Raw genomic sequence first — 48,483 nt, forward strand, 5'->3', positions numbered from 1 at the left:
GATTATATATTTGACCTTGACGATGAAACGTATACCGGTTTGCAAATATTTGCTAAGATCGTGGCTACAGCCATAAAGAAAGCCATTCCGTGCAAAAAGGTTGGTGTTGCGGTAATAGGTCTTGAAGTACCTCATGCACATATCCACCTGATCCCCATGAACCAGGTAAATGACCTGAACTTTGCGCGACCCAAACTAAGTTTTACTCCCGAAGAACTGAGTGCTACAAGAGATAAGATCAAGGCTGCGCTGAAGGATTGATGTGCGGATGATTATTTCTGAAGTCACAGCCGGTGCTTACATACTAAAATTTAATAGTAAGCCTGCTTTTGAGGAAGGATCGGCAGATAATTTAAATCTTTATGATGCCATTTATGGAGAAAGTTGCGAGTATGGGTCTGATTCGATGTACGAAGTCTCCGTCTTTTTAGCGGATGATCTTTTAAAAAGGATCCTAATAAGAGCAAACGGTGGAGGAACAATTATTCATAAAACATCATTTGTGGTTGAAGCAGACCGCATGGTTATTTGTTGTTCTGATACGTTGTTTTGTTTGTCTTTGCCCAATTTGTCGTTGCTTTGGAACACAAAAGCAAATGGAGCATCCTGCTTTGAGATTTTTAAATATCAATCAGATTATATAGTACATGGCGAGCTGGAAATAACTCGTTTAAGTAAAAATGGCGATATAATTTGGCAGCAAAGTGGGGCTGATATATTTGTGACCCCGGGTAATTGCGAAAGCGATTTTATAGTTACTGCTGATTATATTTTAGCTGCCGATTGGGAAAACCGAAAGTACAAACTCGACTTTGATGGAAATATAATCCAATAAGGTGTCTTTAGCAAATCTGCTCAGCGCGATCCTTCGACAGGCTGACAGGATTTTTTCATCTGCACACCCGCACATCTGAAATCTGCACATCTATTAAACAATCCGCTTAGCATTATCCTTTACAAAAGTATCCCAGCCTGAGTATGATTTTTTACTGCCAGAGCCTGATTTGCTACCCGTAGTGATACGTTGAAAAGAGTGGCAAACGGCTACGGCCAGGCCGTCGGTGGCATCTAAAAAGTCGGGGGTTTCTTTAAAACTCAGCAAATTTTGCAGCATGGCGGCCACCTGCTCTTTAGTGGCATTACCATTACCGGTTATGGATTGCTTTATTTTTCGGGGGGCGTATTCGGTAATTTCTACATTGCGCGATAGTGCAGCGGCCATGGCTACGCCCTGCGCCCTGCCCAGCTTAAGCATAACCTGTATGTTTTTGCCATAAAAGGGAGCCTCAATAGCCAGGCAATCGGGGTGGTAATTATCAATAAGGGCTACGGTTTTTTCAAATATGCGCTGTAGTTTCAGCATATGGTCGTCCAGCTTCTCCATCTTCACTACGCCCAGGGCTATGAGCTCTATTTTTGGTCCGGTTTCTTTAACCAGGCCATAACCCATCACGGCCGTTCCCGGGTCGATGCCTAAAATTATACGTTCTTTGGTGTTTGCTTGCTGCACGCTTCAAAGGTAAATATATAGTAGCTAAAAGCCGAAGGCATAAAGCTTAAAGATTGTATGAATTTTTACCGGCAGGGATTCAGGAGCTTAACCCGGTTTTTAAAACAGTCATGTATTGTTCCCTGCTGATCATATTGGCGCCCATTGATTCCAAATGCTCTGTATGTACCTGGCAATCTATCAGTTCAAATTGCCCGCTTTGGCATAAGTGGATCAGCGCGGTTTTGGAAGCATTGCTTGCGCGACTAAACATACTTTCACCACAAAAAACATGACCAACCTGTACGCCATAAATACCCCCTACAAGTTCGTTATGTTCCCATACTTCAACAGAGTGCGCATGTCCTTCGGCATGGAGCTTATTATAAGCCGCTTTCATGTCATCGGTGATCCAGGTGCCGTCCTGGCCTTCGCGCGGGGCGGTGGAGCAGGCCGCGATCACGTCGTTAAAGCAGGTATCGGTAGTGATAATGAATTTACCAGAGCGTAGCACCTGCCGCATTGATTTGGATATTTTTAGCTCCTGCGGATACAGCACAAAACGCTCATGCGGCGAATACCACAGAATAGGGGTATCATCACTATACCAGGGGAATATGCCGTTTTGATAGGCCAGCAATAAGCGCTCGGTTGACAGGTCGCCGCCTACAGCCAAAAGCCCGTCTGGTTCGGCCAGAGCGGGCTCAGGAAATAGTAAACGTTCATCAAGCCTGAAAATCATAAGGGGCAAATTTACGCTTTGCGGCGTATCACCAGTTTTTTATTTTGCGCTTTGGCAACAGCATCCATATATACCTGCATTTCGGTGTATTTGGCTGCGGGTATGGCAAAGTTTTTTAGGTTGAATTTTGAGGTGCTTATTACCTGATTCTTAGCGGCATCATACTTGTAGTTTACCTCAAAGGTGCCATAGCTAAATTTTAGGCTTTGGTTAACCGGTAAAGTTTCCACTTCAAAACCGGCGGGCAAATCGATAGTGGTAACACAGGTTTTTAGCATAGGATTGTCAAAATAAAAATCGGTTTTTCGTTTATCCAATGCCGGAGCGGTGTATTGCCATATATCAAATACCCGTGGTTTGTAAAATTGCTTATCGCCCGATGCGATGTCGCAAAACTTATCATACTCCAAATCAATATCTACTTCCTTTACACCATCTTTATCTGTTGATGGTTTAAAATCAAAGACAGAAGGCTGTTTCATGCTCAGCATTCTTATTATGCGCTGCTTTTGTTCATCGATTTTTAGCGAAGCGATGCCAATATAAGTATCCCGGTAATCGCCGGTGCTTAATATTTTTAAATGTGCTTTTGCGCCACCATCGGCATCCAGTATCAGATGAACTTCGCTGTTAAACTGGTTATCTGTATCGGTACTTTTAGGGGTACTTACCAGTTTTCCGCCATCTTCTGTAACTATTAACGCGTTACGGTTTTCCGTAAATGTGCCCAATTTTCCAAAAGGCTGATTATTATCGGTACACTCAAGCCAAGTGGTATCACTTTTAAAGGGTACGCATAGTATTACATGGTTAAACGGGTCGCTTGGAAAGGCTGGGTCGGCCGGTTCCTGGTTAGTACCCGCGTTTATTACAGCATAGTAGGATGGTATATTGACCGCTTTTAACAAAGCATACATATAATTGGAAAGGGCTTTACAATCGCCATATTTTTTCTGATCAACAAATGTGGCCGGGAAAGGCTTTAAGCCACCGATGCCCAACTGGATACTCACATACCTTACATTTTTTTGCATGTACTCATATAAAAATCTGGCTTTCTCTTTATCAGTCTTAATATCGGCAGTCATTTTTTTTATCTCTTCAACTCTTTCCGGACTAAGCGTGCACACATCAGCGTTTAAAGCTTGCTGCCATTTACCGTAACCTTGCCAGGTACTTATATCGCCGGGTAAGCCATTGTATTGAAATGCATTTGTGGCAAACATGATCTTAGGGAAAACCTTCCATGATAAGGCATCATCTTCGGGTTTAATAGCTTTTAGGTTATTAACATGCCAGGTATATTTTTCATATTCGCCCTCGGTTCCTTTTTCCGGTTTTATTTTGGTGTTTTTATTCATGTACCTGAAACCAACTACCGGGTTAACCAAAACTTTATATTCTGCATTTTGAACAGACCGCTCGGCACTTTGAATGTGCCATTCGCCCAGGTCAAGATAACTATTTACACTTTGTTCAAAATTTATTTCAATGGTTGACGGATAGCCGGCGATTGTATGCTCAAGCCCTAATGATCGATAATCTGTAAGCGTAACATCATCAGAGGCCGAACGGTCATAAAAGTCGCTTTTATGATATTTTTTAATCATTAAACCAGCCGCATTATAAATCAACATTTCAATGCTGTTTATGCTGTTGAATTTTTTATCGTAACCTAAATACAATTCTGCCTCATTATTGCCTTTTTCATTTAAGACTGTAACAATGCTATGATACTTTCTGATCATTTTACCCGGAGCTTTTACCGTTATCTCGGTTGATGAATACCGTACTACGGCATTTGCATCCTGTTTCAAAGAATCGGGAATAGTTGATGCTATATACAGGTCCTTCGGGATACTTTTATCCTGGCTGTAGCTCTGGCTGCATAGTGTACATAAGGCTGCTACTGTAAATAGCAGCCTGTTATAGTTTTTAGTAAACATGGGTTTGTCAGGATTTTTTAAGTACAACCTGCTCGTTAAGCATGTCATACATCTTTTTACAAAATTCATGAAACTCGGCATAGTTCTCTTTAAAATACAGGGACTGCTTAAAATCAATGCTCAGCCTGATCATGACAGAGCCATCCTGCTCGGCCACTATACGCTTGAAAATAATGCTTTTATCGGGTATCATCATGCTGATGCTTTTGGGCATAGCATCAACCTTATACCCGGCCGGGAGTTTAAAAATGCCGGTTATGCTGTAATTATCGCGATAGCCAAAATCAATATCGGTAACCCGGTTCTCGTTTAAAAACGGGTTGGTTTTAAGATCAGTGAATAAGTTGGAGTTAAAGTAAATATAGTTATCATCGGCCCCTGTAAGGTCAAGGTTAAAGTCCATTTTTTGCCTTAAGGGCAGGGTATCAACATCCATGTTCTCAAACGTAACCGAGGCTATTTTCATGTTGTTATTATCATCGCGCAAAAAGTCGAGATATTTTTTTTCGCCATCGGTTTTATATTTCTTAACACAGTTTATGCGGTTGTAAGCAAAGCTGTTAATTTCGGCCGAGCCCGTCATTTTGCCTTCGGGTTTTATTTCTGCATTTATTAAAACTATTTGCCTTACGGGCTCCTTATCTTGTAAAAAGGCAAGGTCATAAACTTTATCGTCCTTATTAATATAGAAACCAAAGGAGTTTAAAAAGTTATTGGGTACCTGGTTATAGATGTTGTATTTGCTGGTGGCATCAAGTACATAATATTTATTACTGTCAACCGGGATATAAGCTACCGCGCTGTTAAACTGGTAAGAGCTTGGATAGGCGGGATTAATGCGGCCGTGTTTACGGGTGCTTACCARCATAGGGTATGCTTTTATGCCGGCCTTTTTTAACAGGTGTGCAAGTATCAGGTTTATTTCGGCGGAATTGCCAACCTTTTTTTCCCAGGCTTTTACCGTGCCATCATTAGCGTAACGGGCATATACATCATTCCATTTCAGGGAAGTTTTAACCTCATTAAAAATATAAGCTATTTTATCATCATCGGTTTTTAAGGTTTTGGCTTTATTGATGATGGCTTCTTCACCGTTAAGCTTCCGGTTTAACTGGCCGCCAAAATCCTCATCGTCGGCCCAGTTTTCGCCAACTTTTGTCCACGAATCCGAAAACGTTTGCGCAAACCCATTTGTAGGCCTTACACTTAACAACTGAAAAAGTATACGCTCGGAATTATCATCGCGGGCGCCCATAAATGGCTCATCGCGCAGTGATGGGATATTGGCCAGGGCCTGTGTATGTGTATTTGATGAGTTGGTTTTATCAATCACATAAGGGTAATGTATGTTCACCAGTCTTTTATAATACAATATATCCGGAATGTTAGTGCCCAACTCGCTGTAACGGGTTGGCAGATGGCTTTGAAAATACCAATCAGGAAAATCGGCTATGGATGCGGCCGTAAGGTGGTATTTGAACTCAATTACCGAACCTGGTTTTACGTTAGGGAACGAAAAAACCATGGCCGAATAGTATTTATCAACCACTTCGGTAAATATTTGCTTTTTATCAACTTTAACAATTTCAACAACCCCGTTGTTTAAGTTAATGGTTTGTGCCTGCAAACCGCTTATGTATTCGGACCGGTTGGCACTATAATACACAATGCGGATATTGGCCTCAGATTTGCCATTATCATTAAAAATTTTAATGCGTTTATGCCGGTCTGTTACAATGTTGTAGTTTTGATCAAAGTAAACATTACCCTTGTCAAAAAGGATCTCGGCATTGGCGTCCTTTTCAAAATCGCAGGCTTTTAATTCCAGATCGGCGTTATCAATTTTTCCAAAGGCTTGCGCGGTGGGTGCAGCGGCAGGTGTTTGCGCTTTGGCGGTAAACGCCAATGACCCCACAAAAAGTAGAGTAAAAATTTTATTCATGTGATAAGGTTTTATGAATTAGTTTAAATTAACATACAAATATGAAAATAAAAAAAACAATTTTATTTAATAATTGTATATGTCGGTTTTGCGGCAAAAGCGCTGGCTTTTTATAAGCGATGTTTGCTTCTTTTTTCAGTTTTGCTTTTTACAATGGCTTGTGATCATTTATACCCCGCCACGTAAATAAGGATATTAATTTATATATTGCTTATGTGTTGTAACTTTGGCACCGAAATTAAAGCCGGCGCGTAATTATATGCCATTTATTAAACTGGCACTTTGATTGATAAAGAATAGTTAATGAAACAAAAATTTTATGATACTGCTGTGAAGCAGGAAAAAGCTGTTTTGGTTGGTGTAATGACACCGCACGAAACCGAAGAGCAGGAGAAGGAATATTTAGAGGAGCTGGAGTTTTTGGTGGCTACTGCCGGTGGCGAAACCGTTAAAAGCTTTACCCAAAAACTGCAACGGCCAGACAGGGCTACTTTTGTGGGCTCGGGTAAACTGGAAGATATTAAAGCTTTTGTAATTGAAGAAGAGATTGACATGGTGGTTTTTGACGACGAACTGTCGCCATCACAACTGCGTAATATTGAGCGGGAGCTACAAGTAAAAATATTGGACCGCAATAACCTGATACTGGATATTTTTGCCAACCGGGCACAAACCGCGCAGGCTAAAACCCAGGTTGAGCTGGCGCAGCTGCAATACTTGTTACCCCGCCTTACCCGTTTATGGACCCACTTAGAGCGCCAGAAGGGTGGTATTGGTATGCGTGGTCCGGGTGAATCGCAAATTGAGACAGACAGGCGTTTGATCCTGAATAAAATAGCGCTGCTTAAAGAAAGACTAAAGCTGATTGATAAACAGAATGAAACACAGCGCAAAAACAGGACCCAGATGGTGCGTGCCGCTTTGGTAGGTTATACCAACGTAGGTAAATCGACCATTATGAACATGATATCAAAATCTGATGTGTTTGCCGAAAATAAACTTTTTGCCACCCTGGATACCACGGTGCGCAAGGTAGTGATTGAGAATGTGCCTTTCCTGTTGTCAGACACGGTTGGGTTTATCCGCAAACTGCCCCATCATTTGGTGGAGTGTTTTAAATCGACCCTGGACGAGGTACGTGAGGCTGATATACTGGTACACGTGGTTGATATTTCGCACCCTAATTTTGAAGATCAGATACGTACCGTTAATGAAACCCTGAAAGATATTGGCGCCATTGATAAAAAGATGATCACCGTATTTAATAAGATAGATGCTTTTAAACCCGAACAGCACCAGCTTGAGCAGCAAGCCGAACCGCTTACTTTAGAAGATTTTAAACATAGCTGGATGGCTAAGAACAATAGTCCGGCTATATTTATTTCGGCCACAAAAAGAGAAAATGTTGACGAATTTAGGGATCTGCTGTATGAGGAAGTAAAGGCTATCCATACAGAAAGGTATCCGTATGATCAGTTATTGTATTGAGCCCCCCAGCCCCCTAAAGGGGAGTTTGATTAGCAAATGATACTTTATTGTCATGCCGAACTTGTTTCGGCATCTCACAAGCAAGATCATACATACTGATTAATTGTGTGGTGGGATCCTGAAACAAGTTCAGGATGACAGTGGTAAGAAGTAAAATAAAAGAGATGCATATAATGCATCTCTTTTATTTTTTCAGGGTTTTGATGTCTGCAATTACGTTATCTAAAAGCATATTAAATTGTTGTGGCTTTTCAATCATCGGGAAATGCCCGGTGGCATGAATGTACAATAATTTGTATGGGATTTTATTTGCTGCTAAATGGGTAGTATCAGTAGGTTCCACATCGCTGTTGATGAGGTATAATTTAGTTTTTGCTGCCTTTAATTTTGTCACCTCGTTAAAATCATCATTAGGTTCCATACAGGCTGCAGCAATAACGGTATCAACATGGGTCACATCATTAAGCACTCTTTTTTTAACAGCCGCGGTAGTTGTAGAATAAAAAAGAGCTTGATTAAAATAATCAAAAGCTATTTTTTTGAAGTGATGTTTTAATGAATCTATCGCGGCTGCATATTCTTTTTTTGCCTGCTCGGTTTGTACCTCATCTTTCCCAACATTTTTAAAAATATCAACTACTACCAGGCCAATCACCTGTTTAGGATTATCAACAGCAGCTTGCAATACCACATCGCCCGACATGGAGTGGCCAACCAGGATCACTTTCTTCAGCTTTAATTGCTTGATCACCGAATCAACGTCCCTGCTAAATGCCCGGGTGTTCCATTGACTGCGATTTTTACCCGATTGACCAAAGCCGGGCAGGTCAATAGCCACAACCCGGTATCTTTTACCAAAATAAGCAGCCTGGCTGGCCCAGTATGATTTGTTAATGCACCAGCCATGTACAAACAGGAGGGTAGTATCATTTCTGCCGGTGTCGGTATAAGCTATATTGACACCATCATTATGCACCGCGATTTTGGCACCGGTATTTGTTGCTGAACTTTGAGATGTGTTGTTGCAGGAAACTATGACTCCTGATAAAACTATACCCGTTAACAGATACAATAATATTTTCATGATAAGTGCTGATTAACTACCGCAACATACCATAGTTTTTGCTAATAAGCTGATCGTCAATGCGTATTTAACTTTATTTAACAAATTGTTATTCTGCTAAGCCCGGCATGCTGAGCGAAGCGAAAAATCTGTTTTCGATAGATATACCGGCGAGTAGATCCTTCACTCCGTTCAGGATGACAGGGCAAAACTTTGATCACACTGTAATATTTGCAAGCAACTCTTCCAGGCGTTCGTGCGAATCATTAACTCCTCTTTCCATGCCAGACTGCAGCATGCCATCGCGGTCTGCAACCGATTGAAAAACAGATTGTATAGTTACTCTTGTCCGGTCGCTTGGCAAAGGCTCAAATCGTGCGGTTTCTAATACTACGTGTCCTTTTTCCGGCAAACCTTCAAACTCAAATGTTTGGATAATTCGCTCCGGGGCTGTACACTCATGGCAAACGCCATGAAAGCCATAGTCGTTTCCAGCAGGGTCGGTATGAATATAGCGGTATGAGCCGCCCGGTCTGGCGTCAAATTTTTCAATCCGCATTTTAAGCTCGTGTGGCCCCAGCCATTGTATTACCAGTTCAGGGTCTGTAAAAGCCTTAAAAACAAGTTCGCGCGGGGCTTCAAATTCGCGGGTGATAAATATTTCCTGCCTGCCCGGTTGGGCGGCGATGGTAGTTTTATTTTTTAATGACATGGCTATATTGTTTAATGTTTCATTTTACTCATATCCATATGTAATACATTCCAGCGATGGCCGTCAGGATCTGTAAAGCCGCAGCTATACATCCAGCCCTGATGCTCGCCCGGTTGCCCGAAAACTATTCCACCAGCAGCTGCAGCTTTCCTGGCCAGTTCGTCCACTTCCTCCCGGCTTTCCGCATCAACAGACATTAAAACTTCTGTACCCTGTTTAGTATCAGTAAGCTCGTTGCCGGTGCAGGTTTTAAAAAAATCTTCCTCAAAAAGCATGACCACTATACCACCAACAGATAGTGCAGCCGAAGTATCGGTATTGCCCGGGTCTTCCTTAAATGAAAACCCCAGATTGGTAAAAAAATCCTTTGACCGATTAATATTCTTCACCGGTAAATTAAGCCAAAATTGTTTTGTCATTGTTTTATGTATTAATTGTTGCGCTATTCTTATTCAGTGTTTTATCGCTTTTTGTTATTTGTTTTTATTTTTTAATTGTTCTAACAGATCATCCATTTTGTCAAATCTTTCTTCCCAGCCTTTTCTGTATTGTTCAAGCCATTGGGCCACTTCATTCAGTGGTTGCAATTTGGCCTCGCAGTACCGTTCCCGGCCATTTTTTTTGATGTTGATAAGACCACATTCAATCAAAATTTTAATATGCTGGGATATAGCCGGCCGGCTTACATCAAAATTTTCGGCAATGGCATTCAGGTTTAAAGGCTGATGAGCGATCAGGTTAATGATCTGCCTGCGTGTTGGGTCGGCTATGGCCTGGAATGCGTCTCTTCTGGTGCTGGTCATGATGTGTAAGTGTTTGCTTACTCAAATATATATGTAAGCATTCGCTTACACAAATTTAATTGAAAAAAAAATTTTGAATGCTATTTGATTAGAGAAAGATTAAAAGGCGTTGTTTGCACGGAGAGGGAGGGGATAAAAAAAATGCGTCGTTGCGAGGTACGAAGCAATCTCTACATAGGCAGATAAATTATATACTTTTCAATGTGCCCTGTATAGCATAGAGATTGCTTCGTACCTCGCAATGACGCGTTGGGGTATCATCATGCGATCACGAACGGCTTTAATACATTATTAAGCTTCTTTAGTGGGCAAGGGAAGTTAAAAACAGCTCTTCTTTTATAGCCGGAATGGTTTGATTGGCCAACGCGGTATCAAAAAGCAGCTTAATGGCTTTGCGGCCTTCATCGCCCAAATCAACAGAGTATTTGTTTACATACAACTCAATATGTTTATACATCACTTCTTCGCTCATTTCCTGAGCGTGTGAGCGGATGAACCCCAGGCCGGATTTAGGGTTGGCAAAAGCAAACTCAACAGATTTGCGTAACACCCGGTTTAATTTATGCTGAACATCAACAGGCAGGCTGCGATTGACCACAATACCGCCCAGTGGAATAGCGCAGCCGGTTTGTTTTTCCCAGTAATCGCCCAGGTCAAGGATCTTTTTAAGACCTTTGTCCTGGTAGGTGAAACGGTTTTCGTGGATGATCAGACCAATATCAACGCGACCCTCCAGCACAGCATCTTCAATATCCGAAAAAACAAGCTCCACCTTATTGGTAGCATTAGGGAAAGCGTTGCCTAATAAAAAATTAGCGGTTGTATATTTACCGGGAATCCCGATTAGCGGTTGCGGGTTGCCGGTTTCGAGTTGCGTAAGTAGTTTTTCGGGGTTGTCTTTACAGATCAGCATCGGACCCACACCAAAGCCCAGGGCGCTGCCCGCGTCAAGCAGTACATATTTATGGGCCACGTAGGCAAAGGCATGGTAACTTAGTTTGGTAACATCCAGCTCGCCGCGAAACGCTTTTTGATTAAGGGTTTCCACATCATCATAAAAAACCTCAAACTCCAGGCCTTCGGTATCAATTTTATGATGTATCAGCGCGTCGAAAATAAAAGTATCATTAGGGCAGGGCGAAAACCCGAGTGTTAGTTTCATAAGTGTATGTGTTGCGGGGTTCGTGTTGCGGGGAGCGTGGTTTGTTTGTCATGTTATACTCCCGGTCAACACGAACCCCGATCCCCACAACACGAACCTCAATTAATTATTAATGATCCGGCTAACCAGTTCAATGGCAAAGTTATTCAGATTTTTGATGGCCAGCTGTATATCCCAATTGTCGCGGTTACGTTTTTCTACATAATTTGACACTGCCCTGATCTGGACGCATGGCACATTAAATTGGCGACAGGCATAAAAAAAGGCGGCGCCTTCCATGGTTTCTATTTGCGGGTTTAAGCGTCCCTGTACTTTTTTAATGGATTCCTCATTGCCGTGCACGGTATTTACGGTAATGGCCTTTGCTTTTGTCAGGTAAAGGCTATTGCAAATATTCTCAAGCGTAGTTGTGGGTTTAAAGGTGTTTTCGCCAAAGCCAAGCGTGGTAATAGGTATAAATTCCTGGTCATCTTCGGCCCCCGTTTCAGCAAAAGTATCTTCGGTTATTTCAACTACGTAGCCCGGGGTAATTTCCCTGTCGAAACTGCCGGCTATGCCCAGGTTAATCACCAGGTGGTATTTATGCATGTTAAACTGCCGCCCCAGGGCAAAGGCGGTAGGTACCATACCTGCACCGGTTATCAATATATCAAGCTGGTTGCCAAAACTATTGGCTAAAGGTTCAACTTCAAAAGCGGTGGCCGCAACTATTAATATATGCATATTGCTTTTTTTTGATACTTAGCCTCACTTAAATAGCGAAGCCTTCATGAGCACTAATAAATATAAATAGCGAATAATCCTCTCCAAATAAGAGGACTTTAACTTCGCAATTTTGAACCCTCTCCTTTGGAGAGGGCAGGGTGAGGCCAAGTATTGCTTTTTTTTGACTGCTAAGATAAAACAACTCACCTATTTTTGTTTTGTATATTTGCACCCACGATTATTATGATGATACATATAACGCGCAAAGAACATTTTAATGCCGCTCACCGGATGTACCGTGAGGAATGGAGCGCTGAAAAAAACAATGAGGTATTTGGCAAATGCGCCAACCCTAACTGGCATGGGCATAACTACAACCTGTTTGTAACCGTTAAAGGCGAAGTTACGCACGCGACAGGCTATTTGATTGATCTGAAAGAGCTTAAGATCATCATTAACGATTACGTTATTGAAAAGCTTGACCATAAGAACATCAATAAGGATGTTGATTTTATGGAAGGCAAAATGGCATCGACAGAACTGTTGTGTATTGAGATATTTAACCAGCTTAAAGCGCCCATTGAAGCGTATGAGGGTGTTTTTTTACACTCGGTTAAACTGTATGAAACTGAAAACAATTCCGCGGAATACTTCGGCGGATAATTTTATAAAATGAACAACGACCACATTCCAGCCCGCGACGACGATGACGATGATATGTATGGTTACACCAAGGTTGACAGGTACAATCCCGAACTGATCGATAACCTGTCAAACCACTATCATGGCGTTTTAAAACAAATTGGTGAAAACCCCAACCGCGAGGGCTTATTAAAAACCCCCGAACGTATGGCCAAGGCCATGCTATATCTTACCCACGGCTATGATCTTGATGCCAAAGAGATCATGAACTCGGCTATGTTTAAAGAGGAGTACAGCCAGATGGTGATAGTTAAGGATATTGAAGTGTACTCTATGTGCGAGCACCACATGCTACCGTTTTTTGGTAAAGCGCATATTGCCTATATCCCCAACGGCTATGTAGTTGGTCTAAGCAAAATACCACGTATAGTTGATGTTTTCGCCCGTCGCCTGCAGGTACAGGAACGCCTCACCAATGAGATCCGTGATTGTATACAGGATACACTAAACCCCATTGGAGTAGGTGTGGTTATTGAGTGCCGCCATTTGTGCATGAGCATGCGCGGTGTACAAAAGCAAAATTCAGTAACTACCACGTCGGCATTTACCGGCGAGTTTTTAAAGGAAAAAACCCGTACGGAATTTTTAAATTTGATATCGGCAAAATTAGGCTAAGCCTCCAGGCCCCATGAAGGGGGAGCGTAAGGGATAATAAACTAAATTATAAACAATTAACAACAAATTCCCCCTTTAGGGGGTTAGGGGGCTATGAAAGCATATATTTTTCCTGGGCAGGGAGCCCAGTTTCCAGGTATGGGTAAAGATCTGTATGAACAATCAGACAAAGCCCGCGAACTATTTGAAAAAGCCAATGATATTTTAGGTTTTCGTATTACCGATGTCATGTTTGATGGCACCCCCGAAGATCTTGTTCAAACCAATGTTACACAGCCAGCCATATTTTTACACTCGGTTATTTTAGCCGCGGTTTTGGGCGATGATTTTAAGCCCGAAATGGCTGCAGGTCATTCATTAGGCGAATTTTCGGCATTAGTAGCAGCTGGTGCATTATCATTTGAGGATGGTTTGCGTTTAGTGGCAGCACGTGCCAATGCCATGCAAAAAGCCTGCGAGCTGCAGCCATCAACCATGGCTGCAATTTTGGGTCTGGATGATTTTACTGTTGAAGATATTTGCCGGCAGGCAACCAATGTGGTGGTAACCGCGAATTATAACTGCCCCGGGCAGCTGGTAATTTCAGGTAGCATTGCCGGGGTTGATGAAGCCTGCGAAAAACTACTTGCCGCCGGTGCTAAAAGAGCTTTAAAGCTTAAAGTTGGCGGCGCGTTCCATTCCCCGCTTATGGAGTCGGCAAGGGTTGAACTGGAAGCGGCTATTGTAGCCACAGCAATTAACCAGCCGGTTTGCCCTATATATCAAAATATTGATGCTAAACCGTATACCGACCCGGCCCAGATCAAACATAATTTAATAGCCCAGCTCACCGGCCCGGTACGATGGACACAAACCGTAAAGCACATGCTGGAAGACGGCGCCACTTCATTTACCGAAGTAGGCCCTGGTAAAGTATTGCAGGGCCTGGTAAAAAAGGTTGATATGGCAGTGCCTACCAGTAGCGCGGCTTTACAACAATAGTTAATTACAGGCACTGCAAGGTGCCTTTTATCGTTATTTGTAAATTATTTATAAGTATAAGGCAATTTGACTACCTCCGGAAAAATACGCTTGTTGCTGAGCTTGATAGGCATTTGTTTATTAATAACGGCTATCATTGTTCAAAAAACATATACACCGGTAAATAACCTGGTGCAAACCGGCCTTACACTTGAAAAAAATCTGCACAAAAAAGAAGCTTATATAAATGCACAGATAAACGATAAGTTAAAATTCAGACAATTAAAGAACCTGCCCAATAATGAGCAGGATGCACTTAACTGTATTAATGAGTTTACCAACCTTAACCATATTTGGTTTATTACGCTGCATGATAATCACTTAAAGTTTTGGAGCGGTATAAAAGTTATTCCTGATAATTTTGCCGGCATAAAAGAGGGTTATTCATTTATTAAACAGCCCAATGGTTATTATGAAACGATAAGGAAAACCAAGGGCGACTTTTCTGTCATTTTTTTTATCCCTATAAAAGTTACTTACGCGTTTGAAAACCAGTATCTCCAAAACACATTTGACAAAGATCTGGTTAAGGATAACAATATTGATATTGCCGATTTTTCTGATCAGAATATATATGAGGTACACAGCAGCAATAATGATTATTTATTTTCGATAAAACTAAAAGCAAACAGTGTAAATGATGCCTTTGTTTACTATGAACTGGCATTTTGGATACTAACTGTTATAACGTTGTGCATTTTAATGCATAACATTTGTTGTTATGTGGCATCAAAGGATTATGCCCTGTTGGCGGTAATTTTTTTGGCGTTGTTTATAGTGACCTTCAGGTATATTAACCTGCATTACAACATGCCCGATTTTGCGTATACGGTGGCTGTTTTTAACCCGGCTTACTATGCCTCCAGTGTTGTATATCCTTCCCTGGGCGATTTTTGTATCAATATGCTATGCATATTTTGGTTTGTTGCCTTTCTGTATTTGCAGCGTAACCGTTTATTTACCGGTGTACCACGTAAAGGTGCAAGTTATGTTATTGTAGTAGCATGTATATTGGTACTTATTGTAACGTCTACCTTGCTTTTAAATTTATTTTATGGCCTGGTCATCAACTCAAAAATAAGTTTTAATGTAAATAATGTGCTTAGCTTGTCGGGCTTTAGCGTGCTTGGTGTATTAATGCTGTGTTTTAGTTTCCTGATATTTTATCTTATTAATGAGATTGCACTTTTCATTTGCTTAAAGCTTACCATACCGCGCTCACATCAATTATTCCTGTTAGTGCTCGGTGTTATTTTAACAACTGTGGCTTTTGCCTGGTTTAAGGAATATACGTCGTTTTACATTTTATGGTCAATGCTGGTCATTATAAGGGCCTATGGTTTTTTATACCACAAGAGGCGGCTTAATGCAGTAACTTTTTTAGGCATTATATTAATATGTTCGCTTATATCGGCTATAAAGCTTAACCAGTTTGAGAGTGTAAAAGAAAGACAAACACGTGAAGCCCTGGTTCAAAAGCTGGAAGTTCCGGACGATGCGACTGCTGATTATATTTTTAAGCGAATAGAAGGCCAGATCATTACCGACTCAGCCATAATCGGGTATTTTAAACAGGACTCCGTACATAATAGTGATTTTCTGAAAACCCGTTTTCAGAAACTTTATTTTGATGGCTATTTGTCAAAATATGAATTTAAAGTACATGAGTATAATGACCAGGACCAACCATTAACAAGCGATAATTATTCGTTAAATGTATTTAAGGACCTGGTGTTGTACAGTTCATTCAAGGTATCAGATTATTTTTACCGCGAAAACGAATCTTTCGGATTTCAAAATTACTTTGCCATACTGCCTGTTAATTATGGGGGTAAACAATTGGGTACTTTGGTAATTGAATTAAAATCAAAACCATTGCAACCTTCTGGCTCATTTCCCGAATTACTGGTTGACGGACATATAAAACCTGAAGATGAGTTCAAAGACTATTCTTACGCGTTTTATATTGATAATAAATTGCTGAGTCAAAAGGGCAATTATGTTTATTCACTTGACAATACAGAGTTCACAGGCGATATTAGAAAATACCAGGTTAAAACTACCAGGAACAATACCGGAGAGTGGTACGATAGTTTTACATCATATAACCATCTTATATACAAGCCCAGCAACCGTAATTTAATAGTAGTGAGCAAAGAGCAAAATTCGTTATATAACGGGGTAACCTCGCTCACCTTCTTTTTTGTGGTGCTGCTGATTTTTAGCGCCATTGTTGTAACTATCAGGTGGTTATGGATGCATGTCAGGATATTGAGTATTAATGACAATGGATTGAGGTGGCACTTCAAAATAAATTTTGACCGGATCTTGTACAGAACCCGCATACAGTTCTCTATGATATTTGCAGTAATGATAACGCTTGTTATGGTAGGCTTTATCACCTTTGTATCCATAAGTACCCAGTACCATACCCAGCAGGACAAAATGATCCGCGATAAAATAACCCGTATTGTTACGGCATTTGAAAGCGGTATTTTTAACAAATACATATACAATGTTAACGAGGAAAGCCAGGTAAGCTTTAACGAACTGGCCAATAATTACTCAACCGACCTGATCTTGTTTGATACCAATGGTGTACCCCTGGTAACCACGCAGCCCAAAATTTACGAACACGGTTTGTCGGCTAAAAGAATGAATGCCAAAGCTTTTATTTATTTAAGCAGACTGAAAAAATCGGAGTTTGTAAATGAAGAAAAAATTGGTGAGTTAAGTTATAAAGCGGCTTATGCCCCCATCATTAGCTCAAACAAAATCATAGCCTACATTCAGCTGCCTTATTTTTCTAACGAGGCCGATTACCGGGAGCGCATCAGTTCATTGCTAAATGTAATGATCAATGTATACGCTATAGTGTTTATTGCCATTGGCTTGTTTGCTGTTATTATAGCCCGGCAAATTACTGCTCCCCTGAATTTTATACAGGAAAGTTTAAGTAAAACCATATACGGTAAAAAGAACGAGCATATTAAGTGGGCCCGTAATGATGAGATAGGGGCACTTATAAAAGAGTATAATAAAATGATATCGGCGCTGGAGAATAGTGCGCATAGGCTGGCCCAGTCAGAGCGTGAAAGCGCCTGGCGCGAAATGGCCAAGCAGGTAGCCCATGAAATTAAAAATCCTTTAACACCACTAAAGCTTGGCTTGCAGCTGCTTGATAAATCATGGAAAGATAAGGACCCTAAGTTTGATCAAAAGTTTGAGCGTTTTAGCCGGTCATTTGTAGAACAGATTGAGAGCTTGTCGTCTATTGCGTCAGAGTTTTCGGCCTTCGCCAAAATGCCCGATACCCGTATCGAGCAGATCAATATTTTTGAAATGCTGGGTCAGGCGGTCACCATTTTTAAGCAAATGGATAATATCTATATAACTTATCAATCCCCTGAAACACCGTTTATTATCAGTGCCGACCGTGACCAACTGTTGCGCTGTTTTAATAACTTATTAAAGAACGCCATTGAAGCAACCCCGCCCGGCAGGAAGGGTGAAATTGAGATCAATTACCTGATAACCAGTAAAAATGTGTTGCTTACCATAAAGGATAATGGTAATGGTATCCCCGAAAACATGCGCGAAAAAATATTTGAACCCAACTTTACCACCAAAAGCTCAGGAACAGGTTTGGGGTTGGCATTTGTTAAGAACTCCATTGAAAACGCAAACGGTAAAATCTGGTTCGAAACAACCATGGGCAGCGGAACCGCCTTTTATCTGAGCTTTCCGGCAGCGGTCTAAAGCTGAAGGCTTAAAGCTAAAAGCCCAAAGCAAAAAAATGGCCCTCGTCAAATAGGGCAGGAAGCATAAAGCAAATAAGATTTTAAAGAGCTTTCTGCCTTGCGCTTTTAGCTTTAAGCCTTCTGCTTTAAGCTTTCATCTGGAATTTCTTAACTGTTTCTGTAACATGTGCCAGGTGATGATTGCTGTGCCATGCGTACAGGGCAAGTCCGCGTATAAGAGAAATCTGATCACCTGATTCCGGATGAATAAAGGAGCGGGCCCATTCATTTTCTGTAAAACTTTCAAGTAAGGCAACAAGGTGCTGGTGTATGCCTTCCAGCATTTTTAATGACGGTTCAACTGGTAAGCGATAGTCGGGCAGCAGGGCCCAGTCGGCCTCCTGATATGGTTTTATAACCGGGTTGTTTTCGGTTAATGCCAGTTTGAAGCGGGTTAAGGTGTTCATATGACTATCGGCCAGGTGATGTATCACCTGTCTGAGGGTCCAGCCGCCGGGACGATATTGTGTATCCAGTTCCTGATAATTTAAACCAGCAATAGCATGTCTTAATTTACCGGGTAAGGTGTTTAAATCATCTATCCACTGGCGTATATCTTCGTTGGTATATGATGCCGGGGGCGCAAATTTCCCTATCGGGAATTTCATTTGTTCGTCTGTCATGGGCTAAAAAAAATTAATTTAGGTATTATTTTAAACTACCACAAGCTTTTGCTCTAATTTAGCGTTCAGTACCTATTACTTAAACCAATGGTTAAAAAGATATTTTTAATACTGTTCCTTTTAAATAGTTCATTTACATACGCCCAAACCATCAAAACCGACATCCTGGTTATAGGTGGCGGGGCAAGCGGTACAGCAGCGGCCATACAGGGTGCACGCAGCAAATTAAAAACCTTATTGGTTGAGCCGGGACCATGGTTGGGTGGCAGCATGACCGCCGCCGGCATGTGTGTAGTTGAGGGGAACCGTGATCTGCCATCGGGTATTTGGGGCGAGTTTCGTAAACATGTAAGGGATTTTTATAAAAACAGGTTAGGGTATGATACCACCTACAATGCCACCCTGCGCTTTGAGCCGTATACCGGTGCAGCCATCCTCAAAAAAATAACCGATACAGTAAAAAACCTCACCGTAAAATTAAATACCCCATTTACAGCCATTGAAAAAGATGGCACAGGCTGGCAGGTAAGCATCACCATAAACAATAAAACAACCACGGTAAAAGCAAAAGTGGTGGTTGATGCCACCGAAACCGGCGATGTGGCTGCAATGGCCGGTGAAGCATTTGTTTCGGGTTTTGACAGCGTGCAGGATACCGGTGAGGACTTAGCGCCACAAACCGCTTTGCCACGCATACAGGATATTACCTGGATAGCCATTTTAAAAGATTTTGGCCGGGGCGCCGATAAAACCATTGCTAAACCCACAGGCTACGATGCCGGTAATTACGCCTGTTTAAAAGGGAAAGACATTGGTAAAATGCTAAACGATGGCAGGCTACCCAATGATAAGTATATGATAAAATGGGCGGGCTGCGGTAACCAATACCCCACCACGGCCAATGATTTGAAGCCGGCTAACCGCGATGCATTTTATGCCAAAGCCCGCCTGCATACGTTGGGGCTTATATACTATTTACAAACAGAACAGGGCTTTAAAAATATAGGCATTGATGATGAGTTTCCAACTCCTGATCACCTGCCTTTTATCCCTTATATCCGCGAGGCTGAGCGCACTAAAGGTTTGGTGCGCATGACACTTAATGATGTGTACAAACCTTATGATCGCGAATCTAAACTATACCGTACTTCCATTGCCGTTGGCGATGCCTCACCCGGTCAGCATTATGGCGAGGGGACTGCTCCTAAAACCAATTATCCGCCATTTATAGCTTACAGCATCCCATTGGGTGCTATTGTTTTAAAAGATCTGGATAATTTACTGGTTACTGAAAAAGCAATGTCGGTATCGCATCTGGTAAATGCCAGTAGCATGTACCCATCAGTGCAAATGAGCATAGGGCAGGGCGCCGGTGCAACAGCCGCTTTTTGCGCGTTCTTTAAAACCACCACCAAAAAACTAAACGTAAGATTAATACAGGGCGAGCTGCTTGATTTTAAAGCCTGGTTATTACCTTTTACTGATATTAAACAAAATGATCCTTATTTCAGGTCGATGCAGCAAGTGGGTGCAACGGGTTTGCTAAAGGGGATTCAACAAGTAAAGGGCAACAGCGCGAAACTGCTCTTTATGCCCGATTCTGTAGTGAATACTGCCGAGGTTGAACCTTTTTTTAAAGAGATATATTCCCGTGCTTTTTTATGGTTCAATAAAGAAAAGCCAGCCGAAAAATTTACGCAGGGCAATTTGCTGTCGTTTATTAGCGAGATCACTTTAACTGAACCAAAATCCCTGCAGATCAGTATACAAAAGGCCTGGAAAACACAATATAAATTCACATCTGATTTTGATATGAACCGCCCCATTACCCGGCGCGAATTTGCCATTTTAGCCAATAAGTTCTTAAATCCCTTTGCCCGCACGGTTGACACAACGGGGAGAATGATGAACTAAGGTTGGGTACTGAACGTTGCTATGAAACACAACCTCAAAAAGGGATGTCAGTCTGAGGTATCAAAACCGACGATATCTAAAAGCTAAATGACGTAGGAAGCGGAGGGTTGTGCGGTTTCCCTCTCAAGAGAGTAATAGCCCATGAAAAGACAGCATCTATACTAATTCAAGAAGTGTAGCCCCTAACGGGGCAAAAAACCTTTTGGTTCTATTTCTACAAATATGTAGTCCCTACGGGACATAGAGCAACAATTTAAGCTGCAAATGTGGCTGTATTTCATGTCCCGTAGGGACTACATATTTGTAGAAAATAATTGTAAAAATTTGGTGTGCCCCGTAGTGGGCTACCCTTCTGTCATATGATGGGCTATTACCCTCAAGAGGGGAACTAAAAACAAACACGTCATAAGTAGCTTGTCGAAGACTTGTGGGCAGGCCTACACGGGCGATCTTTTGATAGGCCCATGACTTGTTTGTTTTTATCAACTGTACACCCCATCGGGGTATCGTGTTAATAGCATGACAATATCTGGTCATTAGCTCCATAGGAGCTTCCTGCTCAAAGTGTCAATAACCTTATTAGGAAGCTCCTATGGAGCTAACATTTACTTCAATAGTTACTATTAACACGATGCCCCGATGGGGCGTGGATAAACATGCGCTCTGAATGACAAAGAAAAAAGATTCCTCTTTCCGGCGAAGGCGAAGAGGGTCGTCCAGCGAAGCGTAGACGGGGTGAGTCAACTCATAAACCATGCATCATATAAACTATTCCGATTTCAAAATGGCGTATATATGCTTATCCATCACCACGCCGTTTTTAATAACCGCGTTACGCATTACACCTTCCTTAACGTATCCGGCCTTTTCCAACACCCGCATGGAAGCTGTGTTTTTATGATACACGCCGGCTTGCAGGCGTATGATATCTAAATTTTTAAAGGTGTATCCGGTTATGATCTTAACTGCTTCGGTTGCTATGCCCCGGCCCCAGTAAGGTTCTGCAAGCCAATAACCAATTTCGGCCGTTTTGCGGTTCACGTCATCCATTAAATCAACAGTAATTCCGCCGCAAACCTGGCCATCAATAACTATGGCAAAATTAGTTAACGGCTGCTGGTTTTGCATAAAGGTTATCCAGTTGGAGGCATCCTGCATAGTATAGGGATAAGGGAACCGATCCATTAAAAAAGCAGATACATTGGGGTTATCCGCGTGCTTTTGTAATGATTGTTCATCGCCCTCAAGCCATCCTCTTAAAGTAAATCCTGTGCCCCTTAATTCCATTTTGTAACAATAAAATGCCTAAAAATAGCAATGATTGCCAAAACTGCTAAATTGCGTGTGTTTTAACGGCATTTTGCCGCTCACACATCCATGAAAAAACTATTTACTTTATTATTACTCATAAATACCACAAGCGCATTTGCTCAAAAGCTGGATACCCTTACCATCGAAAAGATCATGCGTGACCCTAAATGGATCGGGGTATCACCCACCGATATCCGCTGGAGCGATGATAGTAAAAAGATCTATTTTAAATGGAACCCTGCTAAAACCGAAACCGACGAACTGTATGCTGTTACTCCGGCTAATATCAAGCCGCAAAAATTAAGTATTGCCGAGCAACGCAATTTAACCAACCTCGCGGGCAACTGGAATAAAAACTATACCCAAAAGGTTTTTGAAAAAAATGGCGATCTGTTCCTGGAGAATATTAAAACAAGCAAGATCATTCAGCTAACCAATACCGAACAGGAGGAGAATACCCCGGTTTTTAGCGGCGACGAAAGTGAAGTGATATTTAAACAAGGCAACAACCTGTTTGCACTAAAGCTAAACGGCGGACAGTTGAGACAGCTAACCAATTTTGTTCGGTCATCAAAAAATAAAAAAGGGCCCGAAACCCTTAATGACCAGCAGCTATGGCTTAAAAAGCAACAGATGGAGCTTTTTGATGTAATAAAGAAGGAAGCGAAAGAGGATAAGCAAGATTCGGCTAAGAATGCTGCTTTGGAACCTCAACAAATAAAAGAAATAGTTATTGGCGAAAACAGGATAAATTCGGTGAGGATAAGCCCTGATAGCAAATATGTTACCTATCGACTCATTAAAGCCGCCGATGGTGTTAAGAATGCCATAGTTCCTAATTACGTAACCGCGTCGGGATTTACGGAGGATATTCCCAACCGTTCCAAAGCTGGTCGCCCCTCGTCAACTTCCGAAACGTTTATTTTTGATACACGGCGGCAATCGGTTTACCCGGTTATCACTAAAGATATCCCTGGGATAAAAGACCTGCCCGACTATGTTAGGGATTACCCAAATGAACTGGCAGAACGGAAACAGCTTAATGCCGATAGGAAGGTAAATATTGAAGGTCCGTTTTGGAGTGCTGATGGTAAAAACGCGGTGGTGGTAGTAAACGCACAGGATAATAAGGACCGGTGGATCATGCGCCTTGACCCGGTAACCGGTAAGCTAACCTTGCTTGACCGTCAGCGTGACGAAGCTTGGATAGGTGGGCCAGGTATTGAAGACTCGCCGGCAGGTAATATTGGGTTTACTGACGATACGCACTTTTATTTTCAGAGCGAAGCCAGCGGTTATTCGCACATTTATTTGGTTGATGTAACTAACGGTACAAAAAAACAGCTCACCAGCGGTAAATGGGAAGTGCAAACCCTGCACTTGTCTACCGATAAAAAGACATTTTATTTTACCGCGAATATGGAGCATCCGGGTGTTACCGACTTTTACAGTATCCCGGTAAGCGATGGCAAGCCGGTTAAAATAACCGGCATGAAGGGTGGTAATGATGTAACACTATCGCCCGACGAAAAATGGCTGGCTATCCGTTACTCTTACTCCAACAAACCCTGGGAGTTGTACTTGCAGCCAAATAAGCCAGGGGCAAAAGCTGTGCAGGTAACCAATTCCATTACACCAGAGTTTCAATCGTACCCATGGCGCGATCCGGAGATTATTACGTTTAAAAACCGTTATGGCAATGATGTTTACGCACGCCAGTATTTGCCTAAACATCCTGACCCGGCAAAACCAGCTGTTATTTTTGTACATGGCGCAGGTTACCTGCAAAACGTAACCTATTCCTGGAGCTATTATTTCCGCGAGTTTATGTTTAACAATATGCTGGCCGACAATGGTTATACCGTACTCGATATTGACTATACAGCAAGCGCGGGCTATGGCCGCGACTGGCGTACCGGCATATATCGCCACATGGGCGGCAAAGACCTTACCGATCAGGTTGATGGTGTGAAATACCTGGTTGAAAAATTTGGTATTAACCCCAACCATGTAGGTTTATACGGTGGCTCTTATGGCGGCTTCATCACCCTGATGGCTATGTTTACCGAGCCTGATGTTTTCGCGGCAGGCGGAGCCATCCGTTCAGTAACCGACTGGGCGCATTATAACCACGAGTACACAGCCAACATTTTAAATGAGCCATTTACTGATGAAAACGCTTACCGTAAAAGTTCGCCTATATACTTTGCCAATGGTTTAAAAGGAAATTTGCTGATGCTGCATGGCATGGTTGATCAAAACGTAAATTACCAGGACATCATCCGGCTCACACAAAAACTAATTGAACTGCATAAGGAAAACTGGGAGCTGGCCTCATACCCGGTAGAGGATCATGCCTTTGAACAACCCAGCAGCTGGACGGATGAGTACAAACGTATATTTAAACTATTTGAGCAAACGCTGAAAAAATGAGGAAATACTCAAAATCCGAAGTCATCCCGAATTTATTTCGGGATCCCACATGCAAAGTGAGCGATAGGCAAGGAGTTTATCTTGCGCGTGAGGTGCTGAAACAAGTTCAGCATGACTCCTTTTTTATATTGTTCATAGGTGTTTTGATTCTTTTCAGTGTCGGCTGCTCCGCCAATAAAAATAATGACAAGACTGTGCAGGTAGGCTTTGAAAATAACAAACAGGCTGTAAGGATCAGTGGGTTAGATAATGCTGTGATGCATGAGATCAACCGCGACTCGGCAGGAGGTAACTGGCAAAGCCTGTTGCCGGTTTACCGCATGCCGGCAGATACTGATCTGAAAAACTATCAGTCGGTGCAGCCGGGTACATACCAGATTAAGGATAACGCCGTTATTTTTACACCCGATACGCCTTTTATGGCCCATCAAACCTATTTTGTACGATACTATAAATTTGACGCCGGCAATAAAGTAAGCGATTTTATCATGGGGCATAACAGGCCGGGTAGTTTGCACTATTCTGATTTGATAATTAAGTAAAAACTGCTGTGAATTGCTTGAAAATCAAATATAATTATGTATATTTGCACCTAATTAAAAAAAGAGGGGGCGATTTGTCCCCTCTTTTATTTTATCAATCAAATTATCTGTCAAAAATACCGAAGGGTAATGAATATTGAAAAGAGGGTAAAAGAGCTGGTTGAAGAGAAGATAGCCGATAAGCCGAACTTGTTTTTAGTGGATGTTAAAATGCATTCGAACGGAAAATTAATTGTGCTGATTGACGGTGATAACGGGCTGGGCATTGATGATTGTGTGCAGGTGAGCAGGCATGTAGGCTTTCATCTGGAAGAGGAAAATGTAATAGATACTCCTTATAATCTGGAAGTATCATCACCGGGAATTGATTACCCGCTTTCGTCAACCAGGCAGTATGCCAAGAATATAGGGCGCAACCTGGCCATAAAAATGACCGATGGAGCTAAAAGAGAAGGTAAGTTAACGGCCATCACAGAGGATGCCGTTATCATTGAAGAAAAAATAAAAGAAAAAGGGAAAAAAGCTGAAACTGTTGAAAGCGTTATCCCTATTGATCAAATAACAGAAACAAAAGTTTTAATAACATTCAAGTAGAAAATGAGCAATATTAATTTAATTGATTCTTTTCAGGAATTTAAAGATTTCAAGAACATTGACCGCCCAACCATGATGAGCGTTCTGGAAGACGTTTTCAGAAGTATGATCAGGAAAAAATATGGCACTGACGAGAATTGCGACGTAATTGTAAATACTGATAACGGGGATTTGGAGATCTGGCGTACCCGTAAGGTTATGGAGGATGGTTTTAGTGAAGATGATGACCTTGAAATTGAACTGGCCGAAGCAAAATTGCTTGATGCCGATCTGGAAATTGGCGATGATTACATTGAGCAGATCACGCTGGAAAGCTTTGGTCGCCGTGCTATTTTAGCTGCCCGCCAAACACTGGTTTCAAAAATTCTGGAACTGGAAAAAGACGAGATATTTAAAAAATATAAAGACCGTGTTGGCGAAATTGTTACCGGCGAGGTTTACCAGGTTTGGAAAAAAGAAACCCTGGTGCTTGATGATGAAGGCAACGAATTGTTGCTTCCAAAAACCGAGCAGATACCAGCTGATTACTTTAAAAAAGGCGACAGCGTAAAAGCGGTAGTATATAAAGTAGATATGCTGAACAGTAACCCGAAGATCATTATATCGCGTACAGCTCCTGAGTTTTTACAACGTTTGTTTGAACTGGAAGTGCCTGAAATTTTCGACGGACTGATCACCATTAAAAAAATAGTGCGTGAGCCTGGCGAAAGAGCTAAAGTGGCTGTTGAATCATATGATGACCGCATTGACCCGGTAGGTGCCTGCGTGGGTATGAAAGGATCACGTATACATGGTATAGTGCGCGAGCTTAAGAACGAAAATATTGACGTGATCAACTTCACCAACAATATTCAGTTGTATATTCAGCGTGCATTATCACCAGCCAAAATAACTTCTATTAAATTAGATGATGATAAAAAGACGGCGGCAGTGTACTTAAAGCCTGATCAGGTATCATTAGCTATCGGTCGTGGCGGACATAACATTAAACTGGCAGGTAAATTAACCGGCTATGAAATTGATGTTTACCGTGAAGCCGATGAGCATGACGAAGATGTGGACATCGAAGAATTTTCAGATGAAATTGATAGCTGGATAATTGATGAATTTAAACGTATAGGTTTAGATACAGCAAAATCGGTGCTTGCTTTAACAGTAGGAGAGTTGGTAAAACGTACAGATTTGGAAGAAGAAACTGTAAAAGAAGTGTTATCAATATTGAATGCTGAGTTTGAATAAGCATAATAACCAAAATTAAAATCGTATTTTTGCGATAATAAGCAGAGAAATTATAATAAATGTCAGAAGACAAATCAATAAAATTAATTAAAGCAGTAAAAGAACTCAACATTGGTATGGGTACCATTGTCGATTTTTTGGCTACAAAAGGCTATAAAGTTGAAAAGCAACCTATGGCGAAGCTGGATGGCGACATGTATACCGCATTGTTGAAGGAGTTTGCTGTTGACAAAAGTATTAAGGAGGAAGCCAAGCAGATCAGTATCGGTAAGATCAGAAAAGAAGAGCCTGCAGCGTTTCCTGAAAAACCGGTTGAAAACCGCCGTTCAAGGGATTTTGAGAACGAAGAGATATTGATCAAGAACACCGGTCATTATGCTTCGCCGCAGGCGGAAAAACCAAAACCGGTTGAACCCGCTCCCGAAAAATCTGACGAGCGCAATGACGTTTTGCCAGGCGTTAAAGTGGTTGGTAAAATTGATCTTAATAACTTAAATGCAAAGCCACAACCCCCGGTTGAAAAACCAGTGGAGGCAAAGCCTGTTGAAGTTGTTAAACAGCCCGAACCTGTAGCTCCCGAGCCAAAACCGGAACCTAAGGCCGAAATACCAAAAGAAGTAGTTGCCGAAGCACCAAAAGCTGAAGAGCCTAAAGTTGCTGAAGCACCGAAAGCGGAAGAGCCTAAACCGGTTGTTGCTGAAACGCCAAAGGTTGAAGAGCCAAAAGCGCCTGTAGCAGAACCTGCACCCGTTGTTCAGGCACCTGTTGCCGAAACTCCGGCCGCTGCTGCTGATGATAATAATCAGGGACCTGATGTGATCAGGGCAAAAGCCGAACGTCTTACAGGTCCTAACGTGATTGGTAAAATACAGTTACCGGTTAATGCGCCTAAGCGTAACCCGATAGCATCGTCATCAAACGCTAACAGCGCTGATCATAAACGGAAAAGAAAACGTAAAGATAACCAGGGAAACCCGCAACAGGGACATGGTGGACAACAAGGTGGTGGTGGCAATCACCCGCCGCAGCAGCAGGGGCATACCCCGCCGCCAGCAGGTGGAACCATCAATCCAAACCGTCCCGATTTCAGGAACCGTGGTAATAACCCTAACGCAGGCGGCCCTAACCAGGGTGGTGGCGGTGGCAATCGTCCTGATTTCAGGAACCGTAATGCCCCTCAAAACACTGGTCCGAAAGAAGAGCCATCAGAAAAAGATATACAGGATCAAATTAAGGCAACCCTGGCCCGCTTAAGCGGCGCAGGTAAATCAGGTAAGTTTGCACAGCGTGCTAAGTTCCGCCGTCAAAAACGTGATGATGTAGCCTCTACAGCCGAAGAATTGGCACTGGAGCAGGAATTACAGTCAAAAGTATTAAAGGTTACCGAGTTTGTAACTGCTAATGAGCTGGCTTTGATGATGGATGTATCTGTAACGCAGATCATCTCAACCTGTATGAGCCTGGGTATGTTCGTATCCATTAACCAAAGGCTTGATGCCGAAACACTGAGCATTGTTGCTGATGAGTTTGGCTACCAGATAGAGTTTGTAAAACCACAGGATGAGGAAGCTAACCTTGATCAGCCAGATGATCCGGCCGATCTGATACCACGTGCGCCAATTGTAACCATTATGGGTCACGTTGACCACGGTAAAACCTCATTGCTTGACTTTATACGTAAAACAAACGTAATAGGTGGCGAAGCCGGAGGTATTACCCAGCACATTGGTGCCTATGAAGTAACTTTGCCAGGCGATAAGGGTAAAATAACATTCCTGGATACTCCGGGTCACGAGGCGTTTACCGCCATGCGTGCAAGGGGTGCACAGGTTACAGATATTGTAATTATAGTAATAGCCGCTGATGATAGCGTGATGCCGCAAACCCGCGAGGCCATAAACCACGCGCAGGCTGCAGGTGCACCTATTATTTTCGCCTTCAATAAAATTGACAGACCGGGTGCTAACGCTGATAAAATACGTGAGCAATTATCGGCCATGAACATTTTGGTTGAAGAGTGGGGTGGTAAATATCAAACACAGGAAATATCGGCCAAAACAGGTTTAAATATTGAGTTGCTTTTAGAAAAAGTATTGCTCGAGGCCGAATTGCTTGAATTAAAAGCCAACCCTAACAAACGTGCCGTAGGTACTGTTATTGAAGCAGCCTTAGATAAAGGTCGCGGTATAGTAACTACCATATTGGTACAGGCAGGCAGGCTAAAAGTTGGTGATCCTATACTGGCCGGCTGTTATAGCGGCCGTGTTAAGGCATTAACCAATGAGCGTGGTCAAAGGGTTGAATCTGCAGGGCCATCAACACCGGTACAGGTGTTGGGTATGCAGGGAGCACCAACAGCAGGCGATAAGTTTAACGTATTGGAAAGTGAAGTTGAAGCACGTGAAATTGCTAACAAACGTTTACAATTACAACGTGAGCAAGGTTTACGCACCCAGAAACACATTACCCTTGATGAAATTGGCCGCCGTTTGGCAGTTGGTAACTTTAAGGAGCTTAACATTATTGTTAAAGGTGACGTGGATGGATCTATCGAAGCGTTATCCGATTCATTGCTTAAACTATCAACTGAGCAAATACAGGTTAACATCATATCCAAGGCAGTTGGTCAGATCTCCGAGTCTGACGTATTGTTGGCTTCTGCATCTGATGCCATCATTATAGGTTTCCAGGTTCGTCCGTCAGGAAGTGCCCGTAAGCTGGCTGAGGCCGAGCAGATCGATATCAGGTTATACTCTATCATCTACGATGCGATAAATGAGATCAAAGCCGCGATGGAAGGTATGCTTGCACCAACCTTTGAAGAGAAGATTGTTGCCAACGTAGAGATACGCGAAACCTTCAAGATTAGTAAGGTGGGTACCATTGCAGGTTGTATGGTACTGGATGGTAAGATCACCCGTAACAGTAAAATCCGTATCATTCGTGATGGTGTTGTTATACATACAGGTGAGCTGGCATCACTAAAACGCTTTAAAGATGATGTGAAAGAAGTTGCTACCGGCTATGAGTGCGGTTTAAATATCCAAAACTTTAATAACATTGAAGTAGGCGACATTGTTGAAGCTTATGAAAACGTAGAGGTTAAACGCAAGTTGTAACACCCGCTACGGTATATGGAATAAAATAAAAATGGCCCTTAATAGGGCCATTTTTATTTTACATTTTGTGATGATGCACTACATGGTGGTGATGACGATGGTGTACACGATGATGACGATGTGCTGTTTGCGCGTTGGCAGTTGTGTAGGCAAATGTAGCAAACAACACAACGGCTAATACTTTTAGTGTTTTCATAATACTATTGGTATAAATTAAATTATTTTTAGTTATTATGGTAGACTAAGGCAGTCACCGCCGGTTTAATTTGTAATATTAAATTTACATGATCGAAAACATAACCAACCTCCCCAACTCAGGCGTGCATTATATTTAAATAGTATCACGCATAACTAATCACCATTATATTATATCGGTTATTGAGCCTGTATGCCGGCCATGGATATTTTCATACACACTACTTACAGTTATTGATTTATTTTTAATGAACACTGTTTCAAATAGTTTGGGTGATACGTAATGTGCTGTGATCACCTTTTATATATAAAAATATTGTTTGTAACATAATTAATACATTAGATACTTTTAGGTATATATTCAACGAGGTTGTTTGATTTTTAATTAAAAGTAGTGTAAATTCCATCTTTTATAAAAAACCTAAATGATAAAAAAATTACTCCTTTACCTTATTGTGATATCTTGTGCGCTCGTAAATAAAAGCGCTCTGGGGCAAACTGCCGCTAATGATACTTCGGTACAAAGTATTGCGCTTGCACGCATTACAGATACTTATAATACGGCTATTGGGCAGCAATCGCGGTTATATAACGGGCCTGAATACGATCTTTACAATCCTAATATAAAGGGGAACGCTTATTTTTCTGATATAAATAGTTTTACTCAGGGTGCTGTTACTTATGATGGTATACTTTATAAGGATGTACCCATGATGTATGATTTATACAAGGATGTAGTAGTGGTTATGTTGTATAATAAATTCTCCAGATTTACCCTGCTTAAGGAAAGGGTTCAAAGTTTCGATCTGTTAAACCATCATTTTACATATATCAGGACCGATTCATTAAATGTAAATTCCATCAGTACGGGTTTTTATGATCAGTTGTACAATGGCAGTCTTGAAGTGCTGGTTAAACGGTCAAAGGCTATCCAAAGTACCTCAGGTACAAATACTATTGAAAACTATTTTACATCGGGCAAAAGCTTTTATTTAAAAAAGGGTAATAGCTACTATAGTATTGGCGGGCAGGGCACTTTGTTGAGCCTTTTAAAAGATAAAAAGAAAGAGTTGCAGCAGTATATAAAAGCCAATAAGATCAAGTTTAATAAAACTCCCGAAGAGGCTATGGTTGCTATAGCTGCCCGATACGATGAGTTATCAAAATAACGCGTTGCACAATCATAGCCCAAGTAAAAACCTAAGCAGTGCCTGCAATGATCTGTTATATAAAAAATTTGCCTTGTATGCGTACAGAAAAAAATAAAAAGTGCCGATGAAAAAATTTTACTTTCTGAGTTTCTGTTTCTTGATACTGTTTAAGTTGAGTTATGCCCAGCAAAACACAGCAGCGTCAATAAGTGTAAACTTTCAACAGGCCAATATTGGCCAATTTGTAACAGAGCTTGAAGCAAAAACAGGGTATCGGTTTTACTATGACCCCATTCAGTTTGATAGTTTGAAAGTTACCCTTCAAGTAAATAACAAACCAATTGAAACCGTGTTGGGCCTGGCTTTCAAAAATACCAATTTTCACTATGCCATTACTGCCCAACAGCAGGTGTTCCTTACCCGGGGGCGCGAAATACAAACCAGGCTATCTGCAGGGTTTTTCGGAAATAAGCCAGAGGCTAACCCAACCGTAAATACAGTTACTAATGCGCCGGTTGCTGATTTTACTGATGAAAAGGAAAAGAAAATTCCTGAGGCTACCACAGAAAATAAATTATACGAAATAGGAATAAAAACAAACACTATTCAGCCGGGCAAGGCTACCCTTTCGGGTTATGTACGCGATGGCAAATCGGGCGAATCAGTAGTTGGTGCCAGTATTTATGTTACCAATACCAAAACCGGGGTAGCTACTGATCAGTTTGGGTATTTTACCATTACCCTGCCAAAAGGCCGACAAATTTTAAGCATAAGGGGTATCGGTATGCGCGATACCCGTCGGCAGATTGTACTTTATTCTGATGGCAAGCTGATCATTGAAATGCAGGAACAGATAACCAGCTTAAAGGAAGTAAAAATATCGGCCGAGAAAGTTGCCAATGTTCGTAATGTACAGTTAGGTGTAAACCGCCTCGATATCAAAAGTATTAAACAGGTGCCTACCGTATTTGGTGAGGCCGATGTGTTAAGGGTTGTATTAACGTTGCCGGGCGTACAATCGGTAGGCGAAGCCACAACCGGATTTAATGTTCGTGGCGGTTCGGCAGATCAGAACCTTATTTTAATGAATGATGCCACCATTTATAACCCATCGCACTTCTTCGGCTTCTTCTCATCGTTTAACCCTGATATTGTAAAAGAAATTGAACTGTATAAAAGCAGTATCCCCGAAAAATTTGGCGGACGTTTATCATCAGTTTTGGATGTTACCAATCGTGAGGGTAACAAAAAGAAATTCACCGGCTCGGCAGGTATTGGTTTAATAACCAGCAGACTTAACGTTGAAGGGCCTATAATTAAAGATAAAACCTCTTTTTCATTTGGTGGTCGTGCTACTTATTCTGATTGGTTGCTTAGGTTACTGCCCGAAGCGTATAAGCATAGTTCGGCATCGTTTTATGATTTTAACCTGGATGTAAGTCACCAGATTGATGATAAAAACAATATTTACCTAACCGGTTACCTGAGCAAGGATAAATTTAAACTGAACAGCGATACTGCTTACAGCTACAGCAACAAAAACGCTAATATTAAATGGAAGCATAATTTTAATGATAAACTGTTTAGCGTTATTACAGCAGGTCTTGACCATTATCAGTATGAAATTGCAAGCTTTGATAACCCGGTAAACGCTTATAAGCTTAACTTTGATATTAATCAAACAAATTTTAAAGCTGATTTTACCTACTACCTGAACCGTAAAAACACGATTGATTTTGGTGTAAGCTCCATTTATTACAAATTGMATCCGGGTAACCTGCAACCAAATAACGCTCAGTCATTAGTAGTGCCTGATATAGTGCCCACACAGCAGGCTTTAGAAAGTGGCGCTTACGTAGGCGATAAATATGATATTACTGATGATCTTTCGTTAAGTGCAGGTGTCAGGTATTCATTGTATAATTACCTGGGGCCGCAAACGGTTTATAACTATGCGCCTAACCTGCCTAAAACAAGTTCAAACCTGCTTGATAGTACTACATACGCTAAAAATAAAGTAATTAAAACCTATTCAGGGCCCGAATTCAGGCTTTCTGCCCGGTATAACTTAGGGGATAATACATCTATAAAAGGCGGATACAATACTTTAAGGCAATATATACACCTGCTTTCAAACACCACGGCTATAGCGCCAACCGATGTATGGCAACTGAGCGATCCGAACATTAAACCGCAGTATGGCGATCAGGTGTCCCTGGGGATATACCGTAACCTGAAATCAAATACCATTGAAACTTCGGTTGAGGTTTATTATAAAAGATTAAGGGATTATTTGGATTATCGGAGCGGGGCCAACCTGGTACTAAACCACCACATTGAAAATGATGTGCTGGGTACCGAAGGCAAAGCTTATGGTATAGAATTTTTGATCAAAAAAGCTACCGGTAAAGCTAATGGATGGATAAGCTATACCTACTCGCGCACATTTTTAAAACAGAATGATCCAAATGCAGGCGAACTGATCAATGGGGGGGCTTATTATCCGGCTAATTTTGATAAACCACATGATTTTAATTTTATAGGTAACTACAGGGTGTCGCACAGGTTTAGCGTATCCTTAAATGTTACGTACAGTACCGGCCGCCCTATTACACTTCCAATTGCCAAGTATGAATACGGCGGATCTGAGCGGGTATACTATTCAGACAGGAATGCTTACCGTATACCGGATTATTTCAGGTCTGATTTTTCAGTTAACATTGATGGTAACCACAAAGTACATCAGTTAACACATAATTCGTTTACCATAGGCGTTTATAACCTTACAGGGCGGCAAAATGCTTATTCAACTTATTTCACCCAGCAAAGCGGGGTGATAAGCGGCTTTAAGCTATCCATATTTGCTAAGCCAATACCATTTATTAATTATAACATCAGGTTTTAAAGCAATGAACAGGAAATGGAATTATATATATTGTTTACTGCTGCTTGTTTTAGCTGCGGGCTGTAAAAAGCCATATAATCCGCAGGTAGTCAGCAGTAACAATCATTACCTTGTTGTGGAGGGGGTGATAAACAGTGGGAACGATTCAACCGTTATCAGCCTGAGCAAAACGGTTAAGATATCAGAAAATGTAAGCACCCAGCCGGTAACCAACTATACCGTGGTTGTTGAACGGGAGCAGGCTGGGGTTAGCTATACCCTGCAGTCGCGAGGTAACGGGAAATATGATATCGGCCCCATGCATCTTGATGCCACAAAGAAATACCGTTTGCGCATTACAGCACCCGAAGGCAAGGAGTATACATCAGATTATGTTGAGGTAAAACAAACGCCACCTATTGACAGCATTGGCTTTGTACCGAAAAACAATACGTTGCAGGTATATGCAAATACGCATGATGCCACTAATAACACCCGGTATTATCGCTGGGATTATTCAGAAGCGTGGAGATTTCATACCAAATTTCAGTCTGATTTTATAGTTGACGCGGTGACTAAACAAGTTAGGCCCCGGTACCCGAGCGAGAACGTATATTATTGTTTTACAGGGGATAATTCAAGTAATATTATTATTGGTTCATCAGCAAAACTTGCACAGGATGTTATTTATCAGGGGCTGATCACTACCATCCCCAGCAACGCGGAAAAGATATCTGTAAGGTATAGTATACTGCTTAAGCAATATGCATTAACCAAAGACGGTTACCAGTTTTGGGAAAACCTAAGAAAGAACACCGAACAACTGGGCAGTATTTTTGATGCGCAGCCAACACAATTAACCGGTAATATTCATTGTACAAGTGACCTTACTGAGCCGGTTATAGGTTATGTGAGTATTACCAATACGCAGTCGAAAAGGATATTTATAGATAACTCACAGTTACCGCGGGATTGGCTGCCCAAATATCCCTATGATTGTGTAGCGCCGGATTCGGCTCTTTTTTTTAATCCCAAATCAAATTTGCGCGAGGTGCAACAATTTATAATTAATGGTGGTGGAATACCCATATCTGCAATTACGAGCGACGGAGGTACTAACGGATATACCTACTCGTCGGAGTCTTGTACAGTTTGTACAATAAGGGGCCAGGTTCAACCACCATCATTTTGGAAATAAACTAACGTGATAAAAAGTAGCTATATATGGTATTTTATGGTACTGGCAGTAATAATTGCCGGCTGTAAAAAGCCGTATAACCCACCGGTGGTCAGTAGTAACAATCATTATCTTGTTGTTGAAGGGGTGATCAATAGCGGTAATGATTCTACCATTATTAGCCTGAGCAAAACAGTTAAGCTATCAGAAAATGTAAGCACCCAGCCGGTAACCAATTATACCGTGGTTGTTGAACGGGAGCAGGCCGGGGTTAGCTATACCCTGCAATCAGAAGGTAACGGGAAATATGATATCGGGCCCATGCACCTTGATGCCACAAAAAAATACCGCTTGCATATCATTACACCCGAAGGCAAGGAGTATGCCTCAGATTATGTTGAGGTGAAACAAACGCAGCCTATTGACAGTATCGGTTTTATTGCCAAAAACAACGCCTTGCAGATATATGTGAATACACATGATGCCACTAACAATACCCGGTATTACCGATGGGATTATGATGAAACATGGAAATTTCATCCCGAATTTCATTCTGATTACATAGTTGATGCAGTGGCTAAACAAGTTAGGGCGAGGCTTCCCGAAGAGAATGTATACACCTGTTTTACAGGAGACAACTCAAGTAATATCATTATAGGCTCATCAGCAAAACTTGCACAGGATGTTATTTATCAAGGGCTGATCACTACCATCCCCAGCAACGCAGAAAAGATAGCTGTAAGGTATAGTATATTGCTTAAGCAGTATGCATTAACCAAAGAGGGTTACCAGTTTTGGGAAAGTATGAAAAAGAATACCGAACAACTGGGCAGTATTTTTGATGCCCAGCCCACACAGTTAACCGGTAATATCCATTGTACAAGTGACCCTGCCGAGCCGGTTATAGGTTATATCAGTATTTCCAATACACAGTCAAAAAGAATATTTATTGATAATTCGCAATTGCCGCAAAATTGGCTGCCCAAATATCCTTATGATTGTCTGGCTCCCGATTCAGCTTATTTTTATAATCCAAATACAAAAATATATGAAGTACAGGCATATATTATTGTTGGGGGCGGAATCCCCTTAGAAATAATGTATAAGAATGGTGGCGTAGCTGGCTATACGTATTCGTCTGAGGCTTGTGCGGTTTGTACCATAAGGGGACGGGTTCAACCACCATTATTTTGGAAATAATAAACATGATAAGAAGTAGCTATATATGGTATTTGGTATTGTTGCTGGTAATAACGGCAGGGTGCAAAAAGCCGTATAATCCACAGGTGGTGAGTGACGATAACCATTACCTGGTGGTTGAAGGAGTTATTAACAGCGGGAACGACTCCACCTTTATCAGCTTAAGCAGAACAGTTAAGGTAACAGAAGATGTAAGGACCCAGCCTGTAGTCAATTGTAAAGTTGTAGTTGAAGGCGAACAAGGTGGCAATTATACTTTGCAGCCCGGCGACGGTGGAAAATACTTTACAGGGCCCATGCATCTTGATGCTGCCAAAAAATATCGTTTGCACATTACAACACCAGATAACAAGGAATATGCGTCAGATTATGTAGAAGTAAGGCAAACACCGCCTATTGACAGCATTGGTTTTGTACTGAAGAACAACAATTTGCAGCTATATGTAAATACTCACAATGCCACAAACAACAGCCGTTATTACAGGTGGGAGTATGCAGAAGCATGGAAATTTCACGCCAAATATAATGCTGACTTTATAGCGGATAAAGTTGCCAAAGAGGTAAGAGGACGTAGAAAAGAGGAGGAAGTATATTATTGTTTTGCGGATGACAGATCGAGCAATATTATTATCGGTTCATCGGCAAAGCTTGCACAGGATGTGATATATCAAGGCCCAATCAATGCTATTCCCCGCGATGCAGAAAAGCTGGAAATGAGGTATAGCATCCTGGTAAAACAATACGCCTTAACCAAAGACGGTTACCAGTTTTGGGAAAACCTGAGAAAAAACACCGAAAAGCTGGGTAGTATATTTGATGCCCAGCCTACCCAGCTGCAAGGCAATATTCATAGTATTAATAACGCTGCCGAACCGGTGATTGGTTATGTTAGCGTAACCAACACCCAGTCAAAAAGAATATTTATTGATAACTCACAATTGCCCAATGACTGGCTTCCTAAGTATCCTTATGATTGCGGAGCGCCCGACTCGGCCTTTAATTTTAATGCTAAAAGTGGTATACATGAGGTGGATGCTTATATTATTAATGGCAGTGGGATACCATTAGCTAAAATATTTATAGCAGGCATAGCGGTTGGATATACCTATTCAACGGAATCCTGTGCTGTTTGTACAATAAGGGGCCGTATCCAGCAGCCATCATTTTGGATAGATAAAAAATAGTGGAATATATTTTTACATAAAAAATAGTACTAAACAACCAGGTATCGGTTATGAAAAAAATTAGAATGACTGTTAAGATTATAGCTTTATCTATTTCGGTTTTATTGCAGTTGCATACCAGCGGTTTTGCACAGGCAATAAATCAAATTACAAAAAGCTTTGACCAGTATCAGCAGGGAATGGTACAGGAAAAAATATTTGTTCATACTGATAAAAGTGCCTATTTGCCCGGCGAAATTTTATGGTTTAAAGTTTATAACGTAGATGCCAGTTTTCATAGGCCATTTAACTTAAGTAAAGTTGTTTATGTTGATGTAATTGATAATAACCATAATGCCATATTACAAGCCAAAATTGCAATGAAAAATGGCACTGGTAGCGGCTCGCTATATATCCCTGTATCGGTAAGCAATGGTAATTATAAATTGAGGGCGTATACCAGTTGGATGAAAAACTTCAGCCCTGATTACTATTTTGAAAAAAAGGTCATTATCGTTAATTCACTAAGATCGCCTGATGTGCAGGATAAAGAAACAGCTATAAGTTATGATGCTCAATTTTTTCCGGAAGGGGGAAATTTAGTGGCAGGTATTGCCAGTAAGGTGGCCTTTAAGGTAACAGCTTCCAATGGTATGGGTTTGGCATCCTACACAGGTGCTATTATTGATCAGCATAACGATACTGTGATGCGTTTTCAGCCATTAAAATTTGGTATAGGTAGTTTTATGTTTACACCAGCCGCAAACAATACCTACAAAGCAATTATTAAAACAGGTTACGGTAATCCGATTACTAAAGATCTGCCGGCAATTAACAACCGGGGTTACGTAATGCAACTTAAGGACAGCGGTGGCCCGCGGTTGGAAGTTACTGTAAGCAGTACTGGCATAGCAGGCGGAGAGGTATATCTTTTTGCACATACCAGGCAAATAGTTAAGATAGCCGAAACCGCGACTATTAATTCAGGAACAGCAAGTTTTACAATTGATAAAACCAAACTTGGTGAAGGTATATCACAAATTACCATTTTTAACAGCGCTAAACAGCCGGTTTGCGAGCGGCTTTATTTTAAACGAGCAAAACAACAGTTGTTGATTGAGGCTACTGCCGATCAGCCTCAGTATGCGGCACGCAAAAAAGTAAGTATAAATATTTCGGCCCAAAGCGAATCAGGTAAGCCATTACCTGCCAATTTATCCATGTCGGTTTACCGTATTGATTCATTACAGTATATAGATGCCGGAGATATTGTTAACTACCTGTTGCTAAAGTCTGATCTGCGGGGAAGCATTGAATCGCCTGATTATTACTTTAAGAATGTTAACGCCGAAACCGAAGCGGCTACAGATAACCTTATGCTTTCGCAGGGGTGGAGAAGATTTCAATGGAATAATGTACTGAGCAATACGGCGGCTGTATTTAATTTTTTACCAGAGTATAATGATCATCTTATAACCGCTAAAATAGCCAGTACAGCAACAGGGACGCCCGCAAAAGATGTAGTGGCTTATCTAAGTGTTCCGGGAAAAAGAGTGCAGCTATACGCCGCAAAAAGCGACTCATTAGGGAGGTTGATATTTAATACCAAGCAATTATTTGGTCCGGGTGAAATAATAGCTCAAACAAATTCAGAACGCGACACTACTTTTCGCATTGACGTTTTAAGTCCATTCTCTGAGCAGTATGCCAATTATATGGAGCCAAAGTTTAATTTAACACCTGGTATGCAAAAAGCAATAGAAGAACACAGCCTGGCCATGCAGGTGCAAAATGTGTATGCCGGCAACAAAATAAAGCAATTTTATGATCCCGGGGTTGATAGCTCCGGTTTTTATGGAAAACCGTATAAAACATATCTTTTAGATAATTATACACGCTTCACCACTATGGAAGAAGTATTGCGAGAGTATATAAGAGAAGTAAACGTTGTAAGATCGCAAAGGAGATACCATATAAAAGTGATAAATGAAGAAGGGTTTTTAGATGGCGACCCTTTAGTTCTGCTGGATGATGTACCAGTATTTAATATCGATAAAGTAATCGGAATCGACCCGCTAAAGGTGAAAAAGCTTGAAGTAATTAGAGACAGGTATTATTACGGCCCATCGGTTCAGGAGGGCATATTAAGTTACACCACCTACAAGGGTGACCTGGGGGGAGCCGAAATGGATCCACACGCTGTGGTGCTTGACTATGAGGGGCTGCAATTGCAAAGGGAATTTTATTCGCCGGTTTATGATACCGATATGGCAGCCAAAAGTAGAGTGCCCGATTTCAGGAACCTGTTGTACTGGCAACCCAATATTAACACAAATCCAGGTCGCAAAAGCCAATTATCATTTTATACCTCAGACCAAACCGGGAAATATGTAGGATTAGTACAGGGAATAACCCCTGATGGTGATGCCGGGGGCCAATATTTTAGCTTTGACGTGAAATAAATAAAAAAAAATAAAAAACTGCCTTGGATATACTATTTGGGCGTTTTTTGTTGATATTGAGGAGTTTATGTAACGGTAGAATGCCTCAAAACGAACTATGGCTGCTTTAAAAAAGATAATAAAACCGCTATAAATAAGTTTTTTTTAAAAACCACTTGTGTAATACAAAATGCTGCGTATATTTGCCAACCCAAACGGAGTGGTAGTTCAGCTGGTTAGAATACATGCCTGTCACGCATGGGGTCGCGGGTTCGAATCCCGTCCATTCCGCTGAAAACAATGTCAAAATTGCCTAAAAGCCTGTAAATCATCGATTTACAGGCTTTTTTGTTTGGCGAAAAACACCAAAATATGCATGTTTTAGCATAAAAAAGGTGAGCAATTCGGTGAGCATATTAAAGCTAAAAAGATGCTCACCAGAAACACCATAAGTAACTGATTTAGAAGATGTTCAGCAAGTGAACATCTTGATTGCAAGTGATGGAATAATCAATTTTGTTTCACTATTTAATTCATTTGTAATGAGAACTAACATCAATTTGCTTTTTTATTTAAAGAAGCGCTCTACCTACAAGAATGGCCCAGTGGCCATCTATCTCCGGTTTACTGTTGACGGCCAAAGAGCGGAAGCTTCAACAGGTAAAACTTGCGACCCTTCCCGCTGGAATACACAAGCAGGCCGTGCTATCGGCACCAAAGAAGACGTTCGCAGCCTAAACTCTTATCTCGACACCTTACAAGCCAAAGCCCAGGAGTTTCATCGCTGGATGACGGCTAATGACGAAATGGTTACCGCCGAAAGCCTCAAAAATCGCTTTATTGGTAAAACAGAAAAGGTACGCACCTTGGTTACCGTTTTTAAAGACCATAACCAAAAGATGCGCAGCCTGGTAGGACAGGAATTTGAGAAGAGCACACTGCAACGTTATGAAACAGCATTAATGCATACCAAAGATTTCATGCAATGGCAGCACAATGTTTCTGACATACCTATCACAAAAATCAATTTCGAATTCCTTAATGACTTTGAGTACTACCTCCGTAGCGTTCGCAAGTGCGCCAACAATTCTGCGATCAAGTACATTAAAAACTTAGGAAAAATTGTCCGTATCTGCTTAGGTAATGGCTGGCTTACGATTGATCCGTATATGAACTATAAGCCTAAAACCAAAAAAGTTCACCGGGTTGTGCTGACCAAGGAAGATCTGACGGCCATTGCAGAAAAGGAATTTTCCGTAGATCGGCTGCGCTTAGTCAGGGATATTTTTCTGTTTAGTTGTTATACCGGGCTTGCCTATGTCGATGTCAAAAAGCTTAAACGTTCCGAAATGGCCAAGGGAGTCGACGGCGACCTTTGGATCCATACCAACCGCCAAAAAACTGATACTTTATCCCGCATTCCCATTTTGCCGGCAGCATTAAAAGTTATTGAAAGATACGAGAATAACCCACAATGTATTGTCGACGATCTTTTGCTTCCGGTAATGAGTAACCAAAAAATGAATGCCTATTTAAAGGAGATAGCCGACTTGTGCGGCATTTCCAAACTACTGACTTTCCATATTGCCCGGCATACGTTCGCTACGACTGTAACGCTTAATAATGGCGTTCCGATAGAGAGTGTGGCTAAGATGATGGGGCACACCAGCATCAAGACCACACAGATCTATGCTAAGGTAATGGATCATAAGATCAGTTCTGATATGGCCGCACTTAAAGTTAAGCTGTCGGCAATTAATTAAACCCATCAATTGACAAATATTCACAAATATTAGGCAGTTTGTATAGTTTTTAGTTAATTTTGGGTATGATAAAAGAGATCAATAAAAGAGTAGTATTAGTTCATTGGAAACGCTTTGCAGGAATCGATATTGATGTATTTTCAAGCCTGAAAGGTTTTTGCGACAGCTACCCTGATTTTAATTATCATACCCTCAATAATTACCTTTCCAAGAAAAAAATCCCATTTGAAAATGACGATGTTAAAATAGAGCGGCAGCCATTGATACAAAAAATCACCAGGCCTAACCTGCCGCCTGTATTATTCTGGGATTTTGATTTTGATAAAATTGATTGGAGAAGGTCAAGGCTGACGATTATGGAGCGGGTGCTTAATAAGGGCAACAAATCAGAATGGGAAGAAATGATACGATTTTATGGAAGGGACAACCTTATCCATTCTCTGAAAGAAGAAATCAATTATTTAACCGATATGACCGTTGATGCTGTTTGTGAATATTTTCAGTTGAGCAAAAGTGAGCTCAAATGTTACACGAAGAAACAGTTAAACCAGGGACACTGGATCTAATCAAAAAGCTGATGCGAGATCAGCAGTTCAATTCTTTTCACCTAGTTGGAGGAACCGCTTTAGCACTGAAGCTTGGTCACCGGGAGTCTATAGATATAGACCTTTTTAATATCGGGGATTTTGATGGTGAGGAATTAGCGGGCCATTTGAAAAAACAATATCACGCCGAGATYAGGGGACAAAAAAACAATTACGTTAGTGGAAGTATTTTTGACGTGGATTTTGACCTGATAAGCCACAAATACCCGCCGGTTAAGCAAATTGAAACTATTCAAGGGATTCGGATGATGTCATTAGAGGATATTGCCGCGATGAAAATAAATGCTATAGTTCGTAGTGGGCATCGAATCAAGGACTTTATAGATATCCATTATCTCCTCCAGGAATTTGGTTATGAAGACATACTGGATTTTTATTGTAGTAAGTATCCTGACGTGACTCAATCCATGGCTCGGAAATCCCTTCTTTATCATAACGATATTGACTTTAGCGTTCCGGTAATTCTTATAGATAAAAGTCTAAAATGGCAGGATGTAAATAAAAGCATTACCAGCGCCATAGCCGAATATGATAGGATGCAACAAAACCCAGGATCTGATCGGGATGATGATAATTCTGAAGATATAGGACGAGGCAGAGGCGGGTATCGAAGATAAGTGACACACGTATTGTCAATTTTACAATCTGCGGAGAATAAATGCCATATTCTCCGCAGATTTGCGGAGAAAGAGCTTGGCTGTGGACGAAATACCACCTATGCATTAACGACTTAATACTTATTGCGAAATAACCAAATCACCAATTTCTAAATTCGCAAATCGCGAATTTAGAAATTGGTGATTATATTCGTATATGAAAGCACATAATGGGATGAGGCCGCATGATTTGGTCTTACTGCTGAAAATAACCTCGTCAGAAAAAAACTGGCTGAACAAAGATCTTGCAACTAGTTTATACATCAGCAATTCTGAGATCAGCGAATCCTTAAATCGTTCCATGATTGCCAAATTGATCAGTCCTGATAAACGGGTTGTTTTTAAAACTGCCCTGTATAATTTTATTGAACACGGGTTGAAATTTGTTTTCCCGGCTGAGCCAGGCGCAATTGTTCGCGGGCAGCCAACCGCACACAGCGCTCCAATTCTAAAAGATTACTTTGTATCTGATGAAACCTATGTATGGCCAAGTGCCAATGGGAAATCAAAAGGCCAGGCGATAATACCGCTATACCCCAATCAAGTAATGGCGGCAATGGATGACGAACGGCTATATGATAAACTTGCTTTAGTCGATGCAATCCGCGTGGGTAAAATTAGGGAGCAAAAAAAAGCCTTAGAGCTATTAAAAAAATCTTTTGAATTTGATTTTTGAGGAGCCAATCGAAGCCATTCTTGATAGTCAATTAGATAAATATCCGAATAAATTAGGAAAAGCGGCTGTATCATAATATATGATACAGCCGCTCTGGTGTATTAGAATCAGTTGCTGTTAAAAGATATCCTTATCTTCTTCAGTCATCCATTCATCTTCAGCCATTATAATCGGATCGAGCCAATCTGCTTTGTGCGTTGCCCAAGCCAGCCAGTCATTATTGGGGCTGGGCATTGCAGTAAGGTACTCTCGAATAAGCTGGGCTTGTTTCCAGCGCTTTGCCTGCGTTATTAACTCTTTAAAACTTTCTCGCTCTTCATGCTGGAGTGCATCACGTTTTGCCTGAAGTTTGCGTTGCTTTTCCCAGTTCTCTTGCCATATACGTGCATTTTTTAAATACTCCTCTTCTTGTTTAGCCGATATATCCAACTTAGCCATTATTTTTGGCAGCTGGTCTTCTAATAGTTTGGTTTTTGAATCTCCCCATTCACACTTTAACCTGTCATCAAGTCGAAATACTATCTTACCATTTGGCCGCCATTCAAATTCCTGATAGGGTTTATCCGCTTTGAATTTGGTTGTTCGTTCTCGAAAATTGACCCTGAGTTTTACTCCACCAACAACAATATAATTCCCATCTATAGTTATCTCATAAATGTATCCTCTGGCACGTACGCATTTAATTAAGGTATCCATAAAACGAAGTCCCCGCCCGATATTGGATGGTGCCACGCGAATGTCCAGTTGCCCTTTTGTGGTTACAGCCATTCCTGGATAATTGATATCAGTCAGTTTTTCCAAACTTTCTTTTGCGGCTATAATTAGCGGGTCAGGTTTTATCAACCGTTCTGGTACTTTAAATGGTAATTTCTTCTGTGTTATTTCCTTAACGAGCTGCACCCGCTCGGAAGCTTTTTTAACAGGTTGTTCCTGAGGCCGTTCTTTGAGTTCAATAAAATCTTGTCCATCCCATTGAGCCGGCAGCCTAGGTTGGCGTCTATGATGCCCTGCTTTAACTTTAGCCCAGGAGCCTGTTTTTGGAACAGGAATATTCATACGGAGACATATTTTACGAAAACCAACATCCGATATCTTATATTTCTTAGCAATCTCTGTCATTGGTAGCTCCCATACCATTTGGTAGATTTCTTTACGTGTAAATCGGATCATAAAACGGGCGCGGCAGATTTTAACTCATCCATGTTAAACTCACCCAGGCTTCGGAGATATTTCATCGTTATAAGTACTGATGAATGTCCCATCATTTTCTGAACCATATAAACATCCTTAGTACGACGAAATACATCTATCGCAGCGGTATGCCGAAAAGAATACAATGTCTGTTTAGGATATATCAACCCATGGCTCAATAATATTTTCTTTTCCCGTGACCATTGTTTGCTGAAGTAATCATCATTAAATGGCTCGTTAATTAAACTGAATATATTGTCATCTCTTTTAATCCCGACAAGTACTGGTTCCAATTCGTGCCTTACATAATCGGGTACATAGACAACCCGGATCTTGCCACTCTTATTCTCAGTACCATCTAAATGGATCTCGGTATTGTTAATCTTAAAATGCTTTTTGGTCAGTAGCCGTATCTCCTCATGAGGGCGCAATAAGCAGCCATAGGTCATCAGACAGCAGCGATAAAGATTGGTTTGCCTGGCTTTTAGAAAATTGAGCACAGGTTTTAGCTGATCTTTTTCATAAGCTAAATGAAGTGTAGGCTTGATTTTCTGTACTTCTGTTTTTTTGACCGTCATTAAAGATTCATCGATTAGTCGGGTAGCCGCATTAAAAAGGGAACTCAGTTCACGCCGTTTATTCATGTAGCTCGTTGGAGATGAATTGTAGCGTTGGAGAAATTCTTCAATTGTAGATGTCTTTAATTTCTTGATTGACATTTCACGGCCTTCTGGCCCTAAAAAGATCATGAACTGATTGTAGGCATAACGAAGGCTATCTCTGTGCAGTTTACTGATATCGGATGTAAGTTTTCTGTCGAGCGCCTGCTGAAAAAGCAAGCCAATGGATTTGTTATTTTTTTTAATTTTCATCCGGCAAACATGCGCTTATAGCACATATCGACTTTATTAAATTCTTTTTCTTTTTTGACAGCTATGAACAATACAGCCTTAATCACCATGTAAGCAACTAAAAGCAAAGCCGGATAAAATGTCAAGGGCGAGCCGGCCGCTGAAAGCGAACAATACGGCTCGCTTGTATACCCTTGACATTTTATTCCGGCGTGGGCTACCTTTGCGATAGTGGTGAGTAAGGTAATTACATGGTATTAATTTATTTGTTGGTTGCCCATCTAACTAATCAGGAACAACGCTTTCTTGCAGTTTTTTAAAGGCTTCCAAGAAAAAATGAGTTGCGAATTTTTTTAAATCCTCCCGGGAGGGCAAGGGACTTTTTGTCATACAAAAAGACATCTTGCAGTTACAAAAGCAACATGTTTTTTGATAATGATTTTTAAGTTAATTGATGCTTCGTAAAACTGAGAGGGTGATTTCAGGCACCATTTAAAAGCCGTTTTCGAGATTCTCGAAAACGGCTGGTTTAGTTTGGGGGCTTAGATAGGAAGATAACCTGATCGCAAGATTTGCATATCGCAAGTTTTAGCGATAATGTGATCGTGGGATTTACGGATTACAAGATCTATCGATTTCATGATCATAAGATTGATAGATTTATGCTATCTCCTCATGCCAGGAGATCAGGCTGCCTTTTATAGGATGGTAAGATGGGCTATATTTAATATAACCTAATTCAACCAACTTCTTAATACATTTATGATAGGTAGCAGTAGATGCAATATTGCTATAAGACATCAATATCCTACGATTAACGGAAAAAGGAGTAATTCCACCATTCTGCTGCAAGCAGATAAATAAAGCATTATAAAGACTTGAATGACTCATAAATAAAAGGGGATCTTTCTTCATTTTCATAACCCGCTCATTGTATACCTTGAATTTGTTGATTTTTACAGATGATGTCATTGTTTGCCTCCTTCCAGGACTCTTTGAATGTCCTCCAGCTTGTAATACATCATACCGCCCACTTTGGTAAATGAAAGTGTGCCATTAATGCGCAGGTTTTGTAACGTGCCTGGTGAGATGCTGAGCAACTTTCTTACCTCGTTGCTTTTTACCCATTGTTTTGCCGCCTGCTGAGTCGGGTTTAGGACTTCTTTTAAGTCCCTGATAAGATCATTCTTGAATTCCAAGAGATCTTGTTTGGTGATAATTTCTATCGCCGCCATAATAAAAAAATAAGGTGAACTTGAACTTTACGAAATGACCACGGGCCTGTTCCCGTATTCATAAAGCTGCGATCAGCATCGCATTTAGGCCCCGCGAAACTTAATTTCGCTTAATTGGGCGGGCATACATCAGGTAGTATACGCCTTAGGCATATCAAAGATAGTAATTGTTTTTTTTATTGAAAGGGCAAGTTAATCAATCAAAAAATATTGCTTAATAATAACAAAGAAATATTTCATCGTTGACGATGTTCTTTAACCTATTGGTTATGTATGGAAGTAAAAATGTGGTGGCTTATGACTTAATGAGAGATTTAAAAAGCTCATTTAATAAAATATTGTATGAAAAGTTGGTGAACAACTCATTTTATACTCGCCGCCTTATCCTTCTCTCTATGGCTTTATGATGGAAACTAAAAAATGGCCACTACTTTGCTTCACAGCCATCGATTGGCATAATATGAAAACGGTGAAGGCTTTTAAGGACTTGTGGAATTGCATTATCCCTACGGCATTAATATTTAAACCCCTTTAATTTAACATTCTTGGTTATTATTCACTTTCAGTATATTAGACGACTGAACCTTAAATAAATATTAATGCGCATAGGTATTATTAGTGATATACATTGTAGACATAGCACTTCATTTGATAAAGTAAATACCAACCTTTTTTCAGACAAGCTAAGAAAACCGTTTAAACAGCATCCTGTCCAATCTTTTATTCAATTTATTGACAAAGAAAAATTAAAGGTTGATTACCTGATTTGTCCCGGTGATATTACTGATAAAGCAGATAAGCAAGGATTTATTACAGGATGGTCTTTTCTAGAGGAAATTCAACGGTATTTAGATGCTAAAGAATTACTCGCCTGTCTTGGTAATCATGATGTTGATTCTCATAAAAAGCACAGCTCATACGATTCGTTTGAGGTACCTAAAAAAATAAAAGACAATTTTCCGTTTAAGGAAAGAGCTCATAGAGACGCCTATTATGCTAATTCGTTCGTACTGATAAAACAAGAAGAAGTTGTATTCTTTGTATTTAACAGCGTTCATAGTCACACCAATTCAATCGATGCAAAAAATTCTATAATTACGGATGAAATGTTGGAAGACATCGAGGCGGAACTTATGACTATTGGTGATGAAATCGCATATAAGATAGCTTTTACGCATCATCATCCGATTAAGCATTCTAACGCCGGGTTTGTGTATAAGGATACAGATGTGATTGAAAAAGGAGAAAAATTAATAGAATTATTGGAAAAATATAATTTTCAAGTAATTATTCATGGACATAAGCATGAACCTAGGATTGTAAGGTATAAC

41 protein-coding genes and 1 tRNA gene (1 of these 42 cut by a window edge) are annotated in these 48,483 nt (G+C 41.0%); 25 read left to right on the forward strand and 17 right to left on the reverse strand.

Features of this window, described 5'->3' with window-relative positions; genetic code table 11:
• Together AC1DRQ_RS09185 and AC1DRQ_RS09190 are read left to right on the forward strand one after the other, a co-directional pair.
• Positions 1-261, forward strand: partial view of an HIT family protein gene (locus AC1DRQ_RS09185; protein WP_477423807.1) — the 3' portion only. The gene continues 135 nt to the left of window position 1, outside the view; 261 of the gene's 396 nt are visible here — the last part of the coding sequence; its start codon lies beyond the left edge, outside the window; its stop codon occupies positions 259-261.
• 7 nt (positions 262-268) lie between these two features.
• Entirely contained in the window at positions 269-835 is a 567-nt protein-coding gene (locus AC1DRQ_RS09190; protein WP_477423809.1) for a hypothetical protein, read from the forward strand.
• 93 nt (positions 836-928) lie between these two features.
• Here the strand turns inward: AC1DRQ_RS09190 and ruvC are convergent, their stop codons facing one another.
• The 4 genes from ruvC to AC1DRQ_RS09210 all read right to left on the reverse strand — a co-directional run bounded on the left by ruvC (position 929) and on the right by AC1DRQ_RS09210 (position 6,119).
• Positions 929-1,510: a crossover junction endodeoxyribonuclease RuvC gene (gene ruvC / locus AC1DRQ_RS09195; RefSeq protein ID WP_477423811.1), complete on the reverse strand. Its 582-nt coding sequence runs from the start codon at positions 1,508-1,510 to the stop codon at positions 929-931.
• A 79-nt stretch (positions 1,511-1,589) separates the two neighbouring features.
• Positions 1,590-2,231 carry a leucyl/phenylalanyl-tRNA--protein transferase gene (aat, locus tag AC1DRQ_RS09200; protein ID WP_477423813.1) on the reverse strand — a complete coding sequence of 214 codons (642 nt, stop codon included), beginning with the start codon at positions 2,229-2,231 and terminating at the stop codon, positions 1,590-1,592.
• 11 nt (positions 2,232-2,242) lie between these two features.
• Positions 2,243-4,177, reverse strand: a complete 1,935-nt coding sequence (locus AC1DRQ_RS09205) for a DUF3857 domain-containing transglutaminase family protein (protein ID WP_477423815.1) — start codon at positions 4,175-4,177, stop codon at positions 2,243-2,245.
• A 7-nt stretch (positions 4,178-4,184) separates the two neighbouring features.
• Positions 4,185-6,119: a DUF3857 domain-containing protein gene (locus tag AC1DRQ_RS09210; RefSeq protein WP_477423817.1), complete on the reverse strand. Its 1,935-nt coding sequence runs from the start codon at positions 6,117-6,119 to the stop codon at positions 4,185-4,187.
• A gap of 303 nt (positions 6,120-6,422) precedes the next feature.
• Here AC1DRQ_RS09210 and hflX point away from each other — a divergent pair, with 303 nt between their 5' ends.
• The gene (gene hflX, locus AC1DRQ_RS09215; RefSeq protein WP_429399676.1) at positions 6,423-7,607 is read left to right on the forward strand and encodes a GTPase HflX; all 1,185 of its coding nucleotides are present in this window, start codon (positions 6,423-6,425) and stop codon (positions 7,605-7,607) included.
• A 184-nt stretch (positions 7,608-7,791) separates the two neighbouring features.
• Here hflX and AC1DRQ_RS09220 read toward each other — a convergent pair whose 3' ends face one another.
• The 6 genes from AC1DRQ_RS09220 to mqnB all read right to left on the reverse strand — a co-directional run bounded on the left by AC1DRQ_RS09220 (position 7,792) and on the right by mqnB (position 12,070).
• Complete coding sequence (locus tag AC1DRQ_RS09220; protein WP_477423818.1) at positions 7,792-8,691, reverse strand: alpha/beta fold hydrolase; 900 nt, start codon at positions 8,689-8,691, stop codon at positions 7,792-7,794.
• Between the two features lie 196 nt (positions 8,692-8,887).
• Positions 8,888-9,382 (reverse strand): SRPBCC family protein, encoded by a 495-nt coding sequence (locus AC1DRQ_RS09225; RefSeq protein ID WP_477423820.1) that lies wholly within the window; start codon positions 9,380-9,382, stop codon positions 8,888-8,890.
• Between the two features lie 11 nt (positions 9,383-9,393).
• Entirely contained in the window at positions 9,394-9,801 is a 408-nt protein-coding gene (locus tag AC1DRQ_RS09230) for a VOC family protein (protein ID WP_477423822.1), read from the reverse strand.
• A gap of 54 nt (positions 9,802-9,855) precedes the next feature.
• Complete coding sequence (locus AC1DRQ_RS09235; RefSeq protein WP_429399680.1) at positions 9,856-10,185, reverse strand: ArsR/SmtB family transcription factor; 330 nt, start codon at positions 10,183-10,185, stop codon at positions 9,856-9,858.
• Positions 10,186-10,486: 301 nt separating this feature from the next.
• The gene (locus tag AC1DRQ_RS09240; protein WP_429399681.1) at positions 10,487-11,347 is read right to left on the reverse strand and encodes a menaquinone biosynthesis family protein; all 861 of its coding nucleotides are present in this window, start codon (positions 11,345-11,347) and stop codon (positions 10,487-10,489) included.
• 102 nt (positions 11,348-11,449) lie between these two features.
• Entirely contained in the window at positions 11,450-12,070 is a 621-nt protein-coding gene (gene mqnB, locus AC1DRQ_RS09245; RefSeq protein WP_477423825.1) for a futalosine hydrolase, read from the reverse strand.
• Between the two features lie 228 nt (positions 12,071-12,298).
• Between mqnB and AC1DRQ_RS09250 the strand changes: the two genes are divergently transcribed.
• The 4 genes from AC1DRQ_RS09250 to AC1DRQ_RS09265 all read left to right on the forward strand — a co-directional run bounded on the left by AC1DRQ_RS09250 (position 12,299) and on the right by AC1DRQ_RS09265 (position 18,148).
• Positions 12,299-12,715 carry a 6-pyruvoyl trahydropterin synthase family protein gene (locus AC1DRQ_RS09250; RefSeq protein ID WP_429399876.1) on the forward strand — a complete coding sequence of 139 codons (417 nt, stop codon included), beginning with the start codon at positions 12,299-12,301 and terminating at the stop codon, positions 12,713-12,715.
• A gap of 9 nt (positions 12,716-12,724) precedes the next feature.
• Entirely contained in the window at positions 12,725-13,369 is a 645-nt protein-coding gene (gene folE, locus AC1DRQ_RS09255) for a GTP cyclohydrolase I FolE (protein WP_429399683.1), read from the forward strand.
• A gap of 93 nt (positions 13,370-13,462) precedes the next feature.
• Entirely contained in the window at positions 13,463-14,350 is an 888-nt protein-coding gene (gene fabD / locus AC1DRQ_RS09260) for an ACP S-malonyltransferase (protein WP_477423827.1), read from the forward strand.
• Positions 14,351-14,416: 66 nt separating this feature from the next.
• Positions 14,417-18,148, forward strand: coding sequence for an ATP-binding protein (locus tag AC1DRQ_RS09265; RefSeq protein ID WP_477423829.1), 3,732 nt, complete (start codon positions 14,417-14,419; stop codon positions 18,146-18,148).
• A 127-nt stretch (positions 18,149-18,275) separates the two neighbouring features.
• On the opposite strand, the gene AC1DRQ_RS09270 is transcribed toward AC1DRQ_RS09265, so the two are convergent.
• The gene (locus tag AC1DRQ_RS09270; protein ID WP_477423831.1) at positions 18,276-18,812 is read right to left on the reverse strand and encodes a YfiT family bacillithiol transferase; all 537 of its coding nucleotides are present in this window, start codon (positions 18,810-18,812) and stop codon (positions 18,276-18,278) included.
• Between the two features lie 87 nt (positions 18,813-18,899).
• Between AC1DRQ_RS09270 and AC1DRQ_RS09275 the strand changes: the two genes are divergently transcribed.
• A complete protein-coding gene (locus tag AC1DRQ_RS09275) occupies positions 18,900-20,726 on the forward strand; it encodes an FAD-dependent oxidoreductase (protein ID WP_477423832.1) in 1,827 nt (608 codons plus the stop codon).
• Positions 20,727-21,494: 768 nt separating this feature from the next.
• On the opposite strand, the gene AC1DRQ_RS09280 is transcribed toward AC1DRQ_RS09275, so the two are convergent.
• The gene (locus AC1DRQ_RS09280) at positions 21,495-22,013 is read right to left on the reverse strand and encodes a GNAT family N-acetyltransferase (RefSeq protein WP_477423834.1); all 519 of its coding nucleotides are present in this window, start codon (positions 22,011-22,013) and stop codon (positions 21,495-21,497) included.
• A gap of 90 nt (positions 22,014-22,103) precedes the next feature.
• On the opposite strand from AC1DRQ_RS09280, the gene AC1DRQ_RS09285 reads away from it, so the two are divergent.
• The 5 genes from AC1DRQ_RS09285 (at position 22,104) to infB (ending at position 29,964) form a co-directional block, all read left to right on the forward strand.
• Complete coding sequence (locus AC1DRQ_RS09285) at positions 22,104-24,470, forward strand: S9 family peptidase (protein ID WP_477423836.1); 2,367 nt, start codon at positions 22,104-22,106, stop codon at positions 24,468-24,470.
• A 56-nt stretch (positions 24,471-24,526) separates the two neighbouring features.
• Positions 24,527-25,012 (forward strand): hypothetical protein, encoded by a 486-nt coding sequence (locus AC1DRQ_RS09290; protein ID WP_477423838.1) that lies wholly within the window; start codon positions 24,527-24,529, stop codon positions 25,010-25,012.
• A gap of 129 nt (positions 25,013-25,141) precedes the next feature.
• Positions 25,142-25,606, forward strand: a complete 465-nt coding sequence (rimP, locus tag AC1DRQ_RS09295) for a ribosome assembly cofactor RimP (RefSeq protein WP_477423840.1) — start codon at positions 25,142-25,144, stop codon at positions 25,604-25,606.
• A gap of 3 nt (positions 25,607-25,609) precedes the next feature.
• Positions 25,610-26,845 carry a transcription termination factor NusA gene (nusA, locus tag AC1DRQ_RS09300; RefSeq protein ID WP_429399693.1) on the forward strand — a complete coding sequence of 412 codons (1,236 nt, stop codon included), beginning with the start codon at positions 25,610-25,612 and terminating at the stop codon, positions 26,843-26,845.
• Positions 26,846-26,904: 59 nt separating this feature from the next.
• Positions 26,905-29,964: a translation initiation factor IF-2 gene (gene infB, locus AC1DRQ_RS09305; protein ID WP_477423842.1), complete on the forward strand. Its 3,060-nt coding sequence runs from the start codon at positions 26,905-26,907 to the stop codon at positions 29,962-29,964.
• 58 nt (positions 29,965-30,022) lie between these two features.
• On the opposite strand, the gene AC1DRQ_RS09310 is transcribed toward infB, so the two are convergent.
• The gene (locus AC1DRQ_RS09310) at positions 30,023-30,160 is read right to left on the reverse strand and encodes a hypothetical protein (RefSeq protein WP_477423844.1); all 138 of its coding nucleotides are present in this window, start codon (positions 30,158-30,160) and stop codon (positions 30,023-30,025) included.
• A gap of 424 nt (positions 30,161-30,584) precedes the next feature.
• On the opposite strand from AC1DRQ_RS09310, the gene AC1DRQ_RS09315 reads away from it, so the two are divergent.
• The 11 genes from AC1DRQ_RS09315 (at position 30,585) to AC1DRQ_RS09365 (ending at position 43,875) form a co-directional block, all read left to right on the forward strand.
• On the forward strand, positions 30,585-31,328 hold the full coding sequence (locus AC1DRQ_RS09315; protein ID WP_477423846.1) for a hypothetical protein: 744 nt from the start codon (positions 30,585-30,587) through the stop codon (positions 31,326-31,328).
• Between the two features lie 106 nt (positions 31,329-31,434).
• A complete protein-coding gene (locus AC1DRQ_RS09320; protein WP_477423848.1) occupies positions 31,435-34,215 on the forward strand; it encodes a carboxypeptidase-like regulatory domain-containing protein in 2,781 nt (926 codons plus the stop codon).
• A 4-nt stretch (positions 34,216-34,219) separates the two neighbouring features.
• A complete protein-coding gene (locus AC1DRQ_RS09325; RefSeq protein ID WP_477423850.1) occupies positions 34,220-35,392 on the forward strand; it encodes a DUF4249 domain-containing protein in 1,173 nt (390 codons plus the stop codon).
• 6 nt (positions 35,393-35,398) lie between these two features.
• The gene (locus tag AC1DRQ_RS09330) at positions 35,399-36,571 is read left to right on the forward strand and encodes a DUF4249 domain-containing protein (RefSeq protein ID WP_477423852.1); all 1,173 of its coding nucleotides are present in this window, start codon (positions 35,399-35,401) and stop codon (positions 36,569-36,571) included.
• Between the two features lie 5 nt (positions 36,572-36,576).
• Entirely contained in the window at positions 36,577-37,755 is a 1,179-nt protein-coding gene (locus AC1DRQ_RS09335; protein ID WP_429399700.1) for a DUF4249 domain-containing protein, read from the forward strand.
• 50 nt (positions 37,756-37,805) lie between these two features.
• Positions 37,806-40,196 (forward strand): hypothetical protein, encoded by a 2,391-nt coding sequence (locus AC1DRQ_RS09340; RefSeq protein ID WP_477423854.1) that lies wholly within the window; start codon positions 37,806-37,808, stop codon positions 40,194-40,196.
• Between the two features lie 196 nt (positions 40,197-40,392).
• Positions 40,393-40,466: transfer RNA gene (locus AC1DRQ_RS09345), tRNA-Asp, on the forward strand.
• Positions 40,467-40,717: 251 nt separating this feature from the next.
• Positions 40,718-41,938: a site-specific integrase gene (locus tag AC1DRQ_RS09350; RefSeq protein ID WP_477423856.1), complete on the forward strand. Its 1,221-nt coding sequence runs from the start codon at positions 40,718-40,720 to the stop codon at positions 41,936-41,938.
• A gap of 65 nt (positions 41,939-42,003) precedes the next feature.
• Positions 42,004-42,504, forward strand: coding sequence for a DUF6922 domain-containing protein (locus AC1DRQ_RS09355; protein ID WP_477423858.1), 501 nt, complete (start codon positions 42,004-42,006; stop codon positions 42,502-42,504).
• Positions 42,462-43,160, forward strand: coding sequence for a nucleotidyl transferase AbiEii/AbiGii toxin family protein (locus tag AC1DRQ_RS09360; protein WP_477423860.1), 699 nt, complete (start codon positions 42,462-42,464; stop codon positions 43,158-43,160). Before AC1DRQ_RS09355 ends, AC1DRQ_RS09360 begins: the two co-directional genes overlap by 43 nt.
• Before the next feature lie 196 nt (positions 43,161-43,356).
• Positions 43,357-43,875, forward strand: coding sequence for a hypothetical protein (locus AC1DRQ_RS09365; protein ID WP_477423862.1), 519 nt, complete (start codon positions 43,357-43,359; stop codon positions 43,873-43,875).
• 117 nt (positions 43,876-43,992) lie between these two features.
• On the opposite strand, the gene AC1DRQ_RS09370 is transcribed toward AC1DRQ_RS09365, so the two are convergent.
• The 4 genes from AC1DRQ_RS09370 to AC1DRQ_RS09385 form a co-directional block, all read right to left on the reverse strand.
• Positions 43,993-44,994: a hypothetical protein gene (locus tag AC1DRQ_RS09370; protein WP_477423864.1), complete on the reverse strand. Its 1,002-nt coding sequence runs from the start codon at positions 44,992-44,994 to the stop codon at positions 43,993-43,995.
• 47 nt (positions 44,995-45,041) lie between these two features.
• On the reverse strand, positions 45,042-45,938 hold the full coding sequence (locus AC1DRQ_RS09375) for a tyrosine-type recombinase/integrase (protein WP_477423866.1): 897 nt from the start codon (positions 45,936-45,938) through the stop codon (positions 45,042-45,044).
• A 639-nt stretch (positions 45,939-46,577) separates the two neighbouring features.
• Positions 46,578-46,832 (reverse strand): hypothetical protein, encoded by a 255-nt coding sequence (locus AC1DRQ_RS09380; RefSeq protein WP_477423868.1) that lies wholly within the window; start codon positions 46,830-46,832, stop codon positions 46,578-46,580.
• Positions 46,833-46,885: 53 nt separating this feature from the next.
• Complete coding sequence (locus tag AC1DRQ_RS09385; RefSeq protein ID WP_477423870.1) at positions 46,886-47,152, reverse strand: helix-turn-helix domain-containing protein; 267 nt, start codon at positions 47,150-47,152, stop codon at positions 46,886-46,888.
• Positions 47,153-47,751: 599 nt separating this feature from the next.
• Here AC1DRQ_RS09385 and AC1DRQ_RS09390 point away from each other — a divergent pair.
• The coding region (locus AC1DRQ_RS09390; RefSeq protein ID WP_477423872.1) for a metallophosphoesterase family protein at positions 47,752-48,483 on the forward strand (732 nt) is incomplete at its 3' end.

The organism is Mucilaginibacter sp. P4_E8, from assembly GCF_056401495.1.

Excerpts from the sequence above, each read along its gene's own strand:
- AC1DRQ_RS09190 (WP_477423809.1), top strand. The coding sequence starts at position 269 with ATGATTATTTCTGAAGTCACAGCCGGTGCTTACATACTAAAATTTAAT.
- aat (WP_477423813.1), bottom strand. The coding sequence starts at position 2,231 with ATGATTTTCAGGCTTGATGAACGTTTACTATTTCCTGAGCCCGCTCTG.
- AC1DRQ_RS09205 (WP_477423815.1), bottom strand. The coding sequence starts at position 4,177 with ATGTTTACTAAAAACTATAACAGGCTGCTATTTACAGTAGCAGCCTTA.
- hflX (WP_429399676.1), top strand. The coding sequence starts at position 6,423 with ATGAAACAAAAATTTTATGATACTGCTGTGAAGCAGGAAAAAGCTGTT.
- AC1DRQ_RS09220 (WP_477423818.1), bottom strand. The coding sequence starts at position 8,691 with ATGAAAATATTATTGTATCTGTTAACGGGTATAGTTTTATCAGGAGTC.
- AC1DRQ_RS09225 (WP_477423820.1), bottom strand. The coding sequence starts at position 9,382 with ATGTCATTAAAAAATAAAACTACCATCGCCGCCCAACCGGGCAGGCAG.
- AC1DRQ_RS09230 (WP_477423822.1), bottom strand. The coding sequence starts at position 9,801 with ATGACAAAACAATTTTGGCTTAATTTACCGGTGAAGAATATTAATCGG.
- AC1DRQ_RS09235 (WP_429399680.1), bottom strand. The coding sequence starts at position 10,185 with ATGACCAGCACCAGAAGAGACGCATTCCAGGCCATAGCCGACCCAACA.
- AC1DRQ_RS09240 (WP_429399681.1), bottom strand. The coding sequence starts at position 11,347 with ATGAAACTAACACTCGGGTTTTCGCCCTGCCCTAATGATACTTTTATT.
- mqnB (WP_477423825.1), bottom strand. The coding sequence starts at position 12,070 with ATGCATATATTAATAGTTGCGGCCACCGCTTTTGAAGTTGAACCTTTA.
- AC1DRQ_RS09250 (WP_429399876.1), top strand. The coding sequence starts at position 12,299 with ATGATACATATAACGCGCAAAGAACATTTTAATGCCGCTCACCGGATG.
- folE (WP_429399683.1), top strand. The coding sequence starts at position 12,725 with ATGAACAACGACCACATTCCAGCCCGCGACGACGATGACGATGATATG.
- fabD (WP_477423827.1), top strand. The coding sequence starts at position 13,463 with ATGAAAGCATATATTTTTCCTGGGCAGGGAGCCCAGTTTCCAGGTATG.
- AC1DRQ_RS09270 (WP_477423831.1), bottom strand. The coding sequence starts at position 18,812 with ATGACAGACGAACAAATGAAATTCCCGATAGGGAAATTTGCGCCCCCG.
- AC1DRQ_RS09275 (WP_477423832.1), top strand. The coding sequence starts at position 18,900 with ATGGTTAAAAAGATATTTTTAATACTGTTCCTTTTAAATAGTTCATTT.
- AC1DRQ_RS09280 (WP_477423834.1), bottom strand. The coding sequence starts at position 22,013 with ATGGAATTAAGGGGCACAGGATTTACTTTAAGAGGATGGCTTGAGGGC.
- AC1DRQ_RS09285 (WP_477423836.1), top strand. The coding sequence starts at position 22,104 with ATGAAAAAACTATTTACTTTATTATTACTCATAAATACCACAAGCGCA.
- rimP (WP_477423840.1), top strand. The coding sequence starts at position 25,142 with ATGAATATTGAAAAGAGGGTAAAAGAGCTGGTTGAAGAGAAGATAGCC.
- nusA (WP_429399693.1), top strand. The coding sequence starts at position 25,610 with ATGAGCAATATTAATTTAATTGATTCTTTTCAGGAATTTAAAGATTTC.
- infB (WP_477423842.1), top strand. The coding sequence starts at position 26,905 with ATGTCAGAAGACAAATCAATAAAATTAATTAAAGCAGTAAAAGAACTC.
- AC1DRQ_RS09310 (WP_477423844.1), bottom strand. The coding sequence starts at position 30,160 with ATGAAAACACTAAAAGTATTAGCCGTTGTGTTGTTTGCTACATTTGCC.
- AC1DRQ_RS09315 (WP_477423846.1), top strand. The coding sequence starts at position 30,585 with ATGATAAAAAAATTACTCCTTTACCTTATTGTGATATCTTGTGCGCTC.
- AC1DRQ_RS09325 (WP_477423850.1), top strand. The coding sequence starts at position 34,220 with ATGAACAGGAAATGGAATTATATATATTGTTTACTGCTGCTTGTTTTA.
- AC1DRQ_RS09335 (WP_429399700.1), top strand. The coding sequence starts at position 36,577 with ATGATAAGAAGTAGCTATATATGGTATTTGGTATTGTTGCTGGTAATA.
- AC1DRQ_RS09340 (WP_477423854.1), top strand. The coding sequence starts at position 37,806 with ATGAAAAAAATTAGAATGACTGTTAAGATTATAGCTTTATCTATTTCG.
- AC1DRQ_RS09350 (WP_477423856.1), top strand. The coding sequence starts at position 40,718 with ATGAGAACTAACATCAATTTGCTTTTTTATTTAAAGAAGCGCTCTACC.
- AC1DRQ_RS09355 (WP_477423858.1), top strand. The coding sequence starts at position 42,004 with ATGATAAAAGAGATCAATAAAAGAGTAGTATTAGTTCATTGGAAACGC.
- AC1DRQ_RS09365 (WP_477423862.1), top strand. The coding sequence starts at position 43,357 with ATGAAAGCACATAATGGGATGAGGCCGCATGATTTGGTCTTACTGCTG.
- AC1DRQ_RS09370 (WP_477423864.1), bottom strand. The coding sequence starts at position 44,994 with ATGACAGAGATTGCTAAGAAATATAAGATATCGGATGTTGGTTTTCGT.
- AC1DRQ_RS09375 (WP_477423866.1), bottom strand. The coding sequence starts at position 45,938 with ATGAAAATTAAAAAAAATAACAAATCCATTGGCTTGCTTTTTCAGCAG.
- AC1DRQ_RS09380 (WP_477423868.1), bottom strand. The coding sequence starts at position 46,832 with ATGAAGAAAGATCCCCTTTTATTTATGAGTCATTCAAGTCTTTATAAT.
- AC1DRQ_RS09385 (WP_477423870.1), bottom strand. The coding sequence starts at position 47,152 with ATGGCGGCGATAGAAATTATCACCAAACAAGATCTCTTGGAATTCAAG.